Consider the following 55,063-nt stretch of genomic DNA (forward strand, 5'->3'; position numbering starts at 1 on the left):
GGCCCCAGGCCGCCCGCCCGGTCGCCGCCGGACCGTCCGGCGACCCCGCCGGCCCGGTCCGTCACGTCCCGCCGCTGGTCACCCTGCGCTTGACCTCAAGCGCTTGAGGTGTGTTCTGCTGCCCGCATGGCGACCTTCACCATTCAGGACGTGTCCCGGCGCAGCGGGCTGAGCGAGCCGACGCTGCGCTACTACGAAGATGTCGGGCTGGTCGGCCCGGTCGACCGCGACGAGAAGAGCGGGCATCGCCGTTACCGCACCGAGGACCTGGACGTGCTCGAGGCGCTGGCCTGTCTGCGCGCCGTCGGCGTGGGCATCGAGGACATGCGTACCTACCTGGCCAACCGTGGGCGCGGACAGGCGGCGGCGGCCGAGCAGCGGAACCTGCTGCTGCGTCACGCGAAGCGCATCGAGGCCGAGATCGTCGCGCAGCAGGCGCGGCTCGGCTATCTGCGGGAGAAGGCGGCGCTGTGGGACGCCCGCGACCGTGGCGACGGGACCGCGGAGGCCGAGGTGACGCGGCGCCTGGTGGACGCCATCGACCGCTTGGGAGTGCTGCGATGAGCCCGGTTCTGGTCACCGGCGGGTCCGGTTATGTGGGGACCCAGCTGATCGCCGCACTGCTGCGGGGCGGAAGCCGGGTGCGCGCCACGGCGCGCTCGACGGCGAGTGAGGCCGACCTGCGCGCGGCGGTGCGCCGCGGCGGTGCCGATGACGCCGGACTGGAGGTCGTCACGGCGGACCTGACCGCCGACGACGGCTGGCCCGCCGCGGTGACCGGCTGTGAAGAGGTCCATCACGTCGCCTCGCCCATCCCGGTCGCCCAGCCCGAGGACCCCGACGAACTGATCGTCCCTGCCCGCGAAGGCACGCTGCGGGTACTACGTGCCGCGCGTGACGCGGGTGCCCGGCGCGTCGTGCTCACCTCGTCCTTCGCCGCGATCGGATACACGCCCAAGCCGGGCGCCGAGTTCACCGAAGACGACTGGACCGATCCCGACACGCCGGGGCTGGCGCCCTACCCGCGCTCCAAGGCGATCGCCGAGCGTGCCGCATGGGATCTGATGGACCGCGACGGCGGTGACACCGAGCTCGTCGTCGTCAACCCGACGGCCATCTTCGGGCCCACCCTCACGACCGGCCTGCGCTCCTCGACGCATCTGATCAAGGCGATGCTGGAGGGGGCCATGAGTGTCGCGCCCCGCCAGCGCTTCGGAGTCGTCGACGTGCGTGACGTGGCGGACCTGCACATCCGCGCCATGGCCGCGCCCGAGGCCGCGGGCCGGCGCTTCCTGGCCGTCGCCGACGGCCCGGCGCTCAGCTTCCTGGAGGTGGCCGAGATCCTGCGCCGGCGGCTCGGCCACCTCGCCGCGCGCGTGCCCACGCGGGAGGCGCCGGGAGACGACCCGCCGCGGCCGATCATCCACAACGACCGGGCCCGTGAACGGCTCGGATGGCGCCCGCGCGCGGCCGAGACGACGATCGTGCAGACGGCCGAGAGCCTGCGCGACCTCGGCCTGCTGGAGGAGGGGGGATGACGGGGCCGCGCCCGGCGACCCCGTCGATCTCCCGCTTCGACCGTCGTGCGTGACCGCCTCAGCCCTCCAGGACCGCCTTCAGCGCGTTGGCCAGCAGGAACGGGTCGTCCGCGCCGCAGAGCTCCCGGGCCGAGTGCATGGACAGGATCGGCACGCCCACGTCCACCGTGGTGATGCCGTACCGGGCCGCCGTGATCGGGCCGATCGTCGTGCCGCACGGGATCGCGTTGTTGGAGACGAACTCCTGGAGCGGCACGCCCGCGCGGTCGCACGCCTCGGCGAAGATCCCGCGCCCGGCGCCGTCCGTGGCGTACCGCTGGTTGACGTTGACCTTGAGGATCGGGCCGCCGCCCGGCATGGGCCGGTGCGTCGGGTCGTGCCGTTCCGCGTAGTTCGGGTGCACGCCGTGGCCGGTGTCGGCGGACACGCAGACGGTCCCGGCGAAGGCCCGGGCCCGGTCCTCGTACGAGCCGCCGCGCACGAAGACCGAGCGCTCCAGGACCCGGCCGAGCAGCGGCCCGCCGGCGCCGGTGTCGGACTCGCTGCCGTTCTCCTCGTGGTCGAACGCGGCCAGCACCGGCACGTACGAGAGATCGGACGAACCGGCGACCGCGGTGAGCGCGGCGGTCGCGGCGTGTACGGACAGCTGGTTGTCCAGTCGTGCCGCGGCGAGGAACTCCCGGTCGCGCCCCAGGTACGCGGGAGGCTGGACGTCGTGGACCATGAGGTCCCAGCCGACGACGTCGGACGCCTCCACGCCCGCCTGCTCGGCGGCGAACCGGATCAGTCCGCCCTCATCGACCGCGCCGAGACCCCACACGGGCTGCATGTGCCGCTGCCGGTCGAGCACGAGCCCCTGCTCGTTGACGTTCCGGTCGAGGTGGATCGCCAGCTGCGGGACCCTGAGCAGCGGCCGGTCGACGGCGAGCAGGCGCGTGCCGCCGTCCCGCAGCACGAGCCGGCCGGACAGGCCGAGGTCACGGTCGAGCCAGCTGTTGAGCAGCGGCCCGCCGTAGATCTCGACCGCGACCTGCCGCCAGCCGTACGCACCCGAGTCCGGCCGCGGCTTCACCCGCAGGTTCGGCGAGTCGGTGTGCGCCCCGACGATCCGGAACGGTGTCTCCGGCGGCGCGCCCTCCGGAACGAACCAGGCGATGATCGCCCCGCCGCGTACGACATAGCGTCCGCCGAACCCACCGTCCCAGGCATCGGTCTCCGCGAGCCGCGTGAACCCGGCCTTCTCCAGACGTTCGGCGACGTTCGCCACCACGTGGTACGGCGACGGACCGGCCGCGACGAAGGCCGCCAGATCATCGGTGTGCTCCCGGTCGAAGTACAGCTGTGCGCTCATAGGGCAAGGCTAGGGACGCCACGACCGGACGTTTATCGCGGGCTGCGCGGGAAGGCCCGGGAGCATGACTCACTCGGCGCGCCAGAGCCCCGGGGACCCACGGACGACCGTCGTCCCGTACGAGAACGGTCCGCTGATCGTCCGTGGGCCGGTGGAGCTGCTCACGCAGGACGGCCGGCCGATCGATCCGGGGCGAAAGACGATCGCCCTGTGCCGATGCGGTCGATCCGCCACCAAACCGTTCTGCGACGGCTCTCACAAGGCGGTGAAGTTCCGGGCCGCGAGTGCTCCGGACGAGATTCCGTGACCGTGGCGAGCCGCCGGCGAGAGTGCGCGGCGACCTTCAGCCGCCGGCCGCGTAGGGCACGCCGCCCATGAACCGGCTCGCCAGGGCGATCCAGCCGACACATCGCGCGCTCGGCCATCCGGACCGGCGCTCCAACGCAGCGGCCGGATGTAGTCGCACCCGCTCATCCGGCCGCCGGCGCCCGCACTGCGGTCCGGCCGGACCGCAGTGAACTCGACCCCGCACTCCAGCAGGCCAGCAGGTGCTCGGCGAACAGCCGCTCGACCGCCAGGCAGGACGCCGCGCCGAAGATCACATCGGCGGCGAGCTCCGGTCGCTGGGCGGCCAGCCGGCCCGCCAGGTCGTGCGCGGCGAGCTGCTCGTGCACCGCGTCGGCCTGGACGTGCTCGTCGTAGAACCGGCGGGTCGTACGGTCGGCGCCCAGCCGGGCGAGGCCGGCGCTGTAGCGACGGTTCGGCTGCGACGAGGTCATCTCGAACGCCGCCAGGTGGCCGACCAGCGCTCCGATGCGCCGCCGGTGCAGGCCGAAGAACGACATCAGGTTGTTCACGGCGAGCGTGATGGCCGGCACGACGTCCAGGTAGGCCCCATAGGTGTCGTCCAGGCCGAGCCCGCGCATCGTCGTGCGGAACAGTTCGGCGTGCATGAGCTCGGGCCGGCCTCCGCCGTACTCATCCGCCTGGATCTCCACGAGCGCCGCCTTGGCCGGACCGCTGAGGCGCGGGATCGCCCACGAGTGCGGGTCGGCCTCCTTGAGCTGGTAGATCGAGCGATGCCGGACGAACTCGCGAAACTGCTCGAGCGTCGCCTCCCGCTGCACGAACGTCGCGAGCGAGGGCCCACCCGCGGCCTCCACCAGTCGCGCCAGCGCGCCGGGAACGTCGGTCACCCCGACCCGCGGCGGCACGAGCACGCCCAACCGGCGCTCGAAGCGGTCCTCGAGCCGCGTCCGGAAAGCGATCAACGAGGGATGCCACTCCCATGTTTCGGGCACATTGTCGAAACCCCGGTAGTGGATCTCGTAGCAGGCGAACAGCGCGAGCTGCAGGTCTTCGTCCTGAAAAGGGTCATCGGGGCCTGCGGGCGGTGCCGGGGGCAGGGCGTGCGGACCGGTGGGCAGGTGGTCGAAGAGCAACGCGGTGATCGGACCGCGGGGAGCCGGCAGCCGCACGTCAACCGCCTGCGGAACAGGCCGCCGCGGGCCCGGCTTCGTTGACGCGCCAGAGACCGTCGTGGTTCATCCGTCCTCCCTGGGGACAAGCAGTGGACTGCACGCGCTGCCCTGGCGGACGGTGGCTAAACCGGGCATGGCCGTGCCGGCGGCCGGGACGTTCGCGCAGGCGGGCCCGCGGTTTCGCGCGTGCGTCAGCTTGGCGGCCGGCTGGTGGCCGGCTGGTGGCCGAGCCGGCGAGCGGTGCCGCCCGGTGGACGGCACCCGCCGGCGAGGCGGCCGCCCTTGCCGCCCGCTCGGAGCTCGCCGGTGTGGTGGCGACGGGCGGACCTGGCCGGCGCCGTGGGCGATGACGCGGAGCCGCGTGCCTGAAGACGTCGGACGGCGACCACGACAGGCCCCGCACGCCATCGTGTGGGACCTGTGGCTCGTGGGGCGACCGCCCCATGTGCGGGCGCCGCCTTCTTGCCCTGTTGCAGCCTGGTGCCGAGGTCGTCGGCCTCCTCGGCGCCGAGCGCCTTGCGCGGCTCCGGCCAGACGCTGGTCTCCTCGTACGCGATGTGCTCCCGGCCGTCGGCGATGAAGCCGCGGACGAGCTCGTCGAACTTCGGGTCGTCGGCCTTGAGACCGATGAGGTCGTTCAGCACGTGCTCGGCCGCCTGCTCCTGTTCGACCGCGTGGTCGGCCAGGCGGTCCCCGTCGGGGACCCGGTCACGTACGGCCGGCCAGAAGAATTTCTCCTCGACGGCCTCGTGCTTGGACTCCTCGAGCCGAACACCGGAGACGGCATGCACGCGAATCACCGGTCCACACCGGCGAACGCGAGTCGCCGGACGTCTCGCACGGCCAAGGGCGTGAGCCCGGCGACGGCGATGATCGCGGCACAGGCTCCGATGACGATCCGGGCTCCGAGCCGGTCCGCGGTGACTCCCGCGAGGGCATAGGCGATCGGGATCGGCACGGATGCGGCGAATTCCTGGTAAGCGCTGACCCGGCCGAGTCGGTGGCCGGGGACGTGCTGCTGGACCACGGTCGCCCGCGCGACCGCCGCAGGCGCGAACGCGATGCCCGCGACCAGGGTGCCGGCCATGATGAGCGGCAGAGGCATCCCTGTGGCCATCGCCGCCGGTCCCACGCACATGGCCGCCGACCCGACGCTGATGACGATGCCGGGTCTTCGCATGGTCCAGGCGGTGGCCATGATGCCGCCAAGAGCGCTGCCGCCGGCCAGCCCGCCCGCGATCGCGCCCCAGCTGATCGCACCGTGCAGATACTGGCGCGCGTACAGCGGGCCGATGAGCATCGCCGCCGCGAACGCGCCGCCGGAGAGGCAGTCCGCGAGCGTGGTCGTCCACAACCAGGTCCGGCCGGTCAGGGCACGAACCCCGTCGGCCAGTTCACCCGCCCATCTCCTGTCCCACCGCCGCCGGTGGTGGTCCGGCAGGGCAGGCAGGCGCGGAAGCCGGGAGAACAGCACGGCGGCGACCACGAACGTGACCGAGTCCCAGGCGATCCCCCAGCCCGGTCCGACGGTGGTCACCAGGATTCCTCCGGCGACCGGCCCGATCGTGGCGAGGCCGTGCTTGCCGGCCTGGGACAGCGCGTTGGCGCGGTCGAGCTGCCCGGCCGGCACCAGTATTGGGAGCACCCGCCGCCCGGCCGGAGTGAACAACGCCGCGGCCCCCGCTCCACCGCCCGCGACGACCGCCAACGACCACACCCTCGCCGTACCCGAAATGATCAGGAGGGCCTCGGCCATCTGAAAGGCCGCCGCGATCACCTGGGAGACGACCAGCACGCCGACGCCGGCGGTGCGGTCGGCGATCACCCCGGTGACCGGCAGCAGCACCAGGTAAACGACGAACTCACCACCCAGCACGACGGCGATACCGGATCCGCGACCTCCGATCTGCAAGATCGAAAAAGCCAGCGCAATCGGAGCGACCGCCCCGCCGGCCGATGAGATCAGCTCGGCCGTCAGGAACACACGGTAGGGACGGGATGCGAGCGGCACGGCAATATTCGCCAAGCGCCTACGGCGACGGCGCACCCGATCACCGTGCCAGGGCGGGATTCCGACCATGCCAGGGGCACGCCGCGGCCCCACGGTCACGGCCCGCAGAGAGCCGCCCGGGGATGGTTCCCGGTCCGGAGGTCATGACGTGATCGACGCGGCGTACTCGGCCACGGCCGCGATGAGGTCGGGGAGCTCGGCCGGGACCGGGAGCGACGCGACCTCATCGACCGGCACCCAGCGATACCCCTGAGCCTCGGCGGCGTCGAGGACGACGTTCGTGGTCAGCGGACGGGCCGCGTAAACGGCGTCGAGATGCCGGTGCCGGCCGATCCTGTTGTCCGAGACGGCCACGTCCATGATGGTGAACGGCAACAGCACCTCCTCGATCCGCGGATGAGAGAACCGCCGTTCGGCGATGAGCTCGACCCGCAGCCCGACCTCCTCGCGGACCTCACGGAGCGCCGCCTGCGCGAGATCTTCGCCCGGCTCCACATGACCGCCGGGATAGATCCAGCCGTCCCCTTTCGCGCTGTTGAGTAAGAGCACGTGGTCGTCGGCGAGGATGACGGCCGAAGCGGTGAAATGGCGGGTCACGGCACCTCCTGAACGCTCGTCGAGCAGAGGTTCCTCAAGTCTGCCCACCGACGAGGCGGCCTGTCCGAAGGACGACCCGACACGCCGGCGAATGAGGTGAAGGGCCGATCGGCACGGCGAGCTGTCGCGGCTGCTGGACGCCACCGCCGAGGCGGGCGTCGGTGCCGAGCAGGCCGACGCCCGCCCGACCTTCGGCGGCTGGGCCGTTCGGACCTGTTGCTGGCAGGTTGGTGGCCATGGACATCAACTGTGTGATCGTCGACTCCGCCGATCCGGAGCGGCTGGCGGCCTTCTGGAGCGAGGTGCTCGGCCGGCCGGTGGCCGGGCGCGTCGGACCGTACGTCTGGCTCGAACGCAGGAACGGGCTGGGCGTGGGGTTCCAGCGCACCGACCGCGCCAAGGCCGGCAAGAACCGGCTGCACCTGGACCTGGAGTCGGAGGACCCGGCGGCCGAGCAGAGCAGGCTGGAGGCCCTGGGCGGACGGCGCCTGACCGAGTACGACCCCGGCGGCTTCCTCGTCATGGCCGATCCCGAGGGGAACGAGTTCTGCGTCATCCCGAAGGGCTCGTTCGAGCTCGACGACGAGGGCCGAGCCGACTACCTGACCGCCTGAGCGGAGAACTCGGCACCGGCTGTCGCCACCCAGGGCCACGCGCTGTCCGCACCCCGGTACTCGGGCGTCGCACGATCATCCGGTCTCGAGGTCGGCGGCGACCCGGGCGGCGGTCTCGCGCAGCCAGATGTGGGCGGCGTCCTGGGTGTGCACCGGGTGCCACCACAGGGCCTCGTTGACGGGCACCGCCTCGAACGGGCACGGCAGGATCCGCACCGCCGCGGTCGGCGCCAGCAGCCGGGCGAGGCGTCGCTGGATGAGGGCGATGCGGCGGGTTCCCATCCCGAAGCCGACATGAGCGGACGGGTCGCGCGACAGGTCGAAGGCGTCGGGTGAGTCCCAACGGCGCGGGTCGCGGTTCGCGGCGCCGAGGAACATCAGGATCTTCCTGCCCTCGTGCCGAGAGTGTGCGGGGTGTAGCGCTCCAGCGGGCCGGCGAGGATCTGTTCCCGCAGTTCCGCAGCGGCCCACGCCAGCAGTACGAGCCCGGCGGAGGAGGCGTGCAGGGGAAGCCGGCCCGCGATGCGCGTGATGTTGACGACCGAACCGGGCACCGACAGACGCTCCACGAACAGCGCTTCACGGCCCTCCAGCACGCCCAGCTGGCTGTCCGACGACGTCGTGCAGATCCTCCAGGAACGGCATCGCCGCCTCCCGCAGACCGAGGGTCGGCGACGTACGAGAGGCCAGCTCCCACAGTCGTATGAGCATTATGGCTCGTTTGTCGGGACTGTACTGCATGCCCCGGATTCATAACCGGTCGGCGAAATTCTGGGTGTACGGCGACAATTCATGGACGTGCCATTGCCATTTTTACAGCGCGGTTTACACTGATGCTCGCGATGCCGATACCAACGCCGGCCGATCCGGTTCCCAGCACGACCGCCGCCTTGACCGACGCCCTGTTCGCAGGAAGGTTCGACGCGGTCCACGCGCCGTGGCGGGCCTTAAGTGACGACGCGTCGTTCCGTTACCCGGCCGACGCCGGCCCGGAGGAACGCGTGGCCGGTTCCTACCGACGACTACGGCTGATCAACCAGACCCTCGACTCCGTCGAAGAACTCGTCGACGATGTGGAGGCGCTGGCCGCGTTGCACGAATGGCTGTGCCCGACAGAAGGCGGACTGGCCACATTCGCGGGCATTCATTACAACCTCTTCCTCGGAAGCCTGCTCGACCACGACGCGGACGACCGCCGGGACCTCACGCCGTTCCTCACGATGCGGCACACGGGGATCTTCCTGTGCACCGAGGTCGGGCACGGCAACGACGCGGCGCGGCTGGAGACCACCGCGACCTACGACCCTTCGACCGGCGGCTTCGTGCTGCACACTCCGACACCCGCCGCGCGGAAGTTCATGCCCAACGCGGGCACGGCCGGCGGGCCCAAGACCGGACTCGTCGCCGCCCGGCTGATCCACCGGGGGAAGGACCAGGGAGTCTTCCTCTTCCTGACACCACTGACCGATGACCGGGGAGCACTCCCGGGCGTCCGGATCCGCCGGCTGCCGGACAAGATCGGTTATGCGGTGGACCACTGCCTGACCTCCTTCGACCATGTCCGGCTGCCCCCTCACGCGTTCCTGGCGGGCGAGCACGGGCGACTCGCGGCGGACGGCGCCTTCACGAGTTCGGTGGACAAACACCGGCTGCGGTTCCTGCGTTCGATCGACCGGGTCACCCCGGGCAAGCTCCACATGAGCGCCGGCGCCGTCGGTCTCACCCGGACCGCCCTGACCATCGCCGTTCGCTACGCCCACACTCGCCGTACCACCGGCCTGCTCGGCGGGCAGAGCGTGCCCCTGTTCGACCACGGCAGTCACCGCACCCGGTTGCTGGACGCGCTGGCCGACACCTATGCCGTGACCCTGCTGCACCGCGCCGTGCTGAGTCAGTGGGTACGGGGCGGAGCGGCCGGCCGCGCGGACGACGACCGGCTCGTCGCCATCGCCAAGGCATGGATCACCTGGCGGGGACGGGCGGTCGCGGTCGAGTGCCGGGAGCGGTGCGGCGCGCAGGGCGTCCTTCCCCTCAACGGCATCGCCGAGCTCCCGGACTTCTACACGGCCGGCATCACCGCGGAGGGCGACAACCTCGTCATCTGGGGGAAGGCGGCCGGTGAGCTGCTCGCCCGGGAGCTGCCGGCGCCGGCCGCGACGGCACCCGACGGGCGCCGGCTCGACGACCCGGAGTTCCTCCAGGCTCTGCTGGGCGACCTCGAGTACATCTGGCACCAGCGAGCAAGTGCCCGCTGGATCCAGGCGTCCTCCACCACTCCGCTGGACCGCTGGAACGCCGCCGTCGGCCCCGCCCTGGAGATGACCAGTGCCCACGCGGAGTGTCAGGCCGCCCGCTCTCTGCTGTCGGCCGCCACCCGGTCCGGCCACCATGAGGCCCGTACGCTGCTGCTGGCCGTCCACCGCCTCTTCGTGCTGGGGTGTCTCGCCCGGCACGCGGGAGACCTGCTCGCCGAAGGACGGATCACCGCTGATCACGTCCGTGAGCTGCCCGACGCCGCCGAAGCCGCCAGGGCCGAACTCGCGCCGCACGCGCTGACACTGGTCGACGCCCTCGCGGTGTCACCGAAGCTCCTGGACCGCTTTCCCATCGCCCGGACCGACTTCCTCGCCGCATTCGATCGCGTCACTCGGCACGCCCGCACCGAAAGTCCCGACGAAAGAGGAGACATCGATGTCCCAGCTCCTTGACCGGAAGCTGAAGCACTTCTTCACGCTCATGGACCGTGACCAGAGCGGAACGCTCGAGCTGAACGACTACCTGACCACGGCCGACAACGTCCGCAGCGCGTTCGGCATCGCCGAGGGATCGGCCGAACACCACGAGCTGCGCCAGGCGTTCACCCGGTTCTGGGAGGACGTCATCAAGCCGATGGACACCAACGGCAACGGACATGTGAACTTCGACGAGTATCTGACGGCCTACAACGCGGGCGTCCGTGACGACCCTCAGGGCTACCAGCGGATGAAGCCCATCTCGGACGCGATCCTCACCATCGCCGACACCGGGTCGACCGGAAAGGTCACAGCGGACGACTTCGCCCGGGCCCTCTCCGGCTACGGCGTACCCGAGCCGGAGTGCCGGGTCGCGTTCACCGCCCTCGACAAGGACGGGAGCGGATTCCTGACCCCGGACGAGCTACAGACGGCGATCGAGGAGTACTTCCTGGGCACGGATCCGGAACTCCCCGGCAACGCCCTGTTCGGAAGGTTCTGAGCCGGGCAGGCATCGCTCGGTTCCCGGTGCGCCGCGTCGACATCCGCGCGGCGCACCGGAATCAAACGTGGCCGTCGCGCGCTGAAGGTTCGTGTGAAGAAGATCGGTTTTCTCTCCTTCGGGCACTGGACGCCGAGCCCGCAGTCGCGGACCCGTACCGCCCGCGACTTCCTGCACCAGTCCATCGACCTCGCGGTCGCGGCCGAGGAACTCGGCGTGGACGGGGCGTACTTCCGGGTGCATCACTTCGCCCGCCAGGCCGGCAGCCCGTTCCCGCTGCTCGCCGCGATCGGCGCGCGTACCTCGAAGATCGAGATCGGCACCGGCGTGATCGACATGCGGTACGAGAACCCGATGTACATGGCGGAGGACGCCGGCGCGGCCGACCTCATCGCGGACGGCAGGCTCCAGCTCGGCATCAGCCGCGGCTCCCCCGAGCAGGTGATCGACGGGTGGCGTCACTTCGGTTACTCCCCCGCCGAGGGCGAGACGGACGCCGACATGGCACGCCGGCACGCCGAGACGTTCCTCACGGTGATCGAGGGCGAGGGCTTCGCGCGGCCGAACCCCCGGCCGATGTTCCCCAACCCGCCGGGGCTGTTGCGGCTCGAACCGCACTCCGAGGGCCTGCGCGACCGCATCTGGTGGGGTTCCAGCTCGAACGCGACCAGCGTGTGGGCCGCGAAGCTCGGCATGAACCTCCAGAGCTCCACGCTCAAGGACGACGAGACCGGTGAGCCGCTGCACGTCCAGCAGCGCAGGCAGATCGAGGCGTTCCGTGAGGCGTGGAAGGAGGCCGGCCATCCGCGGCAACCGCGGGTGTCGGTGAGCCGCAGCATCTTCGCCCTCACGACCGACCTGGACCGCGCCTACTTCGGACACGACCGGAACTCGAAGGACCAGGTCGGCATGATCGACGAGACGACCCGAGCGATCTTCGGCCGGTCGTACGCCGCCGAGCCGGACGTCCTGGTCAAGGAACTCGCCCAGGACGAGGCCGTCCAGTCCGCCGACACCCTGCTGCTCACCATCCCGAGCCAGCTCGGCGTCGACTACAACGCCCACCTGCTGGAGAACATCCTCAAGTACGTGGCGCCCGACCTCGGCTGGCGCTGAACCGCGGCCCGGGTCACTTGGCGAGGAGGCCGGTGAGGACCGATGAGGACCTGATGTAGTCCTCGTCGCCGTACTTGCCCTTGTCGGTCCACTGCCAGACCGTGTAGGACCGCCACGCCGACGGGATCGGGACGTCGCTCGGCGTCGCCTTGTGGTCGTTGACCCACAGCGGGTACGTGGCGCCGAAGGCGCTGCCGGGCTTGGCTCCCGCGTTGCCCGTGCAGGTGATCCACCACGCGCGGAACGTGTTGATCAGCGCGTGCCTGCCCGTACGTGCCCGGTACTCGTGCAGGAAGTCGCTGATCCACGTGTTCATCTTCGCGTGGGTCAGGCCGTAGCACTTGTCCTTGCCGTACGGGTTGTCCTCGATGTCGAGTACGCCCGGGAGGGTGTGGCCGTCGGCCTTTCCGCCGCCGCCGTTCGCGACGAAGTAGTCGGCCTGCTTGGTGCCGCTCGAGGTGTTCGGCGTCGCGTAGTGGTAGGCGCCGTGGGCCAGGCCCGCGTTCAGGGCGCCCGCGTACTGGGCGGCGAACGTCGAACTCCTGTACTTCACGCCCTCGGTCGCCTTGATGTACGCGAACCTCGCGCCGCTCGACCGCACCGTCGTCCAGTCGACGTGCGGCTGGTAGGCGCTGACGTCCACGCCGAGGATGAGGCCCTTGGGCACGGCGGCCGGCCGGACGCCGCTGTCCTGCGGCACGCTGACCGGGTCGGCGTCTCGCCGCGCGGAGGGGCCGGCGGAGCAGGCGGTCAGACCGGCGCACAGCAGCACGACGGCGAACCCACGGAGATGACGCAACGAACGGGCCTTTCCTCTGACGATCTCTGCATCGCAGAACATAGCGGAGCGGTCAGCCGGCGGTGTGGCCCAGGTGGTCGAGGACGAAGCGCAGGCGCGCCTGTGGGTCGGAGCGGGGCAGTTCGACGAGGTCGTAGCCGTAGCGTGTATACGCCGTGACCATGGCCTCGTACGTCCGCCGGGCCTCGGCCGGGCTCTGCTCCCGCTCCTCGTCGGTGCGGTAGATCTCGGGCCAGGGCGGCGCCACGAACACCGCCGGCCGGTACTGGAAGGCCGCCACCGCGGCCTCCACATGCTCGGGTACGTCCTTGCCCACCAGGTCGAGATACCCGGCCACGCACGGCACCGCGTGGTCGAAGAACACCGGTCCCGGCCGGCCCAGCGCCCAGTCGTAGGAGCGGATGTCCCAGCTCAGCATCAGCTCGGCGAACAGCAGGGGGTCGAGCCAGGGCCCGCCGATCCTCCGTTGGGTCTGGATGATCGCTCGCCCGGCCTCGGGCGCGGTCGCGAATCCGCTCTCCCGCAACAGGTCGACCAGCGTGGTCTTGCCCGATCCGGGGCCGCCGGTGATGACGACCAGGCCGTGATGCGCGGGTTCGGCCCCGATCGGTCTCATCCGGTGGTCGCCTCGAAGACCTTGGAGGGATTGAGCAGCCCCGCCGGGTCCAGCGCGGCCTTGATGCTCGCGTGCACCCGCAGCGCCACCGGGTCCAGCTCGCGGGCCAGCCACGAACGCTTCAGCAGGCCGACGCCGTGTTCGCCGGTGACGGTGCCGCCGAGGTCGAGCGCGAGCGACACGATGTCGTCGAACGCGGCGAACGCCCGCCGCTCGCCGGCCGGGTCCGCCCGGTCGTAGACGATCGTGGGGTGCAGGTTGCCGTCGCCCGCGTGGCCGAAGACGCCGATGGTCAGGCCGTGCGCCGCGGCGATCCGCTCCACGCCCTCGATCAGTGTGGTGAGCGCGCCCCGGGGCACGGCGACGTCGTCGAGGAGGGTGCCGCCGAGGCGTTCGAGCGCCGGGTACGCGAGCCGCCGGGCCTGCATGAGCAGCTCGGACTCGGCGGCGTCGTCGGCCTTGTAGACGCCGGTCGCCTCCGTCCCCTCCAGCACGCCGGACCAGGCCTCCGTCTGCGCGTCCGCGTCGGCGGCGTCGGACTGCAGCAGCACGAGCGCGGCGACGTCCGAGCCGATGCCGAGCGGCTGCCACGACTCGATCGCGGCCAGCGTCGTACGGTCCAGGATCTCCACGAGCGACGGCGTCGCGCCGCCGGCGAGCACCGCCGAGATCGCCGCACCCGCGGCGGCGAGCGAGCCGAACTCGGCGACGACGGTACGAGGCGGGGCGGGCGCGGCGCGCAGCGCCACGGTGACCTCGGTGATCACTCCGAGGGTGCCCTCCGAGCCGGTGAACAGCTTCACGAGGTCGTACCCGGCGACCCCCTTGACCGTACGGCGGCCGGTCCGCAGCACCGACCCGTCGGCCAGCACCACCTCCAGGGCCCGTACGTAGTCGGCGGTCACGCCGTACTTCACGCAGCACATGCCGCCCGCGCCGGTGGCGACGTTCCCGCCGATCGTGCACGCCTCGAAGCTGCCGGGGTCGGGCGGGTAGAAGCGGCCGTCGCGCTGCGCCGCCTCGCGCAGCCGCGCGTTGACCACGCCCGGCTGGACGACCGCGATGCCCTCGGCCGCGTCGATCTCGAGGATGCGGTCCATCCGCCGGGTGGACAGGATCAGGCAGCCGTCCACGGCGTTCGCCGCGCCGGCCAGGCCGGTCGCGGCGCCCTGGGTCACGACGGGCGTTCCCGTGCGGGAGGCGATCCGCATGATCTCCTGGACCTCCGCGGTCTCGGCCGGGAAGACCGCGGCGGCCGGCTTGCCGGCCGGGAGACCGGGCACCTGGTCGCGGGCGTAGGCGGACAGCGCGTCGGGGTCGTCGACCACGGGCACGCCGGGAAGGGCGTCACGCAGGTCCCCGGCAAGGCCGGTGGTCATCGGGCGGCTCCTTCTCTGCACGGCGTTCGCAATGAGGAACGATACGGGGCGTTTCCCCCCGGCACGGGAACCGGGGTCGATGACCGAGCCCGCCTACCGTGAAGACGGGCCCGGTGCCGCCCGTCACCGTGAGACGCAGGAGGCCCACCGGCCGTCCTGCGGGAACGCGCCGGCTTCGCGCCCGATGGCCGTCGTGTGGCGGCGGATCTCCTCGCCCGGCGCGTACTTCCACCGCAGGACGTACCCGACCTCCAGCAGCGGCAGGTAGACGTAGTACCCGAACGCCCCCTCCGTCCGCCGGTACCGCCGAGCGCCGTCCGGCCGCACGCGCCGCTCCCGCTCCCGCTCCAAGACCGTCAGGCTCAGGTGAGTCACCTGGGTATGGGGGTAGGGAACGGCCGGCTCACGGAGACGGCGGTACGGCGACGACCTCACCTTCGAGGACATCAGATGACGACGCAGATGGAGCTACGGAGCGCGGCGTTCGACGATCACACGCGCATACCGAGGGAGTACTCGCACCAGGCCGGGGACGTCCCTCCCCCGCTGGAGTGGTCCGGAGTTCCCGATGAGGCGGTCGAGCTGGTGCTGGTCTGCGAGGACCCGGACGCTCCGACCGGTACGTTCACCCACTGGCTCCTGGCCGGGATCCCCGCGGAGACCGAGGGCGTCGGGCCGGGCGAACAGCCGACGGAGGCCGTGGCTGGACGCAACGACTACGGCAGCGCCGGGTACGGCGGCCCGCACCCGCCGGCGGGCGACGAACCGCACCGGTACTTCTTCCGCCTCCTGGCCCTGTCCGAACCGTCGGACCTGGCACCCGGCTTCTCCGCCGCGGACCTGGACGAGGCCGTCGAGGAGAAGGTCATGGCGACCGGCACCCTCGTCGGCACCTACGGCCGCTGACCCACGAACCGTGGCCGGACGGGGCGCCCGATCAGTGCGTCGTCGTCGCGGTCCGGCACTCGTGGGCGCGCTCACTCGTCGCCGGCCGATCCGGGTTCGGTCAGGCGGGCCTGGGCCTTGGCCTTGGCGGTCTCGGGCAGCACCTTCGCCGCCGCGGCCTGCGCCCGATTCTTCAGCGAACCCGCGACGACGTGGTCCTTGCCGGCCATGAGCGCCGCGAAGCCTTGGCGCGCGACCTCGGCGGCGTCGTCCTTGTTCTCCATCGCGCCGAGTTTCGTGTCCTCCATGCCGGCCCGCTCGAAGAAGCCGGTGTCGGTCGGGTCGGGCATCAGCGCGGTCACCGTCACTCCGCTCTCCCGGAGCTCGTGGCGGATCGCCTCGGCGAAGGAGTAGAGGAACGCCTTCGAGGCGGCGTAGGTCGCGTAGTAGGGCCCCGGCATCGTCGCGGCGATCGAGGAGGTGATCAGGACCCGGCCACTCCCCTGCTCGACCATGTGCGGGAGCACGAGCCGGATCAGGTGCACCGCCGAGGTGACGTTGAGGTTCACGAGCCGGAGTTCCGCCGCGAGATCGTTGCCCGCGAGCCGGACGCGCCGGTCACGAGCGCCAGCGGCCTGTCGTGCCTGGTCATATCCTTCTCCTCTGCGGATATCGAGTCGCGTCCTACGCGCTCCGCCGTCGCGGTCGGCGCTCGGCCCGGTCTCTGATCACGGACGGCGCATGACGCATTCGGCCGCGTTTCCCCTGGTCAAAGCCTATGTTTCAGGGCTCTCGGTGGGGCCGGCAGGCGCACGTCACAGCACACGGTCGCTGTGCGGGTTCTCCACCAGGGTCCGGGCGAGCTCGGCGAGTTTCACGTTCCGGTGCTGGGAGGCCCGGGCCAGCGCTTCGAAGGCCCCGTCCGCCGTCAGGCCGCGCTGGGCCATGATGATGCCGGTGACCTGGCCGATGACGGTGCGGGTCCACAGAGCCTTGCGGAGGCTGACGATGGTGCGGTTCGCCTCCGTGAGGGCGTGGCTCATCCGCACGGCGGTCTCGATGGCGGCTCGGACGAGCGAACCGTAGGCGTTCGGCGCGGAGCGTTCGCCGGCCCGGATCGGGTGCCGGCCGCCCTCCCGTACCACGGCGATGACGCACGTACCGCTCTCGTCTCGCGTGGTCGAACGCCGCGGCACGAGCAGCACGGCTCGGTCTCCAGAGGGAACCGCGAACCAGAGGGAGACTCGCCGTAGACGGCGCGGTGGCGGGCGGCGAACGCGCTCGGGCGGGCGAAGCCCCAGCGCGCGGCCACACGGGGAACCGTCGTCTCTCCCCGTACGGCGGCCCGCGGTTCGGCGCGTGCGCAGTCGAGACGGACCCGCCGCAGGTAGGCCATCGGCGTCGTGTCCAGGTGTCTGCGGAAGGCCGGCTGCACCGCCCGCGCGGACACGTGGGCGGCCTCGGCGATGTCCGTGGCGGAGATGTCCCGCCCGGCGTTGGCCTCGACGAACGCGATCGCCCGGCGCAGCGTACGCGGGTGGGCGTCGCGCCGATCGGCGTCGGATCGCCCGGCGAGCGCGGTGTTGGGAAAGGCGTTCAGGACCGACGCGGCGAGGTGGCGCGACGCCGTGGAGACGACCAGCGGGTTGCCGCTGACCGCCGGACGGCGAGGACGTCCGACGACGACGGCCGCGTGTCCCACGGTCCGCATCCTCTCGCTGGGCCTTCCGACGTACTCGACCATCCTTTCGCCGGGCGCCGGCATCCGCCAGCGGCGATGGAGCGGAGCCGTCAGGACGCGGGGCGGGAGAGGCCGGCGGCCATGTGGTCGAACGCCTCGTCGATGAGCGCCTGAAGGCCCTTGATCCCCGTTTCCGGCGCCCAGGTCATGAAGGCCACGCGGAAGACCGACCCTGTCGTCGCCGCGAGCAGCCGCGGGTAGAGGCTGCCCGGCGGGCAGCCGATGCGATCGGTGAGGGTGTCGGTGAGCCGCTCCTCGAGGCGGAAGACGGCGTGCAGGATCTTCGTCCTCAGCTCGGGATACACGCCGAACAACTCCTTGCGTGCACGCCAGCCGGTCTGTACGGCGAAGCCGGGCATGGTGTCGTCCATCGCCCGGCGCAGGGCGGTGAGCGGTGGTTCGTGTGACGGCCGCGCGGCGAGTCTGGCGGCGAGTTCGTCGGTGAGGCCCTGGTCCCAGGCGAAGAGTGCCGCCTCCTTGCTCTCGAAGTAGTTGAAGAAGGTCCGGCGCGAGACGCGGGCGGCGTCGCAGATGTCGTTCACCGTGACCGCCGAGGGGCCGTGTTCCAGGAAGAGCCTGATCGCGGCGGCGCGCAGGGCCTCGCGAGTCTCGGCCTTCTTGCGTTCACGGAGTCCTGTGGATGCGCCCGGCACGTTGATCAAGTCCTCTCCCCACCGCGGACGCCCAGCGTACTCATCTCCGATTTTGCACACCTGCAATCTTGCACTCGTGCATCTTTCGCTAGGCTGCGCCGTATGGCATCTGCGCACGCGAAGAAGAAACGTCCCGGTGAGATCGCGCGGACCCTCGCGATGGGGCTCTGGCTCCCCGCGCTGTTCCTGGCCGGGCTGCTCTTCTCCTTCCTGCCGGCCTTCCACCACCCGACGCCGCACCACGTCGAAGTGGCGGTCGCCGCTCCCCCGGCCACGACGGCGCAGCTGCAGACCCGGCTCGACGCCGTCCTCCCGGACGGTTTCACCCTCCAGCCGGTCGACTCCGTCGCCGAGGCCCGCACCGCCGTCCTGGACCACGACGCGATGGCGGCGTTCGCGCCGGGACCGCGCCACTCGCAGCTGTACGGCGCCAAGGCGGACGGCGTCGCCATGGAGTCGATCATTCGTGAGGTCTTCACCGCCGCGGCCCAGCGGCCCGGCGCCACCGTCGCCTTCCACGAGCTGGTCTCGACGAGGGCGGGAGACAGCCTGGGCAGCAGCCCCCTGTACCTCCTGATGGCCTGCACGCTTCCCGCCTACTTCCTGGTGGTCGCCATGCAGCGGGCGGTCGGCTTCAGCCGTCGCGCGCACGTGGCCACCATGGTCGGCGGCGGCGCCGTCGCCGCCCTCGCCTGTTACCTCACCGGCGCGTACGGGATGGACGCGATCCCGGCGCATCCGCTCGCCCTGCTGTACCTGTTCCTGCTGACGCAGGCCGTGTCACTGACGTCCTACGGACTCGTGTCCTTCCTCGGTCCGTTCTTCCCCGGGGCCTCCGTCACGCTGTTCATCCTGCTCAGCGTGCCGTCCAGCGGCTGCACCGTCCCCGTCGGACTGCTCTCGGCCTTCTTCCGCGTCCTCCACCCCGTCCTGCCGATGGGCAATGCCGCCGACGCCCTGCGCGCCGTCGGCTACTTCGACGACCGGCAGCTGGGCCGGCCCACCGCGGTGCTCTGCGCCTGGATCGCGGCGGGCGCCGCGCTCATCGTGCTCGGGTACGTCAAGCAGCTGCGACGGCTCGTACGCGACGCGCAGGCGGGCCTGGCGGGATACGTTCCCGCGCCTCCCGCGGAGGACCCCACCGTGGAGCTCCCCGAGCCGGTCGCCCTCCCCCCGCATCGGCACCGCTTCGGCGAGCAGCCACCGATCCTGACCGGGCGGGTCAGCGGCCCGGTCGGAGAACCACTGCCGGGCGTCACCATCACGGTCACCGACGCGCACGGCCGCCAGCTCCTCCATTCCCGTACGGACCAGAACGGCGAGTACGCGGCCACGGGCTTCCACGAGGGTCTCGCCGTCGTCGTCGCGGGAGCGCCCGGCCGGCAGCCGGTCGCCACACGCCTGCTGCTCAGCCCGGCCACCCCCGTGAACCAGGACTTCGTTCTGACGGCGTCTCAGCCCGAGGTGTGGTCGAAGTGACGCTTGGAGGTGATGCGGTAGCGGTCGCAGTCCGGGCATCGGGGCCGCGGGCAACTCCAGTCCGGTCAGCGAGGGCGTTCGATCATGCGCATCTGGGCCTCGTTGTGGTGCTCGCCGGCCGCGGGTGTCAGGTCGTCCAGCGCGGCGATCTGCTCGGCGGTGAGCTCCACGAGGTCGGCGGCGAGGTTCTCCTCCAGTCGGGAGACGCGCTTGGTCCCCGGGATGGGCACGATGTCCTCGCCCCGGGTGAGGAGCCAGGCCAGCGCGACCTGCCCGGGGGTCGCACCGACCTGGGCCGCGACGGCTTTGACCTCTTCGACGCTGCGCAGGTTGTGTCGGAGGTTCTCGCCGGCGAAGCGCGGGTTGCTCTTGCGGTTGTCGTCGGCGTCGAACTGGTCGGTGGAGCCGATGGTCCCGGTGAGCAGGCCACGGCCGAGCGGCGAGTAGGCGACGAAGCCGATGCCGAGCTCGCGCAGCAGCGGCAGCACCTGCGGTTCGGCATCGCGGGTCCACAGGGAGTATTCGGACTGCAGCGCGGTGATCGGATGGACCGCGTGCGCGCGGCGGATGGTCGCCGGCCCCGCCTCGGAGAGCCCGATGTGGCGGATCTTGCCTTCGGCGATGAGCTCGGCGAGCGTGCCGATGGTGTCCTCGATGGGGGTGTCGGGGTCGACGCGGTGCTGGTAGTACAGGTCGATGTGGTCGGTGCCGAGGCGGTGCAGCGATCCCTCGACGGCGGTGCGGATGCCGGCGGGGCTGCTGTCGAGCCGCCCGGGGCCGCGGCCGGTGTGGGAGATCATGCCGAACTTCGTGGCGAGCACGACCTGGTCGCGGTGGCCCTTCAGCGCGCGGCCGACGAGTTCCTCGTTGGTGTACGGACCGTAGACCTCGGCGGTGTCGATGAGCGTGACGCCCAGGTCGAGGGCCCGGTGAATGGTCCGGATCGACTCGGCGTCGTCGCTGCCGGCGCCGGTGTAGGCGAAGCTCATGCCCATCGTGCCGAGGCCGATGCGGGCGACGTCCAGGTCGCCGAGCTTGACGTGCTTCATTGTCCTTCTCCGTTCAAGGTGATTCGTCGCGGACCCTCACGTGTCGTGGCACCGCCGATTCGCCAGGGGGCGACCCGCTGACATCAACCCTGCACGTCGCGTCGGCCGGGTGACAGACCGGGACGTTCCAGGGTGTGACAGGGCCCCTCACGACGCCGCTGAGCACGTCGGACCTGGTGTAACACTGAGGACATGGCAGGTGAGAAGAACACCGGTGGCGGAACCGAGCTCGGGCGGTTCCTCCGGGCCCGCCGCGAAGAGATCACCCCCGACCGGGTCGGCCTCACCGTCGGCCCCGGCCTGCGCCGCACCCCCGGCCTGCGCCGCGAGGAACTCGCCACACTCGCCGGAGTCAGCGTCGACTACTACACCCGCCTCGAACGCGGCCGCGAGACCCATCCGAGCCCGGTCGTCGTCGACGCCCTCGCCCGCGCGCTACGCCTCAGCGAAACCGAGCACGAGCACCTGCTCGAACTCGCCGTCCGCGCGGCGCGCCACCTCCCCGATCCACCGGCCGCGCCCAGCCGCGCCGTCAGACCCGGTCTCAAGCTCCTGCTGGAGAGCCTGCGGCCCCACCCCGCGATGATCCTCAGCCGTACCATGGACATCCTGGCCGCCAACCCCGCCGGACTGCGGCTGTACGCCGGCCTGGAGGACTGGCCCGCCCGGCATCGCAACCTGGCCCGGTACGTCTTTCTTCATCCCGCTGCCCGCGCCCTGTTCGGCGACGTTTGGACCAGTCAGGTCCGCGGCTGCGTCGCCCGCCTGCGAGCCCTCGCCGGCACCGACCCCGACGCTCCCGACCTCGCGGCCCTCGTCGGCGAACTGCTCCTGAAGAGCCCCGACTTCGCCCGGCTCTGGGAACGTTACGACGTACGACCCCACGCCTCGGCGACCAAGGCCTTCCATCACCCCGACGTCGGCGACCTGACCCTCGGATACCAGAGCATGCTGCTGGAGGGCACCCCCGGCCAGCGCCTCAGCGCCTACCACGCCCAGCCGGGCGGCCCCGACCACGACGCCATGGTCCTGCTCGACCTCACCGGCACGCCGGGGTGGGACTCGGGCCGGACCGGATCGACCGTCGGCTCCGGCAAGGAGAACGGCTCCGAGTGATCAGCCTCCGTCACCGCTCCGGTCGGCGGTCAGCGTCTCCAGCCGCCGCTCGAGCTCGGCGCGCTCCACGCCGTTCGCGGAGAGCGCGATCGCTCGTGCGTAGGCCCGCGTGGCGCCCGTCAGGTCACCGGCGCGCCTGAGCAACTCGGCGTGCGTGGCGTGCAACGGCTGATAGCGATCGAGCGCCGGATCGTCGAGCAGCGGCCCGAGGAATTCCAGACCGGTTTCGGCCCCGTAGGCGAACCCGACCGCGGTGGCATGGTTCAGCCCGACCACCGGAGAGGGGTTGAGCCGGCCGAGCTCGCCGTACAGCTCCGCGATCTGCGCCCAGTCCGTCGCGTCGGCGTCGGATGCCTGGATGTGCAGTGCGGTGATCGCCGCCTCGAGCTGGTACCGGCCGGGGGGCGCGGACCGCACGGCGCGTTCCAGCGCGCCGAGTCCCTCCCTGATCCGGTCTCGATCCCACCAGGCCCGGTCCTGATCCCGCAGCGAGACGTAGCGCCCGTGTCCGTCCACCCGGGCGGCGCGACGCGCGTCGTGCAGCAGCATCAACGCGAGGAGCCCCCACGCGTCGGTGTCGCCGGGCATCAGCTCGCACAGGAGACGCCCGAGGCGGATCGCCTCGTCGCAGAGCTCCGCCCGTACGAGACGATCGCCCTCGCTGGCGGAATAGCCCTCATTGAAGATCAGGTAGACCACGCGGAGCACACCCCGGACACGGCCGGGGAGCTCCTCTCCGGCGGGCACCCGGTACGGGATGTGGGCATCGGCGATCTTGCGCTTGGCCCGGACGATGCGCTTCCCCATCGTGGGCTCGGCGACCAGGAAGGCCCGCGCGATCTCACCCGTCGTCAGACCACCGAGCGTGCGCAGCGTCAGCGCGACCCGGGCCGGCATGTCCAGCGCGGGATGGCAGCAGGTGAAGATCAACCTCAGCCGGTCATCGGCGATCGCACTCGCTTCGCCCATCGGAGCATGCTCCTGTTGGTCCAGGCGCAGCAGCGCGGCCAGCCGCTCGGCCCGATCGGAGATCGACCGGGCGCGGCGCAGCAGATCGATCGCCCGCCGCCGGGCGGTGACCGTGATCCACGCTCCAGGGTTGTCCGGGATCCCATCTCGCCGCCAGGTCGTGAGCGCGGCCTCGAACGCCTCCTGCACGGCGTCCTCGGCGACCTGGAAGTCACCGACGTACCTGATCAAGGTCGCCAGGACGGCCGCCCGCTCATCGCGGAACACGCGGACGACCGTCGTGGCGGCCAGGTCAGCCATTGCCGGTTCCGGCCCGCTTCCGGCCCCCGGCGTCCGGTCCGGGCGCCGGGACCTCACGCGCGCTCATGACCGGCCGGACCTCGACCGAGCCCCGGCGCGCCGTCGGCATTCGCGCCGCGTGGTGCAACGCCTCGTCGAGGTCGGCGCAGTTCAGCACGTAGTAGCCGGCGAGGAACTCCTTGGTCACCGCGAAGGGCCCGTCGGTGAGCTCGGTCTCCCCGCCCCGCACGCGAACGGTGGTCGCGCTCGCCACCGGATGGAGGGGACCGTTGGCGACGAGCAGCCCGGCCTTCCGCAGGCTCTCCGTCACCGCCAGCCACTCCGACATGTCCGCCCACCTGTCCTGCTCGTCCTCGGTCTCCGGGGCGTACAGCAACACCATGTACTCCGGCATCTCGCCTCCTCGGTTTCGCCGTCGTATGGCCCTCTTCACCGATACGACGCAGGGCGGCACGGAATTTGGACGGCTCTCCCGTGAATCGTGTGGTCAGGGCCGTTCGGTCACGCCGACGGCGTCTCGGCCGTTTCCGGGCGCGGGAAGGAGTCGAACAGCCACTCGACCGCGTGCACGTCGCCGGACACGGTGAGGTCTCCGGCGCGTACGGCCTCCTCCAGGTCACGTCTTCGGGTCAGTACGGCCGCGAACGTCCTGGTGTCGGTGGCGATCGTCGCGTCCGGAGCGGAGGGCTCGCCGCGACTGATGCCGATGTCACCGTCGGCGATCCGCACGGTGACCTGGTCGTCGCCGAAGACGAGCCCGTAGGTCGCGGACCGGCCGTCGCCCTTCTCCGGGGCGAAGTCCCCCTGAAGGGCCAGCATGAGAGCGTCCACGCTGGTGTCCGCGTCGAGGTCGCGGAACGGTGAGAGCCTGCCCCAGCGGCCGAGGTGGACGAGGACCGGTTGAAGCTGCCGCCCCCACTCCGTGAGCTCGTACACCCAGGACCGGGCGGGCGGACCGAGCTTGCGGCGACGCACGATGCCGGCCTCTTCGAGTTCACGTAGTCGCTGCGACACGCGGTTCGGGCCGGCGTTCGGCAGGCCGCTGCGCAGGTCGCTGAAGCGCTTGGGCCCCAGGAGCAGCTCCCGTACGACCAGGAGGGCCCAGCGCTCGCCGACCAGGTCGAGGGCATGCGCGGCGGCGCAGGCGTCGCCGTAGGTTCGCGGGCTTCCCACGTCCTCGAGTCTAACCGACGGTACGTTCCGATACGGAGCTGGATGGTATCGAAGTTGTACTAACTAGTTCCGGCAAAGTACTCTCCGCCTGGTTCTCCGAACAGGAAGAAGGAGCGATGATCCTCATCACAGGAGCGAACGGACGTCCCGGATCTGCCGTCGTTCGGGAGTTCGCACGGCAGGGCGCACCGGTCCGCGCGCTCGTACGGGATCCGAAGAAGGCGGACCGTCTACGGGCACTGCCGGGCGTCGACGTCCGGACCGGCGACATGCTCTGGCCCGAGACGCTGGAATCCGCGTTGGCCGGGGTGGACCGCGTACTGATGATCAGCAGCGCCGGTCCGCAGATGCTGGAAACCCAGTGCACGTTCATCGACGCGGCTGCCCGGGCCGGTGTCGGTCACATCGTGAAGTTCTCCGGCAAGGACTCGATCGACGGGTTCGACCCCGAGCGGTTCCGCTCGTCCCGGAGCCACGAGCAGATCCAGCGTTACCTGGTCGCCTCCGGTACGCCGTGGACCGTGCTGCGGCCAAGCCAGTTCATGCAGGTGTACTTCGAGGAGGTGCCGGACATCGTCCGCTCCGGCGAGCTTCGCCTGCCGCTCGGTGACACGACGCTCGCCCCGATCGACGTCGAGGACATCGCCAAAGTCGCCTACGCCGTGCTCACCACCCCCGGTCACGAAGGCAGGACGTACACGATGACCGGTCCTGAGGCCCTCACCATGACCGACGTCGCCGGCCGCATCTCCGATGCCATCGGCAAGCCGGTCCGCTACCGCGACGTGACCCCCGAGGAGAAGCGGCGGGACTGGATCGAGGCCGGATACCCGCCGGCGCGAGCGAGCGCGTTCACGCAACTCTTCCAGGAGCGGACCCGGCTGGGTCGCTCGACCGTCGACCTCACCGCCCACGAGCGCTTCGGCATCGAACCGACCACCTTCGCGGAGTTCGCCCGTCGCAACGCCGACACCTTCCGCGGCGCCTCCGACTACGTCGTCACCCCCGCCTGAGCGGGCGCTCGAGGTCCAAATCAGCACGTCCGCCGCGTCGGTCCAGCAAAGGCCACCGAGACAAAGGGGATGAGATGAGTTCGTATCTGCGGGAACGGGCGGATGCGGGGGACAGCGACTCGGCCGTACCGGTCGAGGAGCGTGCGGTGCTCGCCGTGTTCGACGAGACGTCCAGCGCATGGGCGAAGGGCGACGCGAATGCGTTCGCCAGGCGGTACGGAGAGAACGCCAGCGTGATCCTGCCCGGGGTTCACCTGCGGGGCAGGGCCGCCGTACGAACCGGCATGGCCGAGGCCTTCGCCCTCCCGCTGAAGGGATCCACGCGCCTTCACCGGGCCGAGAACGTCCGGTTCCTCAACGCCGACACGGCGATCGTGATCACCCGGAGCGCGACCGTGTTCTCCGGCGAGTCGGAGCCTCCTGCCGACCGATGGGAGCTGGCGACATGGGCGCTCTCCCGAGGAGCCGACGGATGGCTCGTCGAGGCCTACCACAGTTGCCCGGCCGGAGCCGCTCCGCCGGAAGCGTGACCGGCAGGAAACCGGACTTACCCAGGGAGAACGAATTCGATGAAGATGGCTGGAAGTACGGCATTCGTCACTGGCGCCAATCGCGGATTGGGCCGGCGTTTCGCGGAACAGCTCGTGGCACGCGGCGCCACCGTGTACGGCGGCGTCCGGAACGTCGCGTCACTCGATGTGCCGGGGGTGATTCCCGTCGCGATCGATGTCACGGACGCCGCGTCCGTGGCCGCCGCGGCGGAGAGGGCGTCGGGCGTGTCGCTGCTGATCAACAACGCGGGTTCCTACACGGGCGCGTCGGTGTCCGACGGTTCCCTGCAGGACATTCGCCTGGAGATGGAGACCCACTATTTCGGCACGCTGACCGTGAGCCGCGCCTTCGCCCCGCAACTGGCCGACAGCGGAGGCGGCACGATCCTCAACGTGTTGTCCGTGCTGTCATGGGTGACCTATCCGGGTTACAGCGGCTACGCCGCGGCCAAGTCGGCGCAGTGGTCGCTCACCAATGCGCTGCGGCTCGAACTCGCGGCTCAGGGCACGAGCGTCGCCGCCCTGCACGTCGGATACATGGACACCGACATGGTCGCGTCCGTCGACGCTCCCAAGAGCGATCCCGCGGCGATCGCCGCCCTGTCCCTCGACGCTCTCGAGGAGGGCTCCATCGAAATCATCGCCGACGAAGACGCCCGCCGGGTCCGGGCGAACCTGGCCGGCGGAGCCGCCCGGCTCTATCCGGCGGCCGGATAGAACTCATCGGCGAGTCTCCGTCCGAATGGTCCCGTCCGGTCTTCCGGACGGGACCAGGGGATCGCGCGCGTCGGGCGATGGGCGGTCCGGCTCATCCGGGACGGAGACGGTCCACTGACCGCCGCTCGTCCGGACTCGGTCGCCACGACGGCCCCAACGACGTCGCGCAGTGTCGAGGTGCCGCGCCCTCGTGGACGGCGACGTGGACGCCGTGCGTGCCACCGCTGGACCGGGAGACCGTCTTCGAGCCGACCCGCCCTCGTCAGGCATTGGTCTGGTGCGGACGCGCCTCACGGCGGGCTCACCAGGGTGTCCAGCCGATCAATGCGGCTGATGACGTGGCCGAAGTAGTAGTCCGGTTCGCGTGGCACTCCCGGATCGGCCTTGCCTTCTGTGCGGCGCACCCACCGCTCGACCCACCAGAGGGCGGAACCCAGCAGGGTCACCGGTTCCCACCAGTTGACGCGTTCGATGATGGGGGCCAGTCGCGAGCGGCTGTCCATGCCGTGCCGGTACCCGTCCCAGAACGCCCGGCGCTGGGACGGCGTGAGCGCGTTCTGGTCGAACGTGTACGCCAGCTCGTCGGCGGGGTCTCCGAGCCGCGTGTACTCCCAGTCGATCAGGCAGGGGCCGGGGCTCCAGAGCACGTTTCCCGGAGCGATGTCACCGTGCAGCAACGAGAGGGTCTCGCCGGAATCCCAGGAGGCCGCGAAGCTCTCCGCCAGCGAGCCGGCGGCGCTCCGCAACCGTTCCTGGAGCGTTTCAGGCAGTGGGTCACGAGCCCAGACGAGGGTCGACAGGATCGCCCGAAGCCGGTCACCGGCATACGACGCGATCGTGGTTCGCGCCCCCACCGACTCACCCAGGCCGTCGACGGGGCGCTCATGGACCCAGGCCACGAGCGAGGCGAGTCGCCGGATCTCCGTCAGGCCCACCGTCCGCAAATCCTCCCGGCGGCCGGGAAGGAACTGCATGCACATCGCCGGCGTAGCGAACCAATCGCTCGTGCGGCGGAAGTCGTACAACACAGGGGCTGCGACGCCACCCACGTGCTCAAGGACCGCGGCCTCGCGCTCAGCCTGAGCGGTCTCGGAGGCGTCGCCGCCGAAGGAGACTCTGACCACGACGTCCCGGATGCCATCTGATGCGTCGCGAAAGGAGACCCGGTGTACCGCGTGGCGGTTGCCGTCCTCGAACGGGGTCACGGCGGTGACGGCCTCGGCGGGCCGGCCCATCGCGTCTGACGCGTAAGCCCGCACCGCGGCGAGTTGAGCTTCGCTGGAGGATTCGGTCATCGGAACGGAGCCTTGGAACAGTCGTGATGGTCGCCGCGCTCGCGCCGGAGACCAGAGCCGACAGCAGGCTAATACTCCGGCCGGTGCGCCCGGAGACCATAGAGGTGGTCGTCCAGCGATCATGACCTGAACATGTGATCACCGATGCCCGATCGCGTGCACACCCCCGGCGGTCAGGCGGGGAACCGCACGCCGACCAGCCGCTCGGAAGCCTCCCAGAGCCTGCCGGCGTCGTCCATGCCGCGCAGCGGAGCCCACGGCTCCTGCCGCGCTGGAGCACCACCGAGGTCGCCGCGTCCCTTGGGGCCGTAGAACTGGCCGCCCTGCGCGTCCGGGCCGGTCGCGGCCAGCAGCGCGGGCAGGGCGGCGGTGTCGACCGTACCGACGAGGATGCCCATGCGGGAGAGCGCGCGGATCAGGCGGACGGAGCCGGTGTCCTTCTGCCGCCCCATGCCGGGCTGTGCGGACAGCAGGTTCGTGGGAGAGATGCCGGGGTGGGCGAGGTTGCTGGTGATGCCCCACCCGGCCGCCTTGCTGCGCGCGTCGAGCTCACGGGCGAACAGGCCGACAGCGATCTTGGACTGGCTGTAGGCCTTTCTCGCGTCGTAACCGTTCTCCCAGTTCAGGTCGTCCCAGTTGATCGCACCGCTGCGTGCGGCGACGCTCGTCTGGTGCGTGACCCGGGCCTTGCCCTCGCGAAGCAGCGGCAGCAGGCCCTGGGTGAGGGCGAAGTGACCGAGATGGTTGGTGCCGAACTGCAGCTCGAATCCGTCCTTGGTGACCTGGTGGCTGGGCGGCGTCATCACACCGGCGTTGTTGATGAGGATGTCGATCGGACGGCCTTCACTCACGAGCCGGTCCGCGAGGGCCGCCACCGAGTCGAGCGAGGACAGGTCGAGGGCCCGGGTGGTGATCTTCGCACCCGGGACGAGACCACGGATGCGGTCGGCGGCCTTCTCGCCCTTGACCGTGTTGCGAACCGGCATGATCACCTCGGCGCCCGCTTCGACGAGGCGGGTGGCGATGACGAACCCGATGCCGTCGCTCGCACCGGTGATGACGGCGAGCTTTCCGGACAGATCGGGGATGGCGATATCAATGCTGCGAGACATGAACGGTCTCCTTCATTCTGCGACGAATCCACTGCGGACCGGCGTGTGAGTCCATGCTCGAACCTCGCCGCCCGCGGATTCAGGGCCGCCCTGTCCACGGATCGCCGATCCACCTCTCGGCAGCGTCGGGCGCGCTCGGACGCATGACGGACGAGGAGACGTCGAGCGGGCTACGGACCGACACCGACCCGATCCCTTGCCACGATGCCGACCAACCGGCGCGCAGTGGTCTTCGACGCCGCCACACCGAGTCGGCACCGCGCGCCAGATGCTGAGCCTGTTCACCCATCGGCGTCGAACCCTGCCCGACGGCCGCGAACTCAACCGCCTGGACCTGCTCTGACGTTTCCTACCTCTCTTGCCTCGCTCTCCGCGCCGCGGGAGGGGACGACCGCGACGAGGCAACGGGCGTGGCGGATGAGGCCGTGGCCGACCGAGCCGAGCCGTAGAGCCGGTGTGGCCGCGGCGGCGACGACGGCGAGGTCCGCATCCACCGATGCCTCCACGAGCGCCGTGACCGGACGATCGCGAGGCGTGTTCTCCGCCACCGCGACGTCGGGATAACGCTCGCGCCGCGGCGGCGGCATGCCGAGGGGCCGTGGCGACGCTCGTTGGGTGCGTACGGCGAAGGCGGTCCCGACCTGCCCGGCGATCACCCCGAGCTCACTGCCGTGATCGGGATTCGCCCACCGGCCTCGCCAGGTCCCGGGCCGCCCCCGTCTCCCTCGACACGCGAAGACCTGCGAGGCGAACTCCCTCCGCCGGTATCACTCGGTTCAGGTAGTGGAGGTCGCCGTACCGGCATGGTCCCCGTTCGGCCTCAGCCCTTCCCTCGGCCTCTTTGTCGGAGCTCTCCTTCGCCGGAGGTTCACGGTCAAGCTCCCTCGCTCGTCTCGCAGGCCTCGTCCCACGCTTTCCCGCCTATTTCGGCCGCTCCAGGGGCGAACGTCCTCAACCAGCGGGAACCATGGCGACTCGGCGATCACCGCCCCCCTTCCTCACACAGGCCGGCGAGCCATGTGCCGTCTCCGTCGCGATCGGATGTGGCCGCCACCAGACGGAGGGACACCCGCACGGAGGACCATCGGCCCTGGCCACACCGGCTTCTCCGACGAAACGTGAGGGTGGGAGGGGCGAAGTCATGATGTTCGTTGATCGCGTTGATGCCGGACGGCGTCTGGGTGCTCGGCTGGGGCATCCGCGGCCCATTCCCAGCGCCGCAAGGTCGGACTGTGCGGGCAGCGGAACGTCGCCGCCGCCGAACGCGAGCGCGCTGAGAACGGAGATGTGATGCCATGAAGACCAAACAGTGGAGTGTGCAGATCGACATCGATGAGGACGGCAAGAACACCCATGTGCGTGCCGCGCTCACCACGATGGACGGCATGACGATCGAGGGAAGCGGCCACGCCCGGCGGAATCCGCGAGACCGTGCCGTACCGGAGATCGGCGACGAGCTGGCCGCGGGCCGGGCGCTCATCGATCTGGGCCACCGGCTCGTACAGCTCGCCAACGCCGAGGTCGCCCAATCCGTGGCAGGCCGGTGAACGACCGCGGGAATGGATGGTCAGCGCATGAAGAGGATGTTCGACGTCTCTGCACGCCCGCCGTTGCGAGGGCGATTGATACCGGTGGCGAGTAGCCCAACCTGATCAGGAATCCCGCCCCGGCGATCTCAGCGGAGCGTCGCCCAGAACGCACGCAGGACCGCGGCGCCGCGGGAGGGGTCTTCGGTCATCCACCAGTGGCCGAGTCCATGGAGGGTCTCTACTCGCGCCCCTGCCCGGCGGGCGGCGCGACGTCGTTGTTCCTCGGTCCCGACGGTGTGGTCGGCGGTGGCGAGGAGCGCGAGTCCCGGCCGCGCTGCCGCACGCTCCAGCTCCCAGCCGAGGCCGGGAATGCCCGATTTGACGGCAGACCGGTAGATCGCGAGCACGGCCCGGCCCATCGCCTCGTCCTGCCCGGCGGCGACGCGGGCGGCGACCTGCCGACACATGCCCCGTTCGACGAGCGTCGCGGTCCGTTCCTCGACGGTCCCGCCGAACCGTGCGGCGACGTCGGCCTCGCCGATGCCCGATGTCTGCCATCGGCGGGCGAGCTCGTGCCACTCGTAGTCGGGGTCGTAGATCCCGAGGACGTCGCTGACCCAGCTGCGGACGAGGTCCGGACGGCTCAGCACGACGTTCACCACATGGCCGCCGCCCAAGTCGTGGCCCACCAGGTCGACCGGTTCCCCGAATGCCGTCAGCTCACCAGCGAGCCAGTCCCGGTACTCGCGATGGGTGGCGCCGAAACCGGCGGGCAGCGGCGCCCCGAAGCCGGGCGGCGACAGACAGACCAGATCGGATCGGGACTGCTCCAGTTCGGCCAGCAGCGGGTCCCAGACCGCCGCCGTCTCCGGGTTCCCGTGGACGAAGATCGCGGGCATCGGGCTCAGACCGCGATCGGCGTGGTTGCCTGCAGGACCGACTCCACGAGCGCCTCGCTGCGCAGGTGGGAGACCGCGCGGTACTCGGGGTCCCGGATCATGTCGGCGAACGCCTGCCGGTTGGGGTAGCGCACCAGCACCACCATGTCCCAGGCCTGCCCGTCCTCGGCGACCAGCGCGCGCCCGCCGTCACCCAGGTACTCAACGGCCACGCCGTAGCGGGCGTTGACCGAGCCGCCGAGCGCCTCCGCGTAGCGCTGGTAGCTCTCGCGGCCGCCGTCTGGCCGGAACCGCAGCAGGTTGAGCATCACCACCGGGCCGCCGGGGTCCTCGGCAAGCAGGACATCCAGGTCACGGTCGTTGATCTCGATCATCGGAACCTCCAGGCAGTGGGAAAGTGACGCCCTCACTCTCACATACTTGTTGTTCAACACGCAAGTTTTGCCGCTATGCTGCAACCATGACCACAGCACGACGCACCCAGCGGGAACGCCGGGAGCAGGCCGAGGCCAAGCTGCTGACAGCTGCCGCCGAACTGGTCGTCGAACACGGCGTGCGCGCGCTGACGCTGGCCCGGGTCGGCGAACGGGCCGGCTACAGCCGCGGCATCGTCACGCACCACTTCGGCTCCAAGCAGGCGCTACTCGAACGCCTCTCCCGCGCCACGCAGGCCGGATTCGTGCCGGGCCTGGAAGGCCTGCCGGCCGGGCTGGACCGTCTCCTGCGGCTGATCGACGGCTACGTCGGCGCGCTCGGGCAGGTCGGCGTGTTCAACCGGGCCTTCCTGCTGCTGTGGGCCGAGGCCGCCACGGCGTCGGAGCTGGCACCGACCTTCCGCGAGCGGGACGACGCCTTCCGCGCCGACCTGCGCGACGACGTCCATGCCGGCATCGCGGACGGCACGATCCGCCCCGACCTCATCCCGGCCGAGGTCGCGGTCGCGGTCGTCGGGCAGCTCCGCGGGATCGGGCTACAGCGCCTGCTCGACCCGCAGGCCGTCGACACCGAAGGGCTCCGTCATGCCGTCACCGAACACTGGCGCCGGGCGCTGAGCACTCCGACCAGAATGGTTTGATCTTGGGGTCGTTCGGTCCGGCCATGAGGAACGGGGCGGACCGAACCTTTGCCTGCCGGTCCCGGCCCGCCGCGCTGATTACCCTGACCTAAGGCCGCGGGGGCAGGCTCCGCCCGAACACGCTTTCATCGGCATGAGCGGGTGTTCGTTCCGCCTGTCAGCCGACCGCGAAGCGACACGGTAAAGGTCTCGGAGGTGCCCGGACGGCGCCCGGATGTCAAGGGTCGGGCGGCGTGTCGACGCGGAGCACCTGCAGTTGCACCATCATGGCGAACCGCTGGTCGGGATCGCTGAGATCGCACTGCCCGACCTCGGCGACCCGTCGGAGCCGGTACCGGAACGTGTTCTGGTGGACGGCGACCGATTCGGAAGCCACGGCGACGTCACCGAACGCGTCCAGCCAGGCGCGGAGTGTCGGAATGAGACTGCCACGGTGCCGGCGGTCGTAGTCGATCAGCCGTGCCAACGCTCCCGTCGGCTCCTCGCCTCGGGCCGTGGTGAGGTCGCGCAGCTCCGAGATCAGCGCCTCGCCCTGCAGTTCGTCGAAACGGCCGATTCGCCGGTGGATGCGTCCGTCGCGGAGTACCCGCAGAACCCGGTCGACACAGGATCGGCTGTGGGCCACGTCGGACAGGTCGAGCGCCACCGGGCCCACCGCGGTGATCGGCGGCAGCCGGTCCCCCACCCGGTCCAGGAAGTCCTGGAGGATCCGCACCGCGCGTGTCTCGGCCTTCTCCGCGGCTCCGGTCATGGGCACCAGCCCATAGGCGACCGCGCCGATCGCCGCCGCCGTGGAACGGGGGTGGATCGCGGACAGGTGCAGGGCGAACGCGTCGCTGAGCAACTGCCGATCATGGACCACGGTCGCGCTGTCGGAGTGGTCGTAGCGCAGGCCTCGTTCGTCGAGAGCCACGCCCAGCACCAGCAGCGGCTGACTCGACAGACCGAGCCGTTCGAGCGCCTCACCCGCACCGACGCCGCCCTCCAGCGCGGTGCTCAGCAGGTCGGCCCGCATCCGCCGCTGCACGTCGGCGCCGGCACGGACCCTGAGCATGTGCAGGGCGACCAGCTTGGCCGACTCTCGCAGCGCCTCGTCGCGCTCGTCACTGAGACGGGCGGGTACCGCCGCCCAGATGGAGCCGAGCACCTCGTCACCCGCGCGTACGGAGATGGCGACGCGTGGCAGCGTGAAGCCGCCCATCCTGTCGGAGATGGGTTCGATGAAGACGGTCTGGTCGCTGCGGAGCAGATCCCGGAAGACTCCGCGCTCGTGCAGGACGCGCGCGTACCGCTCCGGCACCTGCCGGCCGAGGATGGTTTCGACGCGGGAAGGGTCGGCCTCGTCCTGGCGGCCGGAGAAGGCCAGCACGCGGGAGTTGCGGTCTTCGATCGTGACCGGTGCGTCGAGAAGCGCCGCGATCGCGTTGGCGACCGCGAACAGGTCACCCGCGGGCAGGCCGCCGAGCGACTCCTCCTCGGCGGCCCCCGCGCCCGTGCCCTGGGTGAGCAGGGAACGGAGCATCTCGCTGAGGTGGCCCCACGGGGCCCCGCGGCGCAGTCCGAGCACGGCGACCGACGCTTCGTCGGCGGCGGCCCGTACCTCGTCGGTGAGCGGGACCGGCGCACGGAGGACGAGCGCGGCCGCGTTCTGGTGCCCCAGTGTGCGCAGGAGCGCGGCGACGTGGCCGGGAGCCTCCACACCGACACCGAGCACCAGCGCGTGGGACGGCAGCACCGGCTGATCGAGCGGATCGTGGAAGACCACAGCGCTGATCTCTCCGGGACGGTCGGGGTCGCCGTGCGTGAGTTCGAGCAGAGTCGCGCCCAGATCGTCGACGACCCGTCCGAGATTCGCGCGGGGACGCGCGGTGCCGCCGTGCTGCACGGTCTCACGGTAGACGCGCCACACGACCGTCACCTAGTTGAATCCTCCGTATCCGACCATTTTTTTCGTCGTATTCGACCATTCATGCGGTGAGCCGCTCGGTCGCGGTCGTGACCTCGGCGAGCCGGTCCGGCACCGGCACCAGGCCGAGCCCGGGACCGGTGGGCACTTCGAGGTGACCACCGTCGAGCACGAACGGCTCGGTGATGTCCGATGCGTAGTACCGCCCGGACGCCGAGGTGTCGCCGGGCAACGTGAACCCGGGCATGGCGGCGAGCGCGACGTTGGCGGCCCGGCCGAGGCCGGTCTCCAGCATTCCGCCACACCACACCGGTACGCCGTGTGCCGCGCAGACGTCGTGGATCCGACGGGCCTCGAGGTATCCGCCGACCCGTCCGGGCTTGATGTTCACCACCTGGCAGGCGCCCAGCCGGATCGCGGCCGCGGCGTCGCGGGCCGAGGTGATGGACTCGTCCAGGCAGATCGGCGTCCGGATCTGCCGGGCCAGGTCCGCGTGGCCGAGCACGTCCTCCTCGTCGAGGGGTTGCTCGATCAACAGGAGGTCGAACGGGTCCAGCCGGGCCAGCTGTCGCGCGTCGCCCAGGGTGTAGGCCGTGTTGGCGTCCACCTGGAGCAGGAGGTCATCGCCGTACCGCTCGCGTACCGCGCGAACCGGCTCGACGTCCCAGCCGGGCTCGATCTTGAGCTTGATGCGGACGTAGCCCTCGGCGAGGTAGCCCTCGACCGCTTCGAGGAGCTCGGGGACGCTGTCCATGATCCCGACCGAGACACCGCACGGGACCCGTTCGCGCACGGCACCGAGCTCACGGCCGAACGAGCGGCCCTCGGCGCGTAGTTCGGCGTCCAGTACCGCCATCTCGAGCGCCGCCTTGGCCATGTGGTGGCCCTTGAACGGCGCGAGGATCCCGGCGACGGAGTGAGCCGCCGGCGGCCCGGCCGCCATCACCGCCGGCACGAGGAACCGGCGCAGCACGTCCGCCGCCGCGTCGACGTACTCGGAGGAGTAGCGGGGGCTGGTCATCGCCACGCACTCGCCCCAGCCCTCGGCATCCTCCGTGACCACGCGCACGAGCAGAATGTCGCGGGTGGTCTCGGTGCCGAACGAGGTGCGGAACGGCGCGACCAGTGGCATGGAGATCCGTCGCAGTTCGACGTCGGTGAGTTTCACGATTCCCTCCGTATGACGTACCAGCCGGTTCGGTCGAAGCCGTCGATGCGGCCGCCGCGGCCGGTCAGGCCGGTGAGCGCCTCGCGTACGGCGAGCCGCCAGCGCCGGGCCAGCTCGGGCTCGGCCGTACGGAGCGCCGCGATGTCCCGGGGCACGGCGACGAGTGAGATCGCGCCGTCGAGCCTGCCGGGCACCGGGCTGCCGTCCTCGGCGATGTCCAGTGCGAGTACGGCGCCCGCCCGCAGCTCGTCTTCGGCCACCGCACCGACGCGGCCCCCGAGGCTCGCGAGGGCCACCGCGTCATCGCGGAGTCGCCAGCGCAGCAGGAGCCGGTCGGTCTCCCCGTCGCTGTTGATGGCGTCGACCATCGGGCCATAGAAGTTCGGCAGGTACTCCACCGGTCGCGCGGCCAGCTTCACGAGGTTGAAGTAGGCGTTCCTGGCCACCAACGGGTCGAACGTCCAGGCGATCTCGGAGACGCCACGCAGCAACGCCCATGCCCGCTGGTGCAGTTTCAGCGCGAAGCCGACACTGCGGCCGGTGACGGCCGCCGAGACACCGGCGATGTGGCTGTGGAGGGTGCCGCCCGCCGGGGCGAAGAAACCCACGCAGGCGCCGACCAGGCGGTCGCCGTCGAATGCGCCGGCCACGTAGTTGCCGGCCTTGGTGAAGGCACGCAGCAGTTCGATGGTCACCGGCGGATTCGCGGAGCGGCCCCAGATGGTGGCGAACAGGCCGACCACACCGGTGAGCTCGGTGATGTCGGTGAGCTCGCGCACCGAGACGCCGGCCGCCCGGGCAGCGGCCTCCGCGGCCCGGGCCGCGTGGTCCAGCACCGGCTCCGCGTCCGCGACGCTGATATCGGTCACGGGGCCTCCTTCGTCGGCCCCGCGACCAAGGTGCTCTGCTTGTCGGTTCCCTCGCTTCGCTCGGTCACAAGACCTCCTTCGTCGGCCCCGCGACCACGGTGCTCTGCTTGTCGGTTCCCTTACTTCGCTCGGTCACAAGACCTCCTTCGTCGGCCCCGTGACCACGGTGCTGCGCTTGCCGGTTCCCTCGCTTCGCTCGGTCATGGCATGCCTGCTCCTCAGCTCGTCGGGGGTCACGGTCGCGTCGCGGTGGGCGTGGCGAGCGGGTCCGGCGTGCCCGCCAGCAACCGTTCGACCAGCGCGCGCACCAGCGCGGTCCGCGCGGGCATCTCCTCGACCAGTACGTGTTCGTCGGCGGCGTGCGCGCCGCCGCCGACCGCGCCGAGGCCGTCCAGGGTGGGCGTGCCTACGCCGGCGGTGAGGTTCCCGTCGGACGCGCCACCGACCGCGGCCCGACCGGGCTCGGGCAGGCCCCGGTATGTGGCGAGCCGGCACAGCAACGCATACAGCGGCGCCGAGGCCGCCGCCTCGAGTGGAGGGCGGCTCGGGCCTGCCGCCGTCTCGACGCGGGCGCCGGGCACCGTGGCCCCCAGAGCGCGGATCGCCCGGTCGACCCGTTCCTGTTCCGCCACGGTTCTGGCCCGTACGTCGACGGCGAACGCCCCCTCGGCCGGGACGGTGTTGGTGGTGGTGCCGGCGCGGGCGAGGGTCGGCGTGACCGTGGTACCGGCCGTCCGGTCGGCGAGCTCGCTGACGGCCAGCACCTGGTGGGCCAGTTCCAGGGTGGCGTTCACGCCCCGGTCCGGCTCGAGCCCGGCGTGGGCGGCGCGCCCGGCCACGCGCACCTCGTACTGCGAGGCGCCCTTGCGCTCGGTCTTGAGGGCGCCACCGTCGGCGGACGCCTCGAACACCAGCGCGGCCGTCACCGCCCTGGCCTCTCGCTCGATCAGTGCCCGGGAACTGGGCGAGCCGATCTCCTCGTCGCCGGTCACGAGCAGGGTGACACCGTCGAGTCCGGCGGCCGCGTGGAACGCCATGACCAGGCCGGCCTTCATGTCGAAGCAACCGGGTCCGCGCAGGATCCCGTCCTCGACGGTGCAGGGGTGGTCGGCGAGCGTGCCGAGTGGCCAGACCGTGTCGTGGTGGCCGAGCAGCAGCACCCGTGACGGCTCCGCGCCGAGTCGCCAGCGCAGGTGGGTCCGGCCGTCCAGCACGATTCGCTCGGGCGCGACGCCGAGGCGGGCGGTACCGACCCGGGCGACGACCTCGGCCGAGCGTGCGACGGCGGCCAGGTCGGTGGAGGGCGACTCGCACTCGATGAGGGCGCGCGCGTCGGCGAGCAGGTCGCGAAGAGTCATCGGTCCACCCTCGGGGTGGCGCGTACGCCGAAGTGCAGGTATCGCTCACCGGTCGGCAGCTCGTAGAACGTGACCGGCGCCCAGGTCTCCGCCTCGGGCGGCTTGACGGCGAACAGAGCCGGACCGACCGGTATCAACGGGTGCTCTTCGACCGGGTCGGGTACGAGCTCGGCGAGCGGACCGGTGATGGTCGTACGGAGCAGCGGCCCCTCCGGGCCGTTCTCGACCTCCATGCGCACGCCGCTCCGCTCGTAGACGCCGACGTAGGGCGCCACGTCGACGGCCACCGGTTCGGGCGGCGGCGCGAACGGCTCCGGCATCGTGATGCCGGCGACCTCGGCGAAGATCTCCCGGTACAGGTCCTGGTAGAGGTCGCGGGCCTGACCGCCGTTGGTGAGCAGGGCGACCGCGAGCCCCTGCTCGGGCAGCACCCGTAGGAAGGCCGCCTGGCCGAGAGTGTTGCCGTCGTGGCCGATCAGGCGGTGCCCGTCCCAGCCGAACCGGATCCAGCCGAGCCCCCATGAGTCGCCGAGGACGTATTTGTCGGGCAGGTCGGCCTGGTGCGCGGTCATGGCGGCGGCGCTCTCCGCGCTCAGGATCCGCGTGCCGTCGGCGGCGAGACCGCCGGTCAGGTGCAGGCGCGCGAAGGCCAGGACCTCGGCGACGGTCGAGGTGACCAGCCCGGCCGGACCGATCGAGCGGGGCAACATCCAGGCGGGCGCCGGGACGAGGCCGCCGTCGCGCTCTTCGTGGCCGACCGCGGCGGAGAAGAGCAGCGCCTCCTCGGGCAGGGTCACCGTGTGCGTCAGCCCGAGCGGAGTGGACAGCCGGTCGCGTAGCGCCTGGTCCCAGGTCTGCCCGGTGACCTTCTCGATCATCCGGCCCAGCAGGGCGTAACCCGAGTTGCAGTAGGAGAAGGTGGCGCCCAGCGGGTGGTTCTGCCCGGCTTCGCCGAGGACGGCGACGTACTTCTCCAGGCAGTCGTCGCCGCGGCCGGTGTCGGTGAACACGTCGCCGTCGATGCCACTGGTGTGGTTGAGCAGGTGCCGCAGCGTGACCGACTTCGTGACGTCCGGGCTCGCGAGCCGCAGCTCGGGCAGGACCTCGGCGACCGGGGTGTCGAGCGCGAGCAGCCCCTCGTCGACCAGGGCCATCGCCACGGTCGCGGTCCAGACCTTGGTGATCGAGCCGATCTGGAACAGTGAGTCGGTGGCGACCGGCGCGCCGGTGCGGACGTGGAGGACGCCGTGGGCGGCCTCGACCAGCTCGTCGTCGGCCCCGTTCTTACCGATGCGGAGGATGCCGAGCTGCGCGCCGGGCACGTTGTGCCGCTCGGCGAGCCGGGCCAGCCGCCGCTGCCAGTGGGCGCCGTCGACGCGTACCCGGCCGGCCCGGCCGGTGTGCTGTTCGAGCCAGTCCAGCACACGGTGGTTGAAGTCGAGCCGCTGCGAGGGCGGGCCGGCGAGGATGAAGAGGTGCGAGGCGTCCGGGTAGACGACCAGCCGGGTCGGGACGCCTCGCTGACGCAGCGCGGTGTGCCACTGCTGGGCCTGCCCGACCGGGCAGGTCAGGTCGGCGGCGCCGTGCAGCAGGAGCGTCGGCGTACGGACGTCGGCCACGCGGGTGAGCGGTGACATGGCGGCGTACTCCGCCGGCTTCTGCCACGGAGTGCCGCCGCGCTCGTGGACGCTGAGCGAGTGGCCCTCGGCGCTGGAGCCGCCCAGGCTCACCGGGTCACTGACCGTACCGCCGGCGACGGCCGCCGCGAACCGGTCATCGTGACCGGTCAGCCAGCAGGTCATGAAGCCGCCGTAGCTGTAGCCCGCCACCGCGAGCCGGTCCGGGTCCGCGAACCCCTCGGCGACGAGCCGGTCGAGCGGCTCGAGGAAATCGGCCGCGTCCGCGACGCCCCAGCCACCGCGGACCCCGTCGTAGAACTCCTCGCCGTATCCGTCGCTGCCGCGCGGATTGACCATCAGCACCGCCCAGCCGCGGCCGACCAGCTCCTGGTGGTAAAGGTGGATCTCGTCCGCGGCCGCGTTCCACGCGTTGTGCGGGCCGCCGTGCACGTCGAGGAGCACCGGCCGCGGGCCGCCGCGTTCAGGATCGTGCATCAGCCAGGCCTGCACCTCGGTGCCGTCGGAGACGGTGAACCACCGCTCCTCGCGGGGGTACAGGTCCACGTCGGCGAGCGCGGCGCCATGGCCGGTCAGCACGGTCTCGGCCCCGGTCGCCAGGTCCACGACCGCGATCTCGCCGAATGACGTGGGGGTGGTGAGCGCGACCGTGGCGCGGCCCTCGGCGACCGACAGCCCCGAAACGACCCGGCCGGGCCCGGCCACGACCGGGCGCGCGTCATCGCCGTCGGTCGTGGCCGACCACAGGTGGGTGCAGCCCTGGTCACGCAGGCAGAAATAGATCCGGCCCTCGTGCTCGTGCGGCAGGCCGCCGGGGTAGCCGGGGGCGCCGGACATCACGTTGCGGTCGAGGGCGCCTGAGAGGTCGGTGACCTCGCCGCCGACGGCCCCGACCCGGTACAGGCGAGCGTGCCCGACCGGGTCGCCGGGCCGGCCGACCACGAGCAGTGCCGAGCCGTCGGCGACCCAACCCACCGTGCCGGCCACCCCGTCGACGAAGGCGAGCACACGTGGCGGGTCGTACGGTGCGTCCACCTCCAGCAGGTGCACCGGGGTGCGGTGGCGCAGGTCGCTGTCGGCACCGGCCCTGCGGGTGAAGGCAAGGAGGGTGCCGTCGGGCGACCAGGCCGGGGTACCGGCGCTCTCCGGTCCGTCGGTGAGCTGCCGGACCTCGCGGCCGTCCAGGTCGAGGACGTGCAGCTGCCGGCGCACCGGGCCGTACACCCCCTCCCCGTCGGCCTGGTAGTCGAGGCCGTCGGAGACCATCGGCCCCCGCGCGCCGCCGGTCGGGTCGACCGGCGCGGTGAAGGCGAGCCGGCCGCCGTCCGGGCTCCAGCGCGGAGCCCCGGCACCGAGCGGCAGGTCGGTCACCTGTTCGGGCTCCCCTCCCCCGGTGTCGAGCACGATGACCTGCCCGTCACGGAGGAAGGCGAGCCGGCTGCCGTCCGGCGACCAGGCCGGCGCGGTGTCGGCCGGACCGGAGGTGAGGCGGCGGGGTGTGCCGCCGTCGGTGCCGACCAGCCACAGCTGATCGACGACGCGGTCGCCGTCCGCGTCCAGGGTCCGGAGCACGTACGCGATCCGGCTTCCGTCCGGCGACAGCACCGGTTGTGACGGCACCGCCAGGTCGGTGAGGTCCTCGATGCGCAGTCGGCGGCTCATGAATCCTCCTTCGTCGGGGGAATAGCCAGGGGCACTGTGTTCATCGATTCACTCGCTCCGCTCACTCATGAGCCCTCCTTCGTCGGAGGAGTAGCCAGGGGCACTGTGTTCATCGATTCACTCGCTCCGCTCACTCATGAGCCCTCCTTCGTCGGAGGAGTAGCCAGGGGCACTGTGTTCATCGACGCACTCGCTCCGCTCACTCATGGCGTGCTCCTTCGTGTCGTTCGCCCGGGTACGGCGGCGAGCAGTTCGCGGGTGAAGTCGTGACCGGGCTCGGTGAGCACGCGTGTCGTCGGTCCCTGCTCGACGAGCCGGCCGTGCCGCATGACCGCGACGTGCGAGGCGACGTAGCGGACGACTGCGAGGTTGTGGGAGATGAACAGCATCGCCAGGCCGAGCTCGCGCTGGAGCTCACGGACGAGGTTGAGCACGGCCCCCTGGACCGAGACGTCCAGGGCGGAGGTGATCTCGTCAGCGATGATCACGCGGGGGCGTGCCGCGAGCGCCCGCGCCAGCGCGACCCGCTGCCGCTGGCCGCCGGACAGCCGGGACGGGACGACGGCGGCGCAGGCCGGGTTCAGGTGCACCAGCTCGAGCAGCCGCTCGACCTCGGCTCGCCGGCCGGCGCGTGAGCCGCCCGGCGGGATCGCCTCGGCCACGCATCGGCCGACCGTCATCCGTGGGTCGAGCGACGAGTAGGGGTCCTGGAAGACCATCTGCAGCGGACGTGACCGGCCTCGGGCCGGGACCGGCGCGCCGCCGAGGGTGATCCGGCCGCCGGTGAGCGGGGCCAGGCCGACGGCGGCCCGGGCCAGCGTGGACTTACCGGAGCCTGACTCGCCGACGAGCCCGACCACCGCGCCCTCCGGCACCGTCAGGCTGACGCCGTCGACCGCGGTCGTCCGGCCGTAACGGACCGTGACGTCCTCGAAGCGCAGCTCGCTCATGAGGCCTCCTTCGTCGGAGGAGTGACCAGACGCGCGTGCTTACCGATTCGCTCGCTTCGCTCACTCATGAGCCCTCCTTCGTCGGAGGAGTGACCAGACGCACGTGCTCGCCGATTCGCTCGCTTCGCTCACTCATGGCGACTCCACCAGTTCGTCGATGCTCTGGTCGTCCGGTTGGGCCGGCAGCGCCTCGCCCGCGTGCCAGCAGGCCACCCGGTGGCGTGGCGAGTCGGCCTGGTCGGCCGCCAGCGGCGGGTCCTCGGCCTGGCAGCGGGCGTCGGCGAGCGGACATCGATCGGCGTAGGCACAGCCGGATGGCACATCGGCCGGGTCGACCGGGCGGCCCGGGATCGTCGCGAGCAGCTCGTCGAGGTCCGTGTTCATGTCGGGCACCGCGTCGACCAGCGCCCGGGTGTAGGGGTGCCGGGCGGCGGCCAGATCGGCGGCCGGCATGTCCTCGACGATCCGGCCGGCGTACATCACCAGGATCCGGTCGCAGACCTCGCCGACCACCGTGACGTCGTGGCTGATCAGGATCAGCGCGACGTCGTCCGCCTCGCGGATCGCGGTGAGCAGGTCCAGCACCTGCTGCTGCACGGTGACGTCGAGGGCGGTGGTCGGCTCGTCCGCGACGATCAGCGCCGGGGTGCCCATCAGTCCCATGCCGATCATCGCTCGCTGGCGCATCCCGCCGGAGAACTCGTGGGGATACTGACGGACACGCGTGTCCGCGTCCGGGATCCGGACCGCGGTCAGCCGGTCGACGACGCGGGCCATCGCGTCCCGGCGGCTCATGCCCTGGTGATGTGTTGCCACCTCCGCCAGCTGGGCACCGATCCGGCGAGTGGGGTTGAACGCGGTCATCGGGTCCTGGAAGACCATGGCCAGCGTGGTGCCCAGCATCCGGCGCCGCGCCGGGGTGTCCGGCGCCAGCAGGTCGTTCCCGAGGAGATCGAGCCGGGAGGCGTCGACACGGCCCTGGTCGGCGAGCAGCCGGGTGATCGCCAGGGCGGTCATGGACTTGCCCGAGCCCGACTCCCCGACGATGCCGACCGCCTCGCCGCGGCGTACGTCGAAGGACACCCCGCGGACCGGCCGTACCGGACCCGACGGCCCGGAAACGGTGACCTCGAGGTCGCGGACGTCGAGCACCACATCGGACGGCCGGTCCCCCGGGTCCTCGCCCTGGCCCGTACGCTCAGGGCCGCTCGCCGACCCGGCGCGTGCGGGCGACGCCGCGCGCAGGCCGATGCCGACGGGTATGCCGAGCCCCTTGGCCACCGACTCGCCGAAGAGGTTGAACGCCAGCCCGGCCAGCAGCACCGCCGCCCCGGGGACGAGCGCCGCGGCCGCGTTCACGTAGATCGTGCCGATGCCGTCGTAGAGCAGGCGGCCCCAGTCGTACGAGGGTGACTGGACACCGAGACCGAGGAACGACAGTCCGGCGAAGGACAGCAGTGCGGTGCCGGCGCCGACGGTGGCGTTGACGACCAGCGGTTCGGCGATATTGGGCAGCACGTGGCGGACCAGGATCCGGAACCGGCCGATCCCCATCGTCCGGGCGGCCGCGACGTAGTCCCGCTCAGCGACCCCGGCGACGAGCGTCTGGGTGAGGCGCCCGAACGCCGGAGCGCCCGCGAGCCCGATGGCCAGGACCGCACCGGTGGCGCCGACGCCGAACACGACCGCGAAGAACAGCGCCAGCAGCAACCCCGGGAACGCGACGGCGATGTTCACCACCGCCGCCACCAGCCGGCCGGGCCGGCGGCCGAGCACGAACGGCGCCGACCCCAGCAGCAACCCGGCCACCACCGTGATCACGATGGCGAGCAGGGCGAGCGTGATCGACAGCCGGGACGCGACGAGGACCCGCAGGAGGATGTCCCGGCCGAGGTTGTCCGTCCCGGCCCAGTGTTCGGCGGACGGCTGGGACAGGATCGCGTCGGTGTCGACGGCGTCGGCGCCGGATCCCCACAGAACCGGTCCGAGGACGGCCAGGGCGGCGATCGCCACCACGAGCACGGTCGCCGTGAGGCCCAGTGGCGTACGGACGATCCGCGTCCAGCGTCCTTTCATCCGTCAGTCCTCCCGGATCTTCGAGCGGGGATCGAGCAGGGCGAGGGCGACGTCGACGACGAGGTTGGTGATCAGCACGCCCACGCCGTACACGAGGACGATCGCCTGCACCACCGGGTAGTCCTTGGTGAGGATGGACCGCACGATCGTGCTGCCGAGGCCCGGCCAGGCGAAGACGTTCTCGACCAGGACGGTGCCGGCGACCAGCGCGCTCAGCAGGAGTCCGCCCAACGTCAGCGCGGCGGTGACGGCGTTCGGCAGAGCGTGGCCGGCGTAGACCGTCCGGGCGGGCAGGCGCTTGGCCCGGGCGGTGCGGACGAAGTCCGCCTCGAGCACTCCGACCATCTCGACGCGGACGATGCGGGCGAGGATCGCCGCCGGCCCGATCGCCAAAGAGAACACCGGCAGGACGTACGCCGCCGCGGTGTCGTCACCGGCGACGGGCAGCCACCCGAGCTGGATCCCGAAGACGTAGACCAGCACGACGCCGATCAGGAAGTCCGGAATGGTCGCCATGATGATGCCGGTCGTGGTGAAGGCGAGCTCGGTCCGCCGCCCGTGGCCACGCCGGGTCAGCACACCCATGACGACGCCCAGCGGGATCGCCAGGACCACGGCCGCCAGGAACGCGAGCACGGCCAGCGCGAGTGTGGCCGGCAGCCGCTGGGCGACCACGCCGGAGACCGGCAGCCGGGAGGCCAGCGAGGTGCCGAGGTCCCCGGTGAGTAGGCCCTTCAGGTAGTGGAGGTACTGGGTGAGGAGCGGGTCGTCCAGGCCCAGGGCGTGCCGGCGGGCCTCGACCAGGTCCGCCGGCGCGGTGGGGCCGAGCGCCCCCCGGACCGGGTCCCCCGGGATGAGGTGGATCATCGCGAAGGACGCCGTCACCAGGACCCAGAGCGAGACCAGCAGCCGCCTGAGGCGCCGGACGCCGAACCGTACCCACGGACGAGCCCAGAACCTCGGGCTCGGGACGGTCAACGTCGCCGGCATGTCCGCTGTCATCGTTCGCTACTTCGCCAGCATGCGGATGCTGGTCGGGACGAGATGTCCAGGCGTCTGGAACGTCGCCGCCTTGCCGAACGTGTGCACGACATCGCCGGCGAACGGCACGATGTCCGCCTTGGCGATCAAGCCGGACTCCGCGGCGAGCCAGTCGCGGCACCCGGCGTCGCCCTGGATCGCCATCGCCGACTTCACCGCCGTGTCGTAGGCCGGATCGGAGATCGCGGCGAAGTTGTTCCCCTGCGGCGCCGCCGGCCCGGAGAGGAAGGGCACGAGTTGGTCCGGGGTGTTGACGTTGACCGGGACCCAGGCGACGTCCCAGTTCCCGGCACCGAAGATCGTGCCGGTCAGCGTCGTCTCGTTCTGGCTGTGCGCGGTGGCCTCAACGCCGATCGCCTTCCACTGCTTCACCTCGAGTTCGGCCGCGGCGTCGCCAGCGCTGCCGCTGTTGTTCTGGTAGAGGAGGGTCAGCCGCAGCGGCTTGCCGCCCTTGGTACGCCTGCCGTCGCTTCCCCTGGTCCAGCCCGCCTGGTCGAGCAGGGCGCCCGCCGCCTGCGGGTCGCCGGCCGGCAGGGCGTGGGAGACCGAGTCGCCGTGACAGGCGACCGGTTCGCTCGCGGCCAGCGTGGTCGCCGCGGTGCCGCGACCCGACGTGAGAACCTTCTGCAGCTGGCCGAGGTCCAGCGCCTGCGTCAGTGCCTTCCGGACTCTGGGATCGCTGGTGGGCCGGCCCGCGTGCTGGTTGTACCACTGCTCCCCCACCAGAGCCGGGGTCTTGGCCGCGTACAGGCCCGCCTTCTCCAGCCGTACGGCATCCGACCCGACGATCTGGGCGCCGTTCAGGCCACCCGAAAGCAGCAGGTTCGCCGCTGTCGTCTCGTTCTCGACCACCTTGATCACGACGGTCTTCGGCAGTCCCTTGGTCGCGGTCGTCGCGCCGTTCGGACCCCACGTGTAGCCGTCGCGGATCGCGTACGTGTAGTGGTCACCGGGCGCGGCCTGGATCAGCTTGTAGGGTCCGGTGCCGGCCGTCGCCGTCTTCAGCGAGGACCGGCTCGCCATGCCGCTCGGGCAGACGATCGGCAGTCCGGAAAGTCCGTTGAGGACGAACGGGGCCGGTCCGGCCAGCGTGAGCGTCACGACACGGGTGGCGTCGTCGCCCTTCGCCTTGGCTCCGGCCGGGAGGAAGGCACCGAGGAAGGGGCTCTTGCTCTTCGGATCGGCGACGAAGTTGAGGTTCTTCGCCACGTCGGAGGCGGTGAGGCGGGTGCCGTCGGAACAGGTGATGCCGTCGGCCAGCGTCAGCGTGACCGTTTTGCCCTTGACCTGCCAGCTCTTGGCCAACGCCGACTGGATCTTGCCGGTACCGCCGTCGACGCTGACCAACGCGTCGTAGGCGAACTTGGTGACGGTGAACAGAGAGCTGCCCGCGCCCATCTGGGGGTCCAGGCCGCCCGGGTCCGAGGAGAGCCCGAAGGTGAAGGTGCCCCCGTCGACGACCTTCGCCTTCCCGCCGCTGTTCGAGGTGCCCCCGCAGCCGGTGAGCGCGGCTGCGGCCAGGGTGAGACAAAGGCCCAGAGTGGTCGGCTTCATGGCTGTTCCGTTCCGTGACGGGGTTCGGTGGTCAGGCGCCGGCGCGGCGGACCGCGCGGCCGAGGTGCAGGTACAGCGCATGGCCGGTGCCGTCGTCGCCTATGAACGCGTGCGGCATGTGCATGCCGCGATCGGCTTGCACCGGAATCAGCATGTCGTCGCGGTAGTGGACGAGTTCGGTCCGCTCGGCCCGCCCGCCCATCTCCTCGAAGACGCCCTTGGGCGTCTGTTCGATCCAGATCCGCTGGTCGTCGTCCTGGCTGACGGTGAGGTCGAAGACCTGAGCCGAGTAGGTGCCGACGTACCGCTCCGCGTCGATCCGCCGGGGCTCCGCGGGCGGGACGGGGAGGGCGGGCAGACCGACCGCGGTGAGCTCGCCGAGCACGTGGCCCACGACGTCGCGGTGGAGCGAGACGGCGTCGCCGCCGTTGGTCAGCAGCGCGACGGCCAGCCCGGCCTCGGGGACCATCCGGAGGAAGGCGGCCTGGCCGATGGTGTTGCCGTCATGACCGATGATGGTGCCGGCCGGCGTGTCGAACCGTTCGAATCCCAGGCCCCACGAGGTCCCCATGAGGCCGAGCTCGGGCAGGTCGACCTCCCGGTCGTGCATCCGTGCGGCGGTCCCCGGAGCCAGCACCTGGGCGCCGTAGGCCGTCAGGCCGTCCTCGAGATGCATCCGCGCGAAGGCGACCAGGTCCCGCGGCCGCATCGCGAGCATCGAGCCGGCCGGTGCGTTCGACCGCGCCATGGCCCACATCGGCGCCGGCACGTAGCCGGCGCCCGGTTCCATCTCGATGTGGCCCACCGCGGCGCGGAACATGATCGCCTCATAGGGCCCGGTGGCGGTGTGGGTGAGCCCGAGCGGCGCGATGAGGTGTTCGCGCAGGCACGCGTCGTACGGCTGCCCTCGCAGCACCTCGACGAGCCGGCCGAGCACGCAGTAGCCGGCGTTGTTGTACGAGAACTGCTCACCGGGCGGGAACAGCTGCGGCACCTCGTGCAGGGTCGCGACGTACTTCTCGAGACAGTCGTCGCCCACCCCGGTGTCGGTGAAGACATCCCCCTCGAACCCGGCGGTGTGGTTGAGGAGCTGCCGGACGGTGATCCGCGCGGCCGCCTCGTCGTCGGCGATGCGGAACTCCGGCAGATGACTGCGCACCGGCCGGTCGATGTCGATCTTGCCTTCGTCGGCCAGCTGCATGACCAGCGTGCTGGTCCAGAGTTTGGTGATCGATCCGATCTGAAAGACCGAATCCGCGGTCGCCTCCACCCCGGTCGCCTTGCTGAGCGACCCCGCTGCTCCGTCGGCCACCTGGTCGCCCTGCGCAACGGCCCAGCCCGCGCCCGGAACATCGTGCTCTTCGAGCAACTGTGGAAGCCGCTCGTCGAGCCAGGCCTGGATGTCATCAAGGTTGCCCATGCGTGGTGATGCTAGGCACGATGCCATCCGAAAAGTTCGTCGTGACCGACAGCTTGGAGCATGCGGACTGGTTGGATCCGACCAGCGGAAACAGGCCCGTACAGGTCGAGCATGAAGCAGCGGCTCACAGCTCGCGGAGGCGCGCGGCGGCGGCATCGGGGAGCACGTCGTTGATGTACGCGCCGCCGCCGGTCTCGCTCGTGGCGAGGAACTTCAGTTTGTCGGCGGTGCGCTGGGGCGTGTAAACGCGGGCGCACAGGTGCGCCGCGTCGCGCTTCGTACGAGCCGGGGCCTGGTACCAGCAGGCCATGTACGGCGTCGGGTGCTCGTAGAGAGCGTCGAAGCGGCGCAGCACGTCGGCGTACAGGCGCATGAGCTCGTCGCGCCGTGCGGCGTCGAGGGCGGGCAGGTCGGGAACGCAGGCGCGCGGGGCGACGTAGACCTCGTACGGCCAGCGGGCGGCCTCGGGCACGTAGGCGAGGAAGGCATCGGTCTCGGCCACGACGCGGGGCCCGGCGGCTTCGCGCGCGACCACCTCGCACATCAGGCATCGGCCGTGCTCCTCGAAGAACCACTCGGCGGCGGCGAGCATCCGGCGCGGGGTGGGCGGGACATACGGGAAGGCGTAGATCTGGCCGTGCGGGTGCGGCAGGGTGGCGCCGATCGCCGCACCGCGGTTCTCGAACAAGAAGACGTACTCCACGTCGGGGCGCTTCGCGAGGGCCGCCGTACGGTCGGCCCAGGCGCGGCCGACGGTGGCCAGCCGTTCCGGCGGAAGTGCCGCGAAGGACCCGTCGTGGTAGCTGGTGAAGCACAGCACCTCGCAGCGTCCGCCGGCCGAGCCGCCGAGCGAGGGGAAGCGGTTCTCGAACGACACCACGTCGTAGTCGGCGGCCGGGATTTCGCTGAGGTGGTCACCGTGAGAGGGGCACAGCGGGCACTCGCCGGGCGCCGGCTGGTAGGTGCGGTTCTGCCGGTGGGCGGCGACGAGGACCTCCTCGCCGTGCAGCACGTCATAGCGCAGCTCGGCGGCGGGCGCGTACGGGGGCAGGTCCCGCCGGTCGGGTGTGGAACGATCCTGCCCGGGCGCGTCGTCGAAGTAGATGATCTCTCTTCCATCCGCGAGCCGCACGGACGTACGAGCGGTGGACGCGGTGACGGCATGGGCCGACATGGTCTTCCTTTCACGGGGCAGCGAGCGCGGGGATGGGCCGGGCTACGCGGGTGCCCGCCCGGCGCTGTTCCGGCTGACCAGCTCGGTAGAAATGATGATCTTGTTGTCGCTGCGGCGACCGCTCTCGATCTGCTCGAGCAGCAGGTTCACGCTGGACCGGCCGACGGCGGCGAAGTCCTGGCGGATCGTGGTGAGCGGCGGGATGAAGTACGCCGCCTCGGGGATGTCGTCGAAGCCGATCACGCTGACGTCCTCGGGCACCCTGCGGCCCGCCTCATGCAGGGCGCGCAGCAGGCCCAGAGCGTTCTGGTCGTTGGCCGCGAACACCGCCGTGACCTTCGGGTCCGCCGCCAGCGCCAGGCCGCGCTCGTATCCCGACCCGGCGCTCCAGTCGCCGGGGATGGTCGGCGGCACCGGTGCTCCGGCATCGGTCAGCGCGTCGCGCCAGCCGCGGTGGCGCTCACGCGCCTCCAGCCACGACATCGGGCCGGGCAGGTGGTGCACGGTCCGGTGGCCGAGGTCGAGGAGGTAGCGGGTGGCCGCCTTCGGCCCGGTGTACTGGTCCACCCCGACGGCCGGGACGATCGTCTCGCTCTCCATGACCACGACGGGCAGGTCCCGCGGCAGGTGCTTGATGGTCTGGGTCAGCGGGGCATGGCCGGGGATCACGATGAGCCCGTCCACGCCCTGGCCGCGCAGCCGCTCGGCCGCCTCGGCGATCGAACGCTCGCTGGTCGACTGCAGCGCGATGACGCTGGTGAAGTAGTCGGCCTCCCGCGCGCAGCGCTCGATCTCACTGATCATCGAGGCGGGCCCGAACTGGGTCGCGTCGAAGCTGACCACGCCGAGTGTGCGCGACCGGCCGGTGGCCAGGGCACGGGCGAACGCGTTGGGCCGGAAGTCCAGCTGGGCGGCCGCGGCGAGGACCTTCGCCCGGGTCTCCGTGCTCACCCTCGGGTGATCCTTGAAGACCCGGGACACGGTCTGGTGCGACACCCCGGCGAGCTTGGCCACGTCCCGAAGGCCGGGGCGCGCCGTGACCCGCGCGTCGCCCCGGTCGTCGGGCTCTGTGGTCATGGGATTGATCCTATTTATCGGGAGGTGCCGGCCCGGCGCTTTGCCCAAACGTCGAACGCGACCGCGGCGAGCAGCACCAGGCCCTTGATCAACATGACCCGCTCGCTGGGCGCGCCCAGCAGGGACATGCCGTTGTTGATCACAGCCATGATGAGACCGCCGGTGATGGCGCCGACGACCTTGCCGACGCCGCCCTGCACCGCCGCGCCGCCGATGAACGCCGCCGCGATCGAGTCGAGCTCGAAGTTGGTGCCGGCGGTCGGGCCGGCCTGGTTGAGCCGCCCGGCGAAGATGACGCCGGCGATGGCGGCCAGCACACCCATGTTGACGAACAGCAGGAACACCACGGACTTGGTCTTGATGCCGGACAGCCGGGCGGCCTGGAGGTTGCCGCCGAGGGCGTACATGTGCCGGCCGAAGACCGCGCGGGTGGTGAGCAGGGTGTACGCCAGGACCAGGACGGTCAGCAGGATGAGCACCACGGGCAGGTTCTTGAACCGCGCGAGCTGCACCACGATGAACATCACGACGAAGGCGGCCAGCGCCATCCGCACGATGAACACCGGCAGCGGGCCGACGTTCTGGCCGTACCCCGCGCGGCCCTGGCGGGCCCGCCACTGGGTGAGCACGATGCCCGCGACGCCGATCACGCCGACGATCAGGGTGAACAGGTCCGCGCCGCCCAGCGGGCCCAGTCCGACGTTGCCGAAGTAGCCGGGCAGGAAGCCGTTGGCGAGGGTACGGACCTGGTCGGGGAACGGGCCGATGCCCTGGTTGCCCAGCACGGTGAGCGTGAGGGCACGGAAGATGAGCATGCCGGCCAGCGTCACGATGAACGCCGGGATCTCGAAGTAGGCGATCCAGTAGCCCTGCCACGCTCCGATCAGCGCGCCCGCGACCAGGGTCAGCACCACCGCGAGCGGCCAGGGCACGTGGTGGTTGACCATCAGCACGGCGGAGATCGCACCGCAGACGGCGACCACCGAGCCGGCCGACAGGTCGATGTGGCCCGCGATGATGACGAGGATCATCCCGATCGACAGGATCAGGATGTAGGAGTTCTGCACGAGAACGTTGGACATGTTCTCCGGGGAGAGCAGGCTCCCGTGCGTGAGGATCGCGAACAGCGCGACGATCAGCGCGAACGCGACGTAGATCCCGCTCTGCCGCAGGTTGACGGAGAAAATCCGGTCGGCCACGCCGCCGCGGGACGGGGGCGGAGCCTCGCCCTTGTCCGGGCGGGCCGGTGCGACGCTGCTCATTGGGCGATCTGCTCCTCATCGTATCTGGTCATGAACTGCATCAGCCGCTCGGGCGTGGCCTCTGCTCGGGAGACCTCACCGGTGATGCGCCCGGCCGACATCGCGTAGACGCGGTCACAGATGCCGAGCAGCTCGGGCAGCTCCGAGGAGATGACCAGCACGGCCTTGCCCTGATCGGCCATCTCGTTGATGATCGAATAGATCTCGTACTTCGCGCCGACGTCGATGCCGCGGGTCGGCTCGTCGAGGATCAGCACGTCCGGGTCGGTGAACAGCCACTTGGACAGCACGACCTTCTGCTGGTTCCCGCCGGAGAGCTTGCCGGTGACCGCGAGGACGCTCGGCGCCTTGATGTTCATGCTCTTGCGGTAGCCCTCGGCGACGCGGAACTCCTCGTTGTCGGGGACCCATCCCCGTCTGGCGAGCTTGCGCAGCCCCGCCGTCGAGACGTTGCGCTTGATGTCCTCGATGAGGTTGAGGCCGTACCGCTTGCGATCCTCGGTGGCGTACGCGATGCCGTGCTTGATGGCGTCGCCGACCGACTTGATGCGGATCTCCTTGCCGTCCTTGTAGACCCGGCCGGTGATGCCGACGCCGTAGCTACGGCCGAACACGCTCATCGCCAGCTCCGTACGACCGGCGCCCATCAGGCCGGCCAGGCCGACGATCTCGCCGCGCCGCAACGTGAGGTTGGCGCCGGACACGACGAGGCGTTCGTGCTGTGTCGGGCTGCGCACGGTCCAGTCCTCGATCCGCAGCACCTCCTCACCGATGGTCGGCTCGTGCTCGGGGAAACGATGCTCCAAGTCGCGACCGACCATGCCGGAGATGATGCGGTCCTCGGTCACGAGGTCCTTCTCCATGTCGAGGGTCTCGATCGTGCGGCCGTCGCGCAGGATGGTCGTCGAGTCCGCGATCGCCTTGATCTCGTTGAGCTTGTGAGAAATGATCACGCAGGTGATGCCCTGCTCGCGCAGACCGCGCAGCAGGTCGAGCAGGTGCGCGGAGTCGGCGTCGTTCAGCGCCGCCGTCGGCTCGTCCAGGATCAGCAGCTTCACGTCCTTGGACAACGCCTTGGCGATCTCCACGAGCTGCTGCTTGCCGACCCCGAGGTCCATCGCCGGGGTGACCGGGTTCTCGTCCAGGCCGACGCGGGCGAGGAGTTCGGCGGCGTCGGCGTTGGTCCGGTTCCAGTCGATCAGGCCGCGATGGGCGCGTTCGTTGCCGAGGAAGATGTTCTCGGCGATCGACAGGTACGGGCTGAGCGCCAGTTCCTGGTGAATGATGACGATTCCGTGCTTCTCACTGTCGCGGATGCCGGAGAAGCGGCACGGCTCGCCGTCGAAGTCGATCTCGCCTTCGTACGAGCCGTGCGGGTAGACCCCGGACAGCACCTTCATCAAGGTGGACTTGCCCGCGCCGTTCTCGCCGCAGATCGCGTGGATCTCGCCGCGCCGTACCACCAGGTTCACGTCCTGCAGCGCCTTGACGCCGGGGAACACCTTGGTGATCCCGCTCATCCGCAGAATCGCGTCGTCGGTCATGTCATGCCCTTCAGATCACGGCGGAGGGGCGGGCGGCGCACACGGCGCCGCCCGCCCCAGGCCCGCTACTGCAGCTGCTGAGCCGTGTAGTAGCCGGTGTCGATGAGGGTCTTCTGGACGTTGGTCTTGTAGACCGTGACCGGCTGGAGGAGCATCGACGGGACGACCTTGTCGCCGTTGTTGTAGTCCTTGGTGTTGTTCACCTCGGGCTTGCCGCCCTTGAGGACGGTGTCGGCCATCTTCACGGTGACCGCCGCGAGCTGGCGGGTGTCCTTGTAGATGGTCGAGTACTGCTCGCCCTTCATGATCGACTTCACCGAGGCGAGCTCCGCGTCCTGGCCGGTCACCACCGGGTACGGCTGACCGGAGGTGCCATAGCCGGCGCTCTTGAGAGCGGACAGGATGCCGATCGACAGGCCGTCGTAGGGCGAGAGCACACCCTGGACCTTCGTGCCGCCGCCGTAGGCCTTGGTGATCAGGTCCTCCATGCGCTTCTGCGCGGTGGCCGGGTCCCAGCGCAGGATCGCGACGGTCTTGAAGTCCGTCTCCTTGCTCTTGACCACCAGGGTGCCCTTGTCGATGTAGGGCTTCAGGGTGGCCATGGCGCCGTTGTAGAAGAACGTCGCGTTGTTGTCGTCCGGCGACCCGGCGAAGACCTCGATGTTGAACGGACCCTTGGCGGTGCCGTCGGAGCCGTCCTCCTTCTTCAGACCGAGGCCCACGAGGAGGGACGTGGCCTGCAGGACGCCGACCTTGTAATTGTCGAAGGTGGCGTAGTAGTCGACGTTCGGCGACTTGGTGAGCAGCCGGTCGTAGGCGATGACCGGGATGTGCTTGTCGGCCGCCTCCTGCAGTTGGGTCGTCAGCGAGGTGCCGTCGATCGAGGCGACGATCAGGAGCTTGGCGCCCCGGGTGATCTGGTTCTCGATCTGGTTGACCTGGGTGGGGATGTCGTTCTCGGCGTACTGGAGGTCGACCTTGTAGCCCAGCTTCTCGAGCGAGGCCTTCACGTTCTGGCCGTCGTGGATCCACCGCTCGGAGGACTTGGTCGGCATGGTGACGCCGACCAGCGCGCCCTTTGCCGAGTCGGCGCCCGCCGCACCCTTCTTGTCGACGGTCTTGGTGCTCGAGCCGCACGCTGCGGTCACGCTGAGGGCCATGAACAGGCCCATGGCCATCGTGGCCATCTTAGTGAATCTCATGTCCCACCTTGGGTCGGGCCAGGCGGCTACGCCGGGGTTACAACTGGATTTCGCTGCCGTGTCCGGGAGTGTTACCGGTCACAAATCTGATGTCAAGACACAGTTCGGAAACGCGAGCTACCACCCTCTAGCCGTTGACTTTGCCGATGTGACCGGTAACATCCGCGTGTCGTGAGGTCGTGGTGGCCCCCGCCTCTGGTCCCGCAACACGAGGAGCACTTGGTACACATGCGCATCACCGGTATCTCGACACACGTCGCCGGCACGCCCTGGCGCAACCTCACGTTCGTCCAGGTCCATACCGACGAGGGGCTCGTCGGTGTAGGCGAGGCGCGGATGCTGAACCACACCGACGCGCTCATCGGCTACCTGGCCGAGGCCGAGGTCAACCACATCAAGGGCTCGGACCCCTTCGACATGGAGGACCTGGTCCACCGGATGAAGTACGGCGACTACGGCCGGGCCGGCGAGATCGTCATGTCCGGGATCGCCTGCGTCGAGATGGCCTGCTGGGACATCGTCGGCAAGGCCCTCGGCCAGCCCGTCTGGCGGCTGCTCGGCGGGAAGGTCCGAGAGCGGATCAAGGCGTACGCCAACGGCTGGTACACCGTCGAGCGCACCCCCGAGGCCTTCCACGAGGCGGCCCGGAAGGTCGTCGAGCACGGCTACCAGGCGCTGAAGTTCGACCCGTTCGGCACCGGCACGATGGAGCTGGACCACGCCGAGACGATGCGCTCGGTCAGCCTCGTCGAGGCGGTCCGCGACGCCATCGGCGAGGAGGCCGAGCTTCTCGTCGAGATGCACGGCCGGTTCTCCCCGGCGACCGCGATCCGGCTGGCCGGGCTGCTCGCGCCGTTCAAGCCGAGCTGGC

The 55,063-nt window shown here is 70.8% G+C and carries 56 protein-coding genes (1 of these 56 running past the window's edge); 16 read left to right on the top strand and 40 right to left on the bottom strand.

Translation table 11 applies throughout. The features are described from left to right. Positions 1–126: 126 nt before the first annotated feature. Positions 127–564, top strand: a complete 438-nt coding sequence (locus tag QSK37_RS17645) for a MerR family transcriptional regulator (RefSeq protein ID WP_285622142.1) — start codon at positions 127–129, stop codon at positions 562–564. After that, positions 561–1,538 carry an NAD-dependent epimerase/dehydratase family protein gene (locus QSK37_RS17650; RefSeq protein ID WP_285622144.1) on the top strand — a complete coding sequence of 326 codons (978 nt, stop codon included), beginning with the start codon at positions 561–563 and terminating at the stop codon, positions 1,536–1,538. The genes QSK37_RS17645 and QSK37_RS17650 overlap by 4 nt, the downstream gene beginning before the upstream one ends. A 58-nt stretch (positions 1,539–1,596) precedes the next feature. Here the strand turns inward: QSK37_RS17650 and QSK37_RS17655 are convergent, their stop codons facing one another. Further along, positions 1,597–2,889 (bottom strand): M18 family aminopeptidase, encoded by a 1,293-nt coding sequence (locus QSK37_RS17655; protein WP_285622147.1) that lies wholly within the window; start codon positions 2,887–2,889, stop codon positions 1,597–1,599. Positions 2,890–2,953: 64 nt separating this feature from the next. On the opposite strand from QSK37_RS17655, the gene QSK37_RS17660 reads away from it, so the two are divergent. After that, positions 2,954–3,196 (top strand): CDGSH iron-sulfur domain-containing protein, encoded by a 243-nt coding sequence (locus QSK37_RS17660; RefSeq protein ID WP_285622150.1) that lies wholly within the window; start codon positions 2,954–2,956, stop codon positions 3,194–3,196. A 163-nt stretch (positions 3,197–3,359) separates the two neighbouring features. On the opposite strand, the gene QSK37_RS17665 is transcribed toward QSK37_RS17660, so the two are convergent. From QSK37_RS17665 to QSK37_RS17680, 4 genes are all read right to left on the bottom strand, one after another. Further along, positions 3,360–4,367 (bottom strand): iron-containing redox enzyme family protein, encoded by a 1,008-nt coding sequence (locus QSK37_RS17665; RefSeq protein WP_285622152.1) that lies wholly within the window; start codon positions 4,365–4,367, stop codon positions 3,360–3,362. Positions 4,368–4,561: 194 nt separating this feature from the next. Further along, positions 4,562–5,170, bottom strand: a complete 609-nt coding sequence (locus QSK37_RS17670; RefSeq protein WP_285622154.1) for a hemerythrin domain-containing protein — start codon at positions 5,168–5,170, stop codon at positions 4,562–4,564. Further along, a complete protein-coding gene (locus QSK37_RS17675; RefSeq protein ID WP_285622157.1) occupies positions 5,167–6,450 on the bottom strand; it encodes an MFS transporter in 1,284 nt (427 codons plus the stop codon). Before QSK37_RS17675 ends, QSK37_RS17670 begins: the two co-directional genes overlap by 4 nt. 72 nt (positions 6,451–6,522) lie before the next feature. Continuing rightward, positions 6,523–6,978: an NUDIX hydrolase gene (locus QSK37_RS17680; RefSeq protein ID WP_285622160.1), complete on the bottom strand. Its 456-nt coding sequence runs from the start codon at positions 6,976–6,978 to the stop codon at positions 6,523–6,525. Positions 6,979–7,214: 236 nt separating this feature from the next. On the opposite strand from QSK37_RS17680, the gene QSK37_RS17685 reads away from it, so the two are divergent. Then, a complete protein-coding gene (locus QSK37_RS17685; RefSeq protein ID WP_285622163.1) occupies positions 7,215–7,592 on the top strand; it encodes a VOC family protein in 378 nt (125 codons plus the stop codon). 75 nt (positions 7,593–7,667) lie between these two features. Here QSK37_RS17685 and QSK37_RS17690 read toward each other — a convergent pair whose 3' ends face one another. Genes QSK37_RS17690 through QSK37_RS17700 form a run of 3 tightly spaced genes read right to left on the bottom strand, consistent with a single transcriptional unit; the run spans position 7,668 to position 8,303 of the window. Continuing rightward, a complete protein-coding gene (locus QSK37_RS17690; RefSeq protein ID WP_285622165.1) occupies positions 7,668–7,970 on the bottom strand; it encodes a type 2 periplasmic-binding domain-containing protein in 303 nt (100 codons plus the stop codon). Further along, positions 7,970–8,188, bottom strand: coding sequence for an IclR family transcriptional regulator domain-containing protein (locus tag QSK37_RS17695; RefSeq protein ID WP_285622167.1), 219 nt, complete (start codon positions 8,186–8,188; stop codon positions 7,970–7,972). Before QSK37_RS17695 ends, QSK37_RS17690 begins: the two co-directional genes overlap by 1 nt. Then, positions 8,172–8,303 (bottom strand): hypothetical protein, encoded by a 132-nt coding sequence (locus tag QSK37_RS17700; protein WP_285622169.1) that lies wholly within the window; start codon positions 8,301–8,303, stop codon positions 8,172–8,174. Before QSK37_RS17700 ends, QSK37_RS17695 begins: the two co-directional genes overlap by 17 nt. Before the next feature lie 131 nt (positions 8,304–8,434). Here QSK37_RS17700 and QSK37_RS17705 point away from each other — a divergent pair, with 131 nt between their 5' ends. The 3 genes from QSK37_RS17705 (at position 8,435) to QSK37_RS17715 (ending at position 11,942) form a co-directional block, all read left to right on the top strand. Continuing rightward, positions 8,435–10,300, top strand: a complete 1,866-nt coding sequence (locus QSK37_RS17705; RefSeq protein ID WP_285622171.1) for an acyl-CoA dehydrogenase family protein — start codon at positions 8,435–8,437, stop codon at positions 10,298–10,300. Beyond that, entirely contained in the window at positions 10,284–10,826 is a 543-nt protein-coding gene (locus QSK37_RS17710; RefSeq protein WP_285622173.1) for an EF-hand domain-containing protein, read from the top strand. Before QSK37_RS17705 ends, QSK37_RS17710 begins: the two co-directional genes overlap by 17 nt. A 93-nt stretch (positions 10,827–10,919) precedes the next feature. Beyond that, positions 10,920–11,942, top strand: a complete 1,023-nt coding sequence (locus tag QSK37_RS17715) for an LLM class flavin-dependent oxidoreductase (RefSeq protein ID WP_285622175.1) — start codon at positions 10,920–10,922, stop codon at positions 11,940–11,942. 13 nt (positions 11,943–11,955) lie between these two features. Here QSK37_RS17715 and QSK37_RS17720 read toward each other — a convergent pair whose 3' ends face one another. The 4 genes from QSK37_RS17720 to QSK37_RS17735 all read right to left on the bottom strand — a co-directional run bounded on the left by QSK37_RS17720 (position 11,956) and on the right by QSK37_RS17735 (position 15,111). Then, a complete protein-coding gene (locus QSK37_RS17720) occupies positions 11,956–12,741 on the bottom strand; it encodes a GH25 family lysozyme (RefSeq protein ID WP_285622177.1) in 786 nt (261 codons plus the stop codon). Between the two features lie 52 nt (positions 12,742–12,793). Then, the gene (locus tag QSK37_RS17725; RefSeq protein ID WP_285622179.1) at positions 12,794–13,357 is read right to left on the bottom strand and encodes an AAA family ATPase; all 564 of its coding nucleotides are present in this window, start codon (positions 13,355–13,357) and stop codon (positions 12,794–12,796) included. Beyond that, positions 13,354–14,736, bottom strand: a complete 1,383-nt coding sequence (locus QSK37_RS17730) for an FAD-binding oxidoreductase (protein WP_285622181.1) — start codon at positions 14,734–14,736, stop codon at positions 13,354–13,356. Before QSK37_RS17730 ends, QSK37_RS17725 begins: the two co-directional genes overlap by 4 nt. Positions 14,737–14,859: 123 nt before the next feature. After that, entirely contained in the window at positions 14,860–15,111 is a 252-nt protein-coding gene (locus tag QSK37_RS17735; protein ID WP_285623563.1) for a hypothetical protein, read from the bottom strand. A 75-nt stretch (positions 15,112–15,186) separates the two neighbouring features. Between QSK37_RS17735 and QSK37_RS17740 the strand changes: the two genes are divergently transcribed. Then, positions 15,187–15,642: a YbhB/YbcL family Raf kinase inhibitor-like protein gene (locus QSK37_RS17740; protein WP_285622183.1), complete on the top strand. Its 456-nt coding sequence runs from the start codon at positions 15,187–15,189 to the stop codon at positions 15,640–15,642. 71 nt (positions 15,643–15,713) lie between these two features. Here the strand turns inward: QSK37_RS17740 and QSK37_RS17745 are convergent, their stop codons facing one another. The 4 genes from QSK37_RS17745 to QSK37_RS17760 form a co-directional block, all read right to left on the bottom strand. Further along, positions 15,714–16,292 (bottom strand): SDR family NAD(P)-dependent oxidoreductase, encoded by a 579-nt coding sequence (locus QSK37_RS17745; protein WP_285623518.1) that lies wholly within the window; start codon positions 16,290–16,292, stop codon positions 15,714–15,716. A 144-nt stretch (positions 16,293–16,436) separates the two neighbouring features. After that, positions 16,437–16,664: an ANTAR domain-containing protein gene (locus tag QSK37_RS17750; protein WP_285622186.1), complete on the bottom strand. Its 228-nt coding sequence runs from the start codon at positions 16,662–16,664 to the stop codon at positions 16,437–16,439. Further along, positions 16,661–17,323: a helix-turn-helix transcriptional regulator gene (locus tag QSK37_RS17755; RefSeq protein WP_285622188.1), complete on the bottom strand. Its 663-nt coding sequence runs from the start codon at positions 17,321–17,323 to the stop codon at positions 16,661–16,663. Before QSK37_RS17755 ends, QSK37_RS17750 begins: the two co-directional genes overlap by 4 nt. An 89-nt stretch (positions 17,324–17,412) precedes the next feature. Further along, positions 17,413–18,015 (bottom strand): TetR/AcrR family transcriptional regulator, encoded by a 603-nt coding sequence (locus QSK37_RS17760; protein WP_285623521.1) that lies wholly within the window; start codon positions 18,013–18,015, stop codon positions 17,413–17,415. A 102-nt stretch (positions 18,016–18,117) separates the two neighbouring features. Between QSK37_RS17760 and QSK37_RS17765 the strand changes: the two genes are divergently transcribed. Continuing rightward, on the top strand, positions 18,118–19,494 hold the full coding sequence (locus tag QSK37_RS17765) for a carboxypeptidase regulatory-like domain-containing protein (RefSeq protein ID WP_285622190.1): 1,377 nt from the start codon (positions 18,118–18,120) through the stop codon (positions 19,492–19,494). Positions 19,495–19,559: 65 nt separating this feature from the next. Here the strand turns inward: QSK37_RS17765 and QSK37_RS17770 are convergent, their stop codons facing one another. Beyond that, positions 19,560–20,543 (bottom strand): aldo/keto reductase, encoded by a 984-nt coding sequence (locus QSK37_RS17770; RefSeq protein ID WP_285622194.1) that lies wholly within the window; start codon positions 20,541–20,543, stop codon positions 19,560–19,562. A 192-nt stretch (positions 20,544–20,735) separates the two neighbouring features. On the opposite strand from QSK37_RS17770, the gene QSK37_RS17775 reads away from it, so the two are divergent. Beyond that, positions 20,736–21,659, top strand: coding sequence for a helix-turn-helix transcriptional regulator (locus tag QSK37_RS17775; protein ID WP_285622197.1), 924 nt, complete (start codon positions 20,736–20,738; stop codon positions 21,657–21,659). On the opposite strand, the gene QSK37_RS17780 is transcribed toward QSK37_RS17775, so the two are convergent. The 3 genes from QSK37_RS17780 to QSK37_RS17790 all read right to left on the bottom strand — a co-directional run bounded on the left by QSK37_RS17780 (position 21,660) and on the right by QSK37_RS17790 (position 24,101). Continuing rightward, positions 21,660–22,928, bottom strand: a complete 1,269-nt coding sequence (locus QSK37_RS17780; protein ID WP_285622200.1) for an RNA polymerase sigma factor — start codon at positions 22,926–22,928, stop codon at positions 21,660–21,662. Continuing rightward, on the bottom strand, positions 22,921–23,322 hold the full coding sequence (locus QSK37_RS17785; protein ID WP_285622204.1) for a YciI family protein: 402 nt from the start codon (positions 23,320–23,322) through the stop codon (positions 22,921–22,923). Before QSK37_RS17785 ends, QSK37_RS17780 begins: the two co-directional genes overlap by 8 nt. A 107-nt stretch (positions 23,323–23,429) precedes the next feature. Then, positions 23,430–24,101 carry a winged helix-turn-helix transcriptional regulator gene (locus tag QSK37_RS17790; protein WP_285622207.1) on the bottom strand — a complete coding sequence of 224 codons (672 nt, stop codon included), beginning with the start codon at positions 24,099–24,101 and terminating at the stop codon, positions 23,430–23,432. 116 nt (positions 24,102–24,217) lie between these two features. Between QSK37_RS17790 and QSK37_RS17795 the strand changes: the two genes are divergently transcribed. The 3 genes from QSK37_RS17795 (at position 24,218) to QSK37_RS17805 (ending at position 26,382) form a co-directional block, all read left to right on the top strand. Further along, positions 24,218–25,114, top strand: a complete 897-nt coding sequence (locus tag QSK37_RS17795; RefSeq protein ID WP_285622209.1) for an SDR family oxidoreductase — start codon at positions 24,218–24,220, stop codon at positions 25,112–25,114. Positions 25,115–25,188: 74 nt separating this feature from the next. Next, on the top strand, positions 25,189–25,644 hold the full coding sequence (locus QSK37_RS17800; RefSeq protein ID WP_285622211.1) for an SgcJ/EcaC family oxidoreductase: 456 nt from the start codon (positions 25,189–25,191) through the stop codon (positions 25,642–25,644). Between the two features lie 45 nt (positions 25,645–25,689). After that, complete coding sequence (locus QSK37_RS17805; protein WP_285623523.1) at positions 25,690–26,382, top strand: SDR family oxidoreductase; 693 nt, start codon at positions 25,690–25,692, stop codon at positions 26,380–26,382. Positions 26,383–26,672: 290 nt separating this feature from the next. On the opposite strand, the gene QSK37_RS17810 is transcribed toward QSK37_RS17805, so the two are convergent. The 3 genes from QSK37_RS17810 to QSK37_RS51745 form a co-directional block, all read right to left on the bottom strand. After that, positions 26,673–27,677, bottom strand: coding sequence for an aminoglycoside phosphotransferase family protein (locus tag QSK37_RS17810; protein ID WP_285622213.1), 1,005 nt, complete (start codon positions 27,675–27,677; stop codon positions 26,673–26,675). Positions 27,678–27,850: 173 nt separating this feature from the next. Then, positions 27,851–28,789: an SDR family oxidoreductase gene (locus QSK37_RS17815; RefSeq protein ID WP_285622215.1), complete on the bottom strand. Its 939-nt coding sequence runs from the start codon at positions 28,787–28,789 to the stop codon at positions 27,851–27,853. A 320-nt stretch (positions 28,790–29,109) separates the two neighbouring features. Continuing rightward, the gene (locus QSK37_RS51745) at positions 29,110–29,376 is read right to left on the bottom strand and encodes a universal stress protein (RefSeq protein ID WP_432705580.1); all 267 of its coding nucleotides are present in this window, start codon (positions 29,374–29,376) and stop codon (positions 29,110–29,112) included. A gap of 708 nt (positions 29,377–30,084) precedes the next feature. On the opposite strand from QSK37_RS51745, the gene QSK37_RS17820 reads away from it, so the two are divergent. After that, complete coding sequence (locus tag QSK37_RS17820; protein ID WP_285622217.1) at positions 30,085–30,336, top strand: DUF1876 domain-containing protein; 252 nt, start codon at positions 30,085–30,087, stop codon at positions 30,334–30,336. 128 nt (positions 30,337–30,464) lie between these two features. On the opposite strand, the gene QSK37_RS17825 is transcribed toward QSK37_RS17820, so the two are convergent. Together QSK37_RS17825 and QSK37_RS17830 are read right to left on the bottom strand one after the other, a co-directional pair. Further along, positions 30,465–31,217 (bottom strand): alpha/beta fold hydrolase, encoded by a 753-nt coding sequence (locus QSK37_RS17825; RefSeq protein ID WP_285622220.1) that lies wholly within the window; start codon positions 31,215–31,217, stop codon positions 30,465–30,467. Positions 31,218–31,222: 5 nt separating this feature from the next. Beyond that, positions 31,223–31,591, bottom strand: a complete 369-nt coding sequence (locus QSK37_RS17830) for a DUF1330 domain-containing protein (RefSeq protein ID WP_285622222.1) — start codon at positions 31,589–31,591, stop codon at positions 31,223–31,225. Between the two features lie 86 nt (positions 31,592–31,677). On the opposite strand from QSK37_RS17830, the gene QSK37_RS17835 reads away from it, so the two are divergent. Next, positions 31,678–32,292: a TetR/AcrR family transcriptional regulator gene (locus QSK37_RS17835; RefSeq protein WP_285622224.1), complete on the top strand. Its 615-nt coding sequence runs from the start codon at positions 31,678–31,680 to the stop codon at positions 32,290–32,292. Between the two features lie 217 nt (positions 32,293–32,509). On the opposite strand, the gene QSK37_RS17840 is transcribed toward QSK37_RS17835, so the two are convergent. The 15 genes from QSK37_RS17840 to chvE all read right to left on the bottom strand — a co-directional run bounded on the left by QSK37_RS17840 (position 32,510) and on the right by chvE (position 54,192). Further along, on the bottom strand, positions 32,510–34,210 hold the full coding sequence (locus QSK37_RS17840) for a PucR family transcriptional regulator (protein ID WP_285622228.1): 1,701 nt from the start codon (positions 34,208–34,210) through the stop codon (positions 32,510–32,512). Positions 34,211–34,259: 49 nt separating this feature from the next. Further along, a complete protein-coding gene (gene menC, locus QSK37_RS17845; RefSeq protein ID WP_285622230.1) occupies positions 34,260–35,366 on the bottom strand; it encodes an o-succinylbenzoate synthase in 1,107 nt (368 codons plus the stop codon). Next, positions 35,363–36,235 (bottom strand): GNAT family N-acetyltransferase, encoded by an 873-nt coding sequence (locus tag QSK37_RS17850; protein ID WP_285622232.1) that lies wholly within the window; start codon positions 36,233–36,235, stop codon positions 35,363–35,365. The genes menC and QSK37_RS17850 overlap by 4 nt, the downstream gene beginning before the upstream one ends. Before the next feature lie 233 nt (positions 36,236–36,468). After that, on the bottom strand, positions 36,469–37,593 hold the full coding sequence (locus QSK37_RS17855) for a M20/M25/M40 family metallo-hydrolase (RefSeq protein ID WP_285622234.1): 1,125 nt from the start codon (positions 37,591–37,593) through the stop codon (positions 36,469–36,471). Further along, entirely contained in the window at positions 37,590–40,892 is a 3,303-nt protein-coding gene (locus tag QSK37_RS17860) for a serine hydrolase (protein ID WP_285622235.1), read from the bottom strand. The genes QSK37_RS17855 and QSK37_RS17860 overlap by 4 nt, the downstream gene beginning before the upstream one ends. 203 nt (positions 40,893–41,095) lie before the next feature. Beyond that, positions 41,096–41,842: an ABC transporter ATP-binding protein gene (locus QSK37_RS17865; protein WP_285622236.1), complete on the bottom strand. Its 747-nt coding sequence runs from the start codon at positions 41,840–41,842 to the stop codon at positions 41,096–41,098. A 132-nt stretch (positions 41,843–41,974) separates the two neighbouring features. Then, on the bottom strand, positions 41,975–43,918 hold the full coding sequence (locus tag QSK37_RS17870) for a dipeptide/oligopeptide/nickel ABC transporter permease/ATP-binding protein (RefSeq protein ID WP_285622237.1): 1,944 nt from the start codon (positions 43,916–43,918) through the stop codon (positions 41,975–41,977). A 3-nt stretch (positions 43,919–43,921) separates the two neighbouring features. Continuing rightward, a complete protein-coding gene (locus QSK37_RS17875) occupies positions 43,922–44,920 on the bottom strand; it encodes an ABC transporter permease (protein ID WP_285622239.1) in 999 nt (332 codons plus the stop codon). Positions 44,921–44,926: 6 nt separating this feature from the next. Then, a complete protein-coding gene (locus QSK37_RS17880; RefSeq protein ID WP_285622242.1) occupies positions 44,927–46,513 on the bottom strand; it encodes an ABC transporter substrate-binding protein in 1,587 nt (528 codons plus the stop codon). A gap of 31 nt (positions 46,514–46,544) precedes the next feature. Continuing rightward, entirely contained in the window at positions 46,545–47,933 is a 1,389-nt protein-coding gene (locus QSK37_RS17885) for a serine hydrolase domain-containing protein (protein WP_285622244.1), read from the bottom strand. 124 nt (positions 47,934–48,057) lie between these two features. Continuing rightward, positions 48,058–49,107: a galactose-1-phosphate uridylyltransferase gene (gene galT, locus QSK37_RS17890; RefSeq protein WP_285622247.1), complete on the bottom strand. Its 1,050-nt coding sequence runs from the start codon at positions 49,105–49,107 to the stop codon at positions 48,058–48,060. A 42-nt stretch (positions 49,108–49,149) separates the two neighbouring features. Next, positions 49,150–50,184, bottom strand: a complete 1,035-nt coding sequence (locus QSK37_RS17895) for a LacI family DNA-binding transcriptional regulator (RefSeq protein ID WP_285622249.1) — start codon at positions 50,182–50,184, stop codon at positions 49,150–49,152. 14 nt (positions 50,185–50,198) lie between these two features. Then, positions 50,199–51,446, bottom strand: coding sequence for a multiple monosaccharide ABC transporter permease (mmsB, locus tag QSK37_RS17900; protein ID WP_285578870.1), 1,248 nt, complete (start codon positions 51,444–51,446; stop codon positions 50,199–50,201). Continuing rightward, on the bottom strand, positions 51,443–52,990 hold the full coding sequence (gene mmsA, locus QSK37_RS17905) for a multiple monosaccharide ABC transporter ATP-binding protein (RefSeq protein ID WP_285578872.1): 1,548 nt from the start codon (positions 52,988–52,990) through the stop codon (positions 51,443–51,445). Before mmsA ends, mmsB begins: the two co-directional genes overlap by 4 nt. Positions 52,991–53,055: 65 nt before the next feature. After that, positions 53,056–54,192, bottom strand: a complete 1,137-nt coding sequence (gene chvE / locus QSK37_RS17910; protein WP_285622250.1) for a multiple monosaccharide ABC transporter substrate-binding protein — start codon at positions 54,190–54,192, stop codon at positions 53,056–53,058. Between the two features lie 228 nt (positions 54,193–54,420). Between chvE and QSK37_RS17915 the strand changes: the two genes are divergently transcribed. Further along, positions 54,421–55,063, top strand: the 5' portion of a protein-coding gene (locus QSK37_RS17915; RefSeq protein WP_285622252.1) for a mandelate racemase/muconate lactonizing enzyme family protein. Its footprint extends 515 nt past the window's final position; 643 of the gene's 1,158 nt are visible here — the first part of the coding sequence; it begins with the start codon at positions 54,421–54,423; its stop codon lies beyond the right edge, outside the window.

Origin of the sequence: Actinoallomurus iriomotensis (assembly GCF_030269445.1) — a bacterium.
In the GTDB taxonomy this organism is placed as follows: Bacteria; Actinomycetota; Actinomycetes; order Streptosporangiales; family Streptosporangiaceae; genus Actinoallomurus; species Actinoallomurus iriomotensis.

Excerpts from the sequence above, each read along its gene's own strand:
- QSK37_RS17645 (WP_285622142.1), top strand. The coding sequence starts at position 127 with ATGGCGACCTTCACCATTCAGGACGTGTCCCGGCGCAGCGGGCTGAGC.
- QSK37_RS17650 (WP_285622144.1), top strand. The coding sequence starts at position 561 with ATGAGCCCGGTTCTGGTCACCGGCGGGTCCGGTTATGTGGGGACCCAG.
- QSK37_RS17655 (WP_285622147.1), bottom strand. The coding sequence starts at position 2,889 with ATGAGCGCACAGCTGTACTTCGACCGGGAGCACACCGATGATCTGGCG.
- QSK37_RS17660 (WP_285622150.1), top strand. The coding sequence starts at position 2,954 with ATGACTCACTCGGCGCGCCAGAGCCCCGGGGACCCACGGACGACCGTC.
- QSK37_RS17675 (WP_285622157.1), bottom strand. The coding sequence starts at position 6,450 with ATGGTCGGAATCCCGCCCTGGCACGGTGATCGGGTGCGCCGTCGCCGT.
- QSK37_RS17685 (WP_285622163.1), top strand. The coding sequence starts at position 7,215 with ATGGACATCAACTGTGTGATCGTCGACTCCGCCGATCCGGAGCGGCTG.
- QSK37_RS17690 (WP_285622165.1), bottom strand. The coding sequence starts at position 7,970 with ATGTTCCTCGGCGCCGCGAACCGCGACCCGCGCCGTTGGGACTCACCC.
- QSK37_RS17700 (WP_285622169.1), bottom strand. The coding sequence starts at position 8,303 with ATGCTCATACGACTGTGGGAGCTGGCCTCTCGTACGTCGCCGACCCTC.
- QSK37_RS17705 (WP_285622171.1), top strand. The coding sequence starts at position 8,435 with ATGCCGATACCAACGCCGGCCGATCCGGTTCCCAGCACGACCGCCGCC.
- QSK37_RS17710 (WP_285622173.1), top strand. The coding sequence starts at position 10,284 with ATGTCCCAGCTCCTTGACCGGAAGCTGAAGCACTTCTTCACGCTCATG.
- QSK37_RS17725 (WP_285622179.1), bottom strand. The coding sequence starts at position 13,357 with ATGAGACCGATCGGGGCCGAACCCGCGCATCACGGCCTGGTCGTCATC.
- QSK37_RS17730 (WP_285622181.1), bottom strand. The coding sequence starts at position 14,736 with ATGACCACCGGCCTTGCCGGGGACCTGCGTGACGCCCTTCCCGGCGTG.
- QSK37_RS17740 (WP_285622183.1), top strand. The coding sequence starts at position 15,187 with ATGACGACGCAGATGGAGCTACGGAGCGCGGCGTTCGACGATCACACG.
- QSK37_RS17750 (WP_285622186.1), bottom strand. The coding sequence starts at position 16,664 with ATGAGCCACGCCCTCACGGAGGCGAACCGCACCATCGTCAGCCTCCGC.
- QSK37_RS17765 (WP_285622190.1), top strand. The coding sequence starts at position 18,118 with ATGGCATCTGCGCACGCGAAGAAGAAACGTCCCGGTGAGATCGCGCGG.
- QSK37_RS17770 (WP_285622194.1), bottom strand. The coding sequence starts at position 20,543 with ATGAAGCACGTCAAGCTCGGCGACCTGGACGTCGCCCGCATCGGCCTC.
- QSK37_RS17775 (WP_285622197.1), top strand. The coding sequence starts at position 20,736 with ATGGCAGGTGAGAAGAACACCGGTGGCGGAACCGAGCTCGGGCGGTTC.
- QSK37_RS17780 (WP_285622200.1), bottom strand. The coding sequence starts at position 22,928 with ATGGCTGACCTGGCCGCCACGACGGTCGTCCGCGTGTTCCGCGATGAG.
- QSK37_RS17785 (WP_285622204.1), bottom strand. The coding sequence starts at position 23,322 with ATGCCGGAGTACATGGTGTTGCTGTACGCCCCGGAGACCGAGGACGAG.
- QSK37_RS17795 (WP_285622209.1), top strand. The coding sequence starts at position 24,218 with ATGATCCTCATCACAGGAGCGAACGGACGTCCCGGATCTGCCGTCGTT.
- QSK37_RS17800 (WP_285622211.1), top strand. The coding sequence starts at position 25,189 with ATGAGTTCGTATCTGCGGGAACGGGCGGATGCGGGGGACAGCGACTCG.
- QSK37_RS17805 (WP_285623523.1), top strand. The coding sequence starts at position 25,690 with ATGGCTGGAAGTACGGCATTCGTCACTGGCGCCAATCGCGGATTGGGC.
- QSK37_RS17810 (WP_285622213.1), bottom strand. The coding sequence starts at position 27,677 with ATGACCGAATCCTCCAGCGAAGCTCAACTCGCCGCGGTGCGGGCTTAC.
- QSK37_RS17815 (WP_285622215.1), bottom strand. The coding sequence starts at position 28,789 with ATGTCTCGCAGCATTGATATCGCCATCCCCGATCTGTCCGGAAAGCTC.
- QSK37_RS51745 (WP_432705580.1), bottom strand. The coding sequence starts at position 29,376 with ATGCCGCCGCCGCGGCGCGAGCGTTATCCCGACGTCGCGGTGGCGGAG.
- QSK37_RS17820 (WP_285622217.1), top strand. The coding sequence starts at position 30,085 with ATGAAGACCAAACAGTGGAGTGTGCAGATCGACATCGATGAGGACGGC.
- QSK37_RS17825 (WP_285622220.1), bottom strand. The coding sequence starts at position 31,217 with ATGCCCGCGATCTTCGTCCACGGGAACCCGGAGACGGCGGCGGTCTGG.
- QSK37_RS17830 (WP_285622222.1), bottom strand. The coding sequence starts at position 31,591 with ATGATCGAGATCAACGACCGTGACCTGGATGTCCTGCTTGCCGAGGAC.
- QSK37_RS17835 (WP_285622224.1), top strand. The coding sequence starts at position 31,678 with ATGACCACAGCACGACGCACCCAGCGGGAACGCCGGGAGCAGGCCGAG.
- QSK37_RS17855 (WP_285622234.1), bottom strand. The coding sequence starts at position 37,593 with ATGACTCTTCGCGACCTGCTCGCCGACGCGCGCGCCCTCATCGAGTGC.
- QSK37_RS17860 (WP_285622235.1), bottom strand. The coding sequence starts at position 40,892 with ATGAGCCGCCGACTGCGCATCGAGGACCTCACCGACCTGGCGGTGCCG.
- QSK37_RS17865 (WP_285622236.1), bottom strand. The coding sequence starts at position 41,842 with ATGAGCGAGCTGCGCTTCGAGGACGTCACGGTCCGTTACGGCCGGACG.
- QSK37_RS17870 (WP_285622237.1), bottom strand. The coding sequence starts at position 43,918 with ATGAAAGGACGCTGGACGCGGATCGTCCGTACGCCACTGGGCCTCACG.
- QSK37_RS17875 (WP_285622239.1), bottom strand. The coding sequence starts at position 44,920 with ATGACAGCGGACATGCCGGCGACGTTGACCGTCCCGAGCCCGAGGTTC.
- QSK37_RS17880 (WP_285622242.1), bottom strand. The coding sequence starts at position 46,513 with ATGAAGCCGACCACTCTGGGCCTTTGTCTCACCCTGGCCGCAGCCGCG.
- QSK37_RS17885 (WP_285622244.1), bottom strand. The coding sequence starts at position 47,933 with ATGGGCAACCTTGATGACATCCAGGCCTGGCTCGACGAGCGGCTTCCA.
- galT (WP_285622247.1), bottom strand. The coding sequence starts at position 49,107 with ATGTCGGCCCATGCCGTCACCGCGTCCACCGCTCGTACGTCCGTGCGG.
- QSK37_RS17895 (WP_285622249.1), bottom strand. The coding sequence starts at position 50,184 with ATGACCACAGAGCCCGACGACCGGGGCGACGCGCGGGTCACGGCGCGC.
- mmsB (WP_285578870.1), bottom strand. The coding sequence starts at position 51,446 with ATGAGCAGCGTCGCACCGGCCCGCCCGGACAAGGGCGAGGCTCCGCCC.
- mmsA (WP_285578872.1), bottom strand. The coding sequence starts at position 52,990 with ATGACCGACGACGCGATTCTGCGGATGAGCGGGATCACCAAGGTGTTC.
- chvE (WP_285622250.1), bottom strand. The coding sequence starts at position 54,192 with ATGAGATTCACTAAGATGGCCACGATGGCCATGGGCCTGTTCATGGCC.